Raw genomic sequence first — 57575 nt, 5'->3', positions numbered from 1 at the left:
TCAAAAAGACGTCCGGATAGGCCCCTACATACTACAAAAATCAAAACGCAAAAAGTGCTGGAAAATCCAATATTCATCGGAATTTCTAGCACTTTCATTACTTCAAACTGTCAAAGTTGGGATTATAGTATATTTCAGGTTACCATATGCAGGATTGCATGGCCAATTCGCCCCAATTCATCACGGGTTTGAAAACCCGTGTTTCCTTGTCTAATCTACAAAAAGCGGTCTATAATGAAAAATATCAGTGGGGAGACAGTGATGAGTGAAAATAAACTGATGGATGCACGCCGGCGTATTGATGCTATTGATGCACAGATGGCAGATCTGTTTACGCAGAGATTTGCGGCTGTGCGCGACGTGATTGACTATAAGATAGAAAACAGGCTTCCGATTTTTGATTCCAGCCGCGAGGAAGTGGTTCTTGATCAGAATGCAGGACGTATTGATGATGAAGATATCCGTCCGTATTTCAGAGCATGGTATCAGGAGCTTCTGAAGCTGTCGAAGGAATATCAGAAGCAGATTAAAGAAGAGAAATAACAGGAGGTATTATGGGAGAGCTGTTGAAGCAGATCCGGCATGACAACATGCAGGCTATGAAGGAAAAGGATGAAGTCAGAAAGGGTGTATGTTCTTTGCTGATTAGTGCGATTGCACTGGCTGAAAAGGAAAGTGGCAAAGTTCTGGAGAAGGATGAGGAGCTTGTCTTTGTGCAGAAGGAACTGAAGCAGACAAAGGAAGAACTGGAGAGCATTCCGGATTCCCGTCCTGAGCTGAAGGAAAAGGCACAGCAGAAGATTGCCATTATTGAAAGCTATCTGCCGAAGCAGATGAGTGATGATGAAATCAGAGAGGCTCTGGAAAAGATCATTGCTGAAAAGGGGCTGGATCATACAAAGAAGAGTCAGGGTCCGATCATGAAGACCATGATGGCAGAGTATAAAGGGAAAACAGACGGCAAGACCGTTTCCAAAATACTTGGCACATTGCTGCATTAATAAAAAAGGAGCGAAGTCTCCCAATGGCAAACCTATAGCCAGAAGGTTTACGCCATTGACAGAAGAATGCATGGCGATGCAGGCCGCATCTCCCTGAATGGAGCAGGATACCGGCGCTTTGCAGTCTTTGGCCGCAATAGTAACCGCCTGGAAAGTACCATAGTCCATGGTCAGAATACCAGAAGTGTCGATGCCTTTTTCAATGTTGGCATGATAAGAAACATTCTTTGGCTCACCAAACAGGCCACAGATAAAACTGATGTTGTAAACATTGAGGTCCATCAGGGCACCACCGGCTTTATGGGGATCAAAGACTGGCAGAGTTGTGCCGGCTTTGAAGGCATCATAGCGGTGTGAATACTGACTGTAGTTCAGGGAGACAATCTTGATGTTTCCAAGCTGAGAAAGCTTTTCTTTGATGGCAAGGTATGCTGGCATATGGACAACACTCATTGCCTCAAAGATCATCAGATGCCTGTCATGTGCAATTCTTTTGAGATCTTCCAGTTCCTCATAATTCGCTGTAACCGGCTTTTCGATAATGACATGTTTTCCTGCCTGCAGTGCCTTCTTAGCAAAGCTGTAATGCAGAAAATTCGGCAGAGCGACATAGACGGTATCCACATCAGATGTCAGAAGCTCATCGTAGTCATAGTAAGTTCTTGCAAAGCCAAACCTTCTGGCAATTTCCTCTGTTTCTTCACGAGTAGCTTCTGTCCCCAGAAGTACCTTCTTTTCAAATGGAATCTGATCAATGGTGCGCATCAGATCCTTAACAATCATTCCTGTTCCAAGAAATCCAACTTTCATCTTTTCCTCCTTATTGGCAAGGATGTCTGCGGCCGCATGGCATTTTTGCAATACTTGGATACAAGCTGTATACCATTGCAATGTAAACGGGTTCCATAGCCTGGATATCTTCAGAATCAGCACTTCAGTTCTTTTCAACAGAAAGTGTAAAAAAGCGGAAACGCTTTTCCGCTATTGAGAAAACAATTATCATTTTCACAAATTATTGATCCATGTGATGATACGAATACAGAAAGGAATACAGAAGATTGAGAACATATCCGATGGCTAATTGGGAATAGAAGGTGCCGATACGCTCTTCTCTTTGTCCTTCACGGTCGGGGAAAATCACAACTTCATTTGCATAGGGGACCAGCCAGTTGTCTGCCTTGGAAGTCAGTGCATAGATCGCAGTACCGTTTGCTTTGATCTGTTTAAGAATGTCATGAAAGCTGTCAAAGTAATCGCCGGAGTAGCTGGAAATGATGATCGTATCGTTTGCTTTTGTCTGTCTGAGAATGATGCTTTGATCACCGAACATGGTTGCCATCTGCACATGACAGCCAAGCTTGGCAATGCGGTTGGCAAACTGCAGACAGGTGATTTCGGTATCACCCGTGCCAAGCAGGATGATCTGGGAGCTGCGGTAAAGCCGCTGTGCCATTCTCTGTAACTGCATGGGATGAATGGCAGGCTGAATGATATCAATGGATTCTCTATACAAAGATGCCATGGAGGATACAATCTCCAGAGCTTTGGCTTTGCTGGCATCAAAGGGCTGCTTGAAGCTGATATCCTGGCTGACATACTTTTGTGCTTCACTTTGACGGATCAGATCATTCTGCAGATCCCGGTAGCCCTGATAGCCAAGCTTCTTTGCAAAGCGGACAATGGTGCCCTGACTGACAAAGCAGGCATCCGCAATCTGCCTGACACTCATGGCAGGCACTTTCTGATAGTTGGCAAGAAGAAAAGCAGAGATGGCCCGGAAGGTATCACTGGCAAAGGCTGTATTCTGCAGTTTCTCTGTCAGTGATATGCTGGGATCTTTCAGTTTTTTCTCTGCTTCTTCTTTCAGATTGATTTTCTCATTCATACCGCCATTGTAGCGGTTTTGTTCGTTGTTCTCAATTTCGATCGATATAGGTGCAGGCAGCGGTTGCGGCAATGGCGCCATCGGCCGCGGCAGTGGTCAGCTGACGCAGGGATGTTGTCCGGCAGTCTCCTGCGGCATAAATGCCTGGATGGCTTGTTTTACAGTCTGCTCCGGCTTTGATATAGCCTTTTTCATCCAGTTCAACAATATCAGAAAAGATCTGATTGTCCGGCTCCTGGCCAATGGCCACAAACAGGGCGCTGACGGGTACCTGCACTGTCTGTCCGGTTTTGACATTGGTAACGTCAATACTTTCCAGATGGTCTTTTCCGTGCAGTGAGGTGACATTGCTGTCAAGCATGAAGGTTACGTTGTCACATTTGTTCAGCTTGTCAAGGTCTGCCTTGTCGCCGCGGAAGGAATCACGCCGGTGAATCAGGGTGACATGACTGCAGATGCCTGCCAGATACAGGGCATCGGAAAGGGCGGTGTTGCCGCCGCCATTGACGGCAACATTCTTTCCCTTGAAGAACATGCCGTCGCAGGTTGCACAGAAGGATATGCCTCTTCCAGTCAGGCGCTCTTCATTCTCCAGGCCAAGATGTCTGTTCCTGGCACCGGTAGCGATGATCAGAGCTTTTGCTTCATAGTCATTGTGATCTGTTCTGATATGGAAAGGATGACCGTCAAGGATGCCTGTTACCTTTTCAAAAATCACTTTGACGCCCAGGCTGGTAGCCTGTGTATACAGATTTGTGGCAAATTCATATCCGGAGATATGGGCAAAGCCAGGATAGTTTTCGATATCGGGCGTATTGATGATCTGTCCGCCATAGGTGCTGCTTTCTGCGACAATGACGGATTTTCCTGCCCGGACCGCATAGATAGCGGCAGATAGGCCGGCTGTACCGGCACCGATAATAAATAGATCTGTCATATGAAGTTACCTCTCGATACCTGTATGATGCCTTGTCTCTGGAAAAAAGAAAAGAAAGATGCCCGTACAATCTTAAGATAATTTTAATGATGAAAATGTGTAAAAATCGTGAAAAAGGACTATCATAGTGGCCGGAATTCAAACAGGTGGAAATATGAAGCGTATGAAAGAGATATGGAGTAAAGTGTTTCACTTTCTGAAAGAGCTGCTGCGGGAGCGGGAAGCACCCCGGCAGATGAATAACTGGCAGGCACTGCTTGCCCAGTTTGGCTTATCAGTGCTGACCTGTCTGATCATCGAGGCGGTCTCCCGACACAGCCTGATGGCAGGACTGGCGTTTGTGCACAGCAGTACCAAGGCATTTCTGTATAACTGTGTGCTTGTCTTTGTGACTTCATTGCCGATTTTTCTGTTCCGGAAGCGGCGCTTTCTGCGGGTGCTTGTCTTTGGGCTCTGGATTGCCCTTGGTGTCGCCAATGGCATTATCCTTTCCAAGAGGGTAACGCCGTTCACCGGCCCGGATTTTAAGAACTTTACGGAAGGCAAGGCAGTCATGGGCAAGTATCTGTCCAGTTTCAGGATATTCCTGCTCTATGCTCTTGTCGTAACGGCAATTATCCTTGTGATGATCTATCTCTTCCGTTCTCCACGGTATCGTGGAAAGATGCACTATCCGGTTGTGATCGTTGGTCTTGTGGCCGCATTTGCCGGCTTCTTCGGCCTGACAAAACTCTGCGTCAATGCCCGCATTCTTTCCACATACTTCGGCAATATTGCCTTTGCCTATCAGGATTATGGCTTTCCTTACTGCTTTACGGTAACGGTACTGGATACCGGGATCAGGGAGCCTAACAACTATTCACCTGCTCTTGTACAAACGATTACAAGTGAGGATGAAAAGGCAGGTACGACAACGGCGGATACCGATGATCTTCCTAATATTATTGTCGTACAGCTGGAATCGTTCTTTGATCCTTCGCGCGTGAATTATCTGCAGTGCTCTCAGGATCCGATTCCCAACTGGCATGAGCTGGAGAGCAGCTGCACAAATGGCTACTATACGGTGCCGACCATCGGCGCCGGCACGGCCAATACGGAGTTTGAGACGCTGACCGGCATGTCGCTGCGCTTCTTTGGCGCCGGTGAATATCCGTTCAAGAGCATTCTGTCCCAGGAACCGTGCGAGAGTAGTGCTTATGATCTGAAGACGCTTGGCTATGCGGCCAGTGCCCTGCATGACAATGAGGCAAACTTCTATTCGCGCAAGAAAGTGTATAAGAATCTTGGCTTTGATACTTTTACGTCCAAGGAATATATGCAGAATCAGGATGATGTCAATCACAATGGGTGGATGCGTGACCGCAATCTGATCAGGCCGATCAATGATGCTCTGGATGCCACCCCGGGCAAGGATTACATCTTTACCGTTTCTGTGCAGCCTCATGGTGCCTATCCGACAGAAGAAGTGCTGGAGGATCCGGCAATTACGGTATCCGGCAATATGAGTGAGGCTCAGCGCTGTGCATGGGAATACTATGTGAACGAGATTCATGAAGAGGATCAGTTTATCAGGGATCTGATTGATTCTGTCAATCAGCGTGATGAAAAGAGTATTATTCTGTTCTATGGCGATCATCTGCCTACGATGAATCTGACCCAGCAGGATCTGTCTGGCGGCAATCTGTATCAGACCAATTATATGATCTGGAATAATTTCGGCCTTGATATGCCGGATCAGGATCTGACATCATACCGTGCGATTGCAACGATTATGAATGCGCTTGATATTCATACAGGGACAATGTTCCGCTTTCAGCAGGCACATACCGGGCAGGAGGAGAATTTCTTCAATGAAATGCAGACGCTGCAGTATGATCTGCTGTATGGAAAGCAGTATGTGTATGGCGGCGATGATCCGTATCAGCCGGATCCCAATTATCATCTTGGCATCAAACGTATTGTCATGACCGGGATTGTTCCTGTGGCGGATGGATATCTGATCAAGGGAAGGAACTTTACACAGGCATGCCGGGCTGTGGTGGATGGCGATGCTGTGGATACTGAGTTTGTGGATATCAATACATTGAAGGTGAAAGATGAGATGCCAAAGGCTGGCAGCAGTATTGAGGTGGGCGTGCTGAGTGCTTCCAAAACGCATAGGATGCTGTCATATGCTTTGAATTACTATGTTGTTCCGGAAAAGCCGAATGCTTCACCATCGCCTTCACCGGCATCCTGATGCATATCAGAATGGGTATCTGTCAGATGGCAGATGCCTTTTTTGCAGCAGGCAAAGAATAACTGATTATGCAGAATTTGCATAATGGTATGATGCATTTTGCTTGATGGTTATGGAAAGCATGTCTAAAATGCACAGACAGGAGAGAGAAGAGAGATGACAGATGGATTGTGGGGAATTCTATATGATTCCTTCTGGAAAATACTTGCAGCAGGGATCAGAGTGACGATTCCGCTGACCATAGTGGCTTTTCTGGCTGGTCTGCTGATTGCGCTGGTGACTGCTCTTGTGCAGTATGCAAAGGTGCCGGTTCTGAAGCAGATTGCCAGATTCTATATCTGGCTGATCCGGGGTACGCCGCTGCTTGTGCAGCTGGCGATTATCTTCTATGGACTGCCTGTCATCGGCATTCATGTGGATGCATTTGCGGCAGCTGCCGTCGGCCTTTCCTTCTGTGAAGGGGCATATATGGCGGAGACGCTGCGCGGAAGTCTGGAAGCTGTTGACAGGGGACAGAGTGAGGCAGGATACTGCATCGGCCTGAATTTCTTTCAGATCATGCATCATATTGTCCTGCCGCAGGCGTTCCGCACTGCTTTTCCGGCTTTATCCAACTCACTGATTTCACTTGTCAAGGACACATCGCTTGCCGCCAATATCACGGTTGTGGATATGTTTATGACAACCCAGCGGATTGCCGGCAGAACATATCAGTTCATGCCATTGTACATTGAAGTGGCGGTGGTTTATCTGCTATTTTGTTCCTTGATTACCCTTGTTCAAAGAGCCATTGAAAAAAGACTCAACCGCTATCAGAGTCAGGAGGCAAAGTGATGCAGCAGGTATTAAAAGCAGATCATATCCGCAAATCATTCGGTACGCTGGATGTTCTGCAGGATGTATCCCTGCAGGTAAACAAGGGTGATGTTGTAGCCATTCTTGGCCCATCTGGCTCTGGCAAGACGACGCTGCTGCGCTGCCTGAATTTTCTGGAAAAGGCAGATGGTGGTGTGATTACCTTTGATGGCAAAGAATACGACCTTGCCCACATGGAAAAGAAGGATATCGAAGCGGTCAGAAAACATACCGGCTTTGTGTTTCAGAATTACAACCTGTTTGCTAATCTGACCGTGCTGAAGAATGTGATGCTTGGGCTGACAGTGGCAAGAAAGATGCCGGAAAAGCAGGCGGAAGAGATTGCCATGGCAATGCTGAAAAAGGTTGGTATGGATGAAAGAGCAGGCTATTATCCTTCTCAGCTTTCCGGCGGTCAGCAGCAGCGTGCGGCCATTGCCAGAGCCCTTGCCATTGATCCTGAGATCCTCTATTTTGATGAGCCGACAAGTGCTCTGGATCCGGAATTGATCGGGGAAGTGCTGAAGGTAATGCGGGATCTGGCCAATGAGGGCAGAACGATGATTGTAGTGACGCATGAAATGTCATTTGCCAGGGATGTCAGCACGCATACGATTTTTATGGAACATGGGGTGATTGTGGAAGAAGGCAGTACGCAGGACTTCTTTGCGCATCCTCAGAAGGATAGAACAAGGGAATTCCTGCGTATGGAAGACAGGGAGGAAAGATGATGAAGAAACAAATCAGTGCTGTATTAGCCGGGGTGCTGGCTTTGACACTGGCAGGATGCGGAAAATCCGCAGGAGATGATTCACTGAAGAAGATTCAGGATGCCGGTGTCATCAATATTGGTCTGGAAGGAGACTGGCAGCCTTTTTCCTATCATGATGAAAATGATGATCTGGTTGGTTATGATGTGGAAGTGGCAAAGGGCGTTGCCGAAAAGCTTGGCGTAGAGGCGAAGATTACCGAAGCACCATGGGATGGCCTTCTGACAGGACTTTCGACTGGTGTCTATGACATTGTTGTCAATGGCGTTGATGTGACCGAAGAACGTGAGAAGACATTTGATTTCTCGGATCCGTATGCCTATGACCACATTGATCTTGTCACCTTGAAGGACAATACCGATATCACAAGCTTTGATGATCTCAAGGGCAAAAAGACAGCTAATTCCACGGGTTCCACCTATGCAGAGATGGGAGAGCAGTATGGGGCTGAGGTATCCAATGTTCCGACTCTGGCAGAGACGATGACCCTGGTGCTCAATGGTACGGTTGATGCCACGATCAATGCGGATACATCCGTGCAGGATTATCTGCATACAACTGGCGAGACCAATCTGAAGGTAGCAGTCCAGTCAGATGATGTGACAGAATATGCCATTCCGATGAAGAAAGGATCTGATTCCCTGAAGGAAGCTGTAAACAAGGCACTGCAGGAAATGAGAGATGATGGTACGCTCGCGCAGTTGTCAGAGAAGTATTTCGGGGCAGATCTGACCAATAAGTAAGAATAGATGGGGATTTACAAGGAACAACTGTGATTTGCATAAGACCGCAATGATCATTGTCCCTTTTTTTACTGGCTGGATGCAACTGGGTTTATACTGTGGTTAAGAACAGAATCAAACAAGGGTGAGAATATGATGCTGTACAATCAGGCCAGATATAACAACGGAGATTTCATTGATGCCATGTGAGCAGGGGGGTGAAGCTTATTTCCCCCGGAATCTTCCGGCGTCATAAAACACGAAGCGGCATGGATGGATATGAAGAAACTCATTGTAAGTGTGCTGCTGGCAGGAATGCTTGTCAGCTGTTCAGAAAATACAAATAGCCTGGATGTGCCGGATCAAAGTGATTTGCAGGAATTCCGGTATATCTATGGGACTGCTGATGGGACGCAGTCGGTGAAGGAAGCATCAAAGATTACGGAACTGGAATATCTTGAAAATGCAAAGTATGCAGGCAGGATGAAAGATAATACAGTCGATCAGTGAGAATGCCATCCGGGATATCCAGATGGTTTTCTTAAGGTTTCGTTAAGAATTTCTTTTTCTTTCTCTTTTATAATGTCTGTAAGAGGTGGGGGGTTATGGCGTCAATTCTTCTGGTGGATGATGAGGTGGATATTCTGCATGCTTTGCGGATTTATCTTTTACCGTATGGGTATGAAGTACTTCTGGCAGACAATGGCGGGAGGGCAATTGAGATTCTGAAGGAAAGGCCGATTGATCTGGTCCTGCTGGATATCATGATGCCGGAGATGGATGGCATTGAAACAATCCGCAGGATTCGTTCTTTTTCTAATGTACCGGTGATTTTTCTCAGTGCCAGAGGGGAAGAGGAAGATAAGATTGCCGGACTGGAAGAAGGGGCGGATGACTATATTTCCAAGCCGTTTTCTGCCAGTGAGGTGATTGCCAGGGTGCGCTCACAATTGCGGCGCTATCAGAATCTTGGTGGCAAAAAGGATGAACCGGGGATTCTGGTAAATGGCGGCATCAGACTCAATGAGAAAACAAAGGAAGTCAGTGTGGATGGGGAGCCTGTCCATCTGACCAGGACGGAGCTGCGGCTGCTGGAGTTCTTTATGACACACTGTGGCAAGACCTATTCCAGTTCAGTGTTGTATCAGGCATGCTGGGATGAGGAGCCCATCAATGGTGATAATGCCATGGCTGTGCATATCCGCCATTTGCGTGAAAAGATTGAGGCAGATCCTTCTCACCCGGAATATCTACAGGTGGAATGGGGCAGAGGATACAGAATGGAGGACCTCAGCCATGTCAAAAAATAAATGGATGCACAGAATTGCCTGGGTATTGATGATCCTGTTGTTTCTAACGACATCTGTTTTTGTTCTGGTAATGCATGACAGTATGTCTGCCTATGGTTCACAGGTATTGATCAATAAACAGATGAATCAGGATGCCTTGGACTACGTCAATGCCTGGCGCAATGATCCCGTATCTGTCAGAACATGGAATAATGAAGGCTCCAATCTGGAGATTTCACTGTATACCTATGAAAACAATGATCGGAATATGAGCTATGTTACCGGGGCATATCAGGGTGATCGCTCCACCGTCAATGTCAATATCATGTATGATGCCTTTACTGATACAACCTGGTATACAAACAAGACTGCACCCGGCGACAATCAGATCCTTTACCAGGTACGGATGTATCTGCCTTCCACATTATCAGTGCATGATATCTACTGGCGGCTGACAAACTTTTTCAGACTGGACAGCTGGCTTTCCCGTCATTCGATCATTGGCATCCTGAGCGGAATTGGTGCAATTGCCCTTGCTATCTGGCTGATTCTGGTATCCGATTACCACTGGACAAGAAACAGTCTGGATATCCTGGTGATCCTGGATATTCTGCTTGGCGGTCTGTTTGATCCATTTATCAAGGCATATCCCATGCATGCCTGGATTAACAATGGCAGAATTGTGAATCTGATCATGCCGGTCCTGTATGCTCTGGTCTTATATCTGGCGATTGTCTTTACCCTCATGAATCTTGTTTTCTTATTGCAAAGACACCGTTTTTCCAGTGACAGTGCAATTGGCTATGTGCTTTCCCATCTGAATACAAGAATCTTTGTCCATCCGGTCTTCCGCGGTATACTCTATGGCATTCTGATTGCCTTGTGGGTGTATTACCTGCTTTTGAGTGGATACGAAGAGGGAAAGATTCTGTTCTTGATTGCCACGCTGGTGCCATGCATGGACGCATTGTCACTGCGCCATGGCATGAAGGTATGTGAGAAAGCAGCGGAAAAGATGGCAGAGGGCAGGACAGACTGGCAGATTGATGAGGATACACTGCGCCATGTGCATGGGCTGTCCTATCAGCTTGCCGTGAAGATGAATCATCTTGGCTCTGCGCTGGATCAGGCAGTTGAGCAAAGGACGAAGTCTCAGCGGCTGCAGTCCCAGCTGATTGCCAATGTCTCGCATGATATCCGAACACCTTTGACAGTCATTACAAGCTATGTAGATCTTTTGCAGAAAGAACATACACCTGAAGAAGAAAAGGAATATCTGCAGATTCTGGATAAGCAGTGCCGAAGGCTGAAACGGATGAGTGAAGATGTGCTGGCTGCTTCAAAGGCAGAAAATGGCGCTGTGCCAGTCCATCTGGATAAGATTCAGGTCAATGAGCTTCTGTGTCAGGCAGCAGGAGAATATCAGGACCGCTTTGATAAAGCAGGACTGACGTTGTGTATGGATCTTCCCCAGGAAGAGATGGATGTCTATGCGGATGGCAGGCTGCTATGGCGGGTGATGGGGAATCTCTTGGATAATGCATGCAAGTATTCACTGACTTCTTCCAGGATTTATCTGCAGGCTGGAAAGAAAGATGACAATGTTTGGATCCGTGTTGTCAATGTGTCCAAGGTACCATTGAATATGAGTGCAGATGAATTGATGGAACGTTTTGCCAGAGGTGATGTCTCCCGCCACAGTGAGGGCAGCGGCCTTGGCTTATCGATTGTGAAGTCATTAGTGGCTTTGATGCATGGCAGCTTTGAAATCCATATTGATACAGATCTGTTTACCGCCGAGGCTGTACTGCCCGCGTATAAAGAACAGGAAGAACCACAGGAACAATCCCAACAGATATCATAAACAAAGGCCAGAATATCCACAGATGTGTATCCTGGCCGTTTTTGATGATTACTGCAAGAGTGAAGTGATATTCAGCGGCGCTGTGTTCTGAGGATCTTTCGTGGAATCTGCACCAGGACTGATCAATATGCAGCATTGATATTTCATGCTGTCTGCAGGAATGACAAATACGTATCTGCAATTAAGAAATTCTTAAGATTTCGTCATTGTCATATCTGCTGCATCATATTTGTCCTGAGTCATAGAGGTAAGTTACAGATGTACTGAAGTCTCTTTTCTAATTCTTTCATCCATGATATAACCGCTGTATTGTGAGGATGACGGATGAATGAGGGACAGAAGAAAAGATATCTGAGCGTTGGAATTGTGGCGCACGTGGATGCGGGCAAGACAACCTGTATTGAGGCGATGCTGTATGAAGCTGGCCGGATCAGAAAAGCCGGCCGGGTGGATCATCGTGATACAGTACTTGACTATGATGAACAGGAGCGTGCCCATGGCATTACGATCTATGCCAAGGATGCCTGGCTGGACTGGCAGAATGAGCGTGTGTTTGTCATTGATACACCAGGCCATGTCGACTTTTCTGCTGAAATGGAGCGGTCTTTGTCAGTGGTGGATCTGGCTGTCATCGTCATCAATGGTCAGGATGGTGTGCAGTCCCATACAAAAACCATCTGGAAATGCCTGGAATACTATGGTGTTCCGGCCATCATCTTTGTAAACAAGATGGACATTGCCCATCATACAAAAGAAGAATTATTAAAAGATCTGCAGAAAGAATGCAGTGATATGTGCATTGACTGGCAGGCAGAATCCCGTGATGAAAATGCGGCCATGGCATCAGAGGATCTCATGAATGCGTATCTTTCAGATGGTCACTTATCATCGTCCCTTTTGCAGGATGCCTTTACCCGCCGGCAGTTTTTCCCGGTTCTTTTTGGCAGTGCCCTGCATCAGGAAGGCATTCATGAACTGCTGGATACAATTGTATCCTTGCCTATGGAAAAGCAGTATCCCGACACTTTTGGCGCACGTGTGTATGCTGTTTCCACCGATCCCAAGGGTGAGCGCCTTTGTCATGTGCGGGTCACCGGCGGTGTATTGTCGGCCAAGATGAATGTGGCAGAGAATGAGAAGGTCGATCAGATCCGGTTATATACCGGTCAGAATTATGAAATGGTGCAGGATGCGTATCCGGGGATGATCTGTACATTGAAGGGCCTGAATGCGATCGAGGCAGGTGCCGGTCTTGGCTTTGAACAGGATCTTGCCCGTCCATTATTGAATGCCTTCATGGATTACAAGCTCATTCTGCCCCAGGGCGCGGATGTGCTTGCTCTTCGTGATGTCTGTTCACAGTTAGCGGCAGAGGATCCAACATTGCAGGTGGATCTGGATGCGGATCATCATTCCATCCATGTGCGCATCATGGGGGCAATGCAGATGGAAGTGCTTCAGAAGAAGATCTTTGAGCGCAGCGGTATCCAGGTTGGCTTTGGCCATGGCGGGATTGTCTATCATGAAACGATTGCAGACAAGGTGATTGGAGTTGGCCACTTTGAGCCATTGCGCCATTATGCAGAAGCGGTTGTACAACTGGAACCACTGCCATTGGGCAGCGGTGTCCAGGTAGAATCACGCATTCCTGCCGGGATGCTATCAGGGGTGTTTGAGCGCTCCCTTCTTTCTGCTTTGCGCCATGAGCACCGTGGCGTCCTGACGGGATCACCGCTGGATGATGTACGCATTGTTCTGATAGCAGGAAAAGGATCACTCAAGCACACCAGTGGTGGTGATATGCGCCAGGCTGCACGCAGGGCGGTACGCCAGGGACTGATGAAAGCAGAAAGCATCCTGCTGGAGCCATATGAAGACTTTCAGATCAGTGTGCCTTCTTCATCTCTTTCCCGGGTGCTCTTTGATCTGGAGAAGAGGGACTGCACCTTTTCCATTCAGGAGGATACTGGCGGTACAAGTGTTGTTGCCGGCAGTGGACCGGTACGTACGATGATGGATTATCAGAAGGATCTGACGGCAAATACGCATGGTCTTGGACGTCTGTATGCCAGTGTGTCGGGGTATGAGAAGGTGAAGAACCAGGATGCTGTCATCGCTGAAAAGAACTATGATCCTGACAGTGATCTGCGCAATCCGACGGGTTCTGTCTTCTGTGCCAATGGGGCAGGCTATTTTGTGCCATGGACGGATGTGGAAAAGCATATGCATATTGATCTGCATCAGGAAGGAAACAGTGCGGGATACCGGCATGAAACAATCAAGGTCGCTGAACAGGATCTTTCCCGGATTCTTGCCAATGCCGCGGGAAATAACCGCAATCTGAAGAAGAAAGAAGCCCCTGTAAAGAAGAAGGATGATGAACGCACGCATGTGGATATCAGGCCTGCTTCTTTGAAGGAGCGGCGGATGATTATTGACGGATACAACTGTCTGTACAGCTGGAAGAGCATGGAGCCATATCAGCATGGAGATCTTTCGGTTGCAAGAGAGAAGCTGATTGATATCATCTATGCATGGCAGGCGTATTACAAGGCACCGATTGTGCTCGTGTTTGATGGATATAAGCGGAAGGACAATGCCGGTTCTGTTGAGAATCGCAGGGGAATGACGATTGTATATACTCGTACAGACCAGACAGCAGATGCATGGATTGAAAAGACGATTGCAGGGCTGAAAGGAAAGTATGATATGACGGTGGTGACGAGCGACGGACTGATTCAGAATGCTGTGCTGGCAGCAGGAGCAAAGCGTATGTCATCGCGTGAGCTGGAGGAGATTGTAAGATGAAGATCAGAAGAGCAGAAGAAAAAGATATTCCGGCTGTTGAGAAATTGCTGAATGAAGTGCTGAAGATTCATGCAGGTATCCGTCCGGATATCTTTATTGCCGGAACGACGAAGTATACGCCGGAAGAATTGAAGAAGATGTTCGCGGATGAGAAGTATCTGATTTATGTGGCAGTGGATGATCGTGATGAAGTGCTTGGCTATGCTTTCTGCCGTAAGGAAAGCAGGCCGTTCAGCCATAACATGGTGCAGTTTACTTCTTTGTTCATTGATGATCTGTGCGTGGATGCACGGGCACGCGGCATGCATGTCGGTCAGAGGCTGTTTGAACATGTCAAGCAGGAGGCCAGAAAGCTTGGCTGCTATGAGGTGACGCTGAATGTATGGCAGGGCAATGACAGTGCCATTGCGTTCTATCAGAAGATGGGACTGAAAGTACAGGAAATGCGGATGGAATATATCCTGGATGATCAGAAGAAATGAGGAAACATCGTACCATTGAGATGGACATGGTTCACGGTCCTTTGTACCGGAATCTTGTCCTGTTTTCATTACCTTTAATGGCAGCCAACCTGCTGCAGATGGCATTTAATGCGGCGGATACGATCGTGGTTGGAAAGTTCTCCGGACAGAGGGCACTGGCAGCGGTCGGGGCCACAGCGCCGATCATCAATCTGATTGTGTCATTGTTTGCCGGTCTTGCCATAGGTGCCAACATCGTCATTGCCAGGGCCATCGGCAAAGGTGACCGGGGAGAAATCTCTATAGGTGTCAATACGGGATACTGGCTTTCGATTGTCAGTGGTATTCTGCTGACAGTCTTTGGCATGCTGCTGTCACCCATGCTGTTAAAAGCCATGGGAACACCGGATGACATCATTTCTCTCAGCGTGCTGTATCTGCGCATCTATTTCCTTGGTGCCATTCCTCTGTTGATATATGACTTTGGCTCGGCTGCACTCAGAGCCAGAGGAGACACTCTGCATCCAACCATCTATCTGTGCATCAGCGGTGTGCTGAATGTTGTGCTGAATCTCTTCTTTGTCATTGTTCTGCATCATTCTGTGGATGGCGTAGCAATGGCAACCGTGATTTCTGAGATCGTTTCAGCGGTACTTGTTTCCTGGTCATTGGCTCGTGAAGCGGATGAAACAAAGCTTGTGCCTGCTTTGATCCGCTTCCACCGGGAAGAAACGCTGCAGATTCTGAAGGTTGGCATTCCGGCCGGCCTGCAGTCCATGATGTGGGCAATTTCCAACATTGCCGTACAGTCATCTCTGAATACGTTTGGCTCGGTTGTTGTGGCCGGCAACAGCGCCGCCCAGTCAATTGAAAGCTTTGTGTATATTGGCATGGAAGCCTTCTCGCAGGCTGCCATTACCTTCACATCCCAGAATGCAGGTGCCGGTGAAAAAAAGCAGATCAGGCGTCTGCTGATCGTGCTGAGTGTCATGATGTTTGTAGTGTCTTTTGGCATTGGTGCTGTCCTGACCCTGACAGGCAGGTACTGCCTGCGTCTGTATACCAATGATGAAGCAGTGATCAGGGCTGGCATGGTCAGGATGCGGTTTGTGGTTTTCTGGCTGTTTCTCAATGGTTTGCTGGATGTGCCGGCCAGTTCACTGCGGGGGATGGGATATGGCACACTGCCAACAGTGATCATGCTTGCCGGCATTGTCGGCATCAGACTGCTGTACATCGCCACTATCTTCCAGGCGATGCCGACCCTGGACGTACTGTATTTCTGCTTCCCGCTGTCCTGGGCAATCACGCTTGTTCTGCAGTATGGCTTCTGGATCTATGCCTATCATCGCTTCTGATCATTCCAGACTCAGATACATGATGTGCATATCCTGATAGGAGCCGTCTTTGATCCGGAATCCCTTTGGAATCACGCCGACTTCCCTGAAGCCGCATCTCTGGTAGAGATGAAGGGCATGGATGTTTGTGTCCACAACCCCGTTAAACTGCATGTAGCGGAATCCCTGTGCTCTGGCCTGAAGGATGCTGTCGTTGACAAGCATTTCGCCAATGTGCCTGCCGCGCAGATCCCTGCGCACAAGATAGGTCGCATTGGCACCAGAGGAGCAGCGCCCTAAGATATTTTCATGAAGCAGATAAAAGCCGGCAACACTGTTATCTTCTCTCACGGCACAGCGTACCGTCCTGCCTGAAAGAAAAGAAGACAGCTGTGCCGGCGTCCATTTCTCTTCAAATGGGAAGGAGCCTCCTTCCTCAACAACTTCATTCCAGATCATTGTCATTTCGCTGAGATCCTCAGCCTGACAGCCACGCAGTTTGATCATCGTCAGCACCTCATTTTCTTTTGGCAATGATAGCACAAAAGCTGTAGTATCATGAAATAGACGCAGGAGAAGGAGATATGAAGATCTGGATTACACGACATGGTCAGACAGACTTTAATAAAAAACATCTGATGCAGGGCAGAACGGATGCGCCGCTGAATGAAAGAGGCATCCAGCAGGCCGAAGAGGCGAGGGCAAAGATTGGCGATATGCATTTTGATGCCGTTTATGCCAGTCCTTTGCAGAGAGCGAAAAAGACGGCCAGTATTATTGGCAATGTTCCGGAGGATGAAATCATTGTGGATGAACGCCTGATTGAGGTGGATTTTGGCAGATATGAACTGCACCGGTATGAGCTGCTTGGACCAAAGATGACATTCTACTGGCTTCTGCCGGAATTTCTGCCATCGCCTGCAACTGTAGAGCCGCTTTCCTCTATGATTGCCCGCAGTTCCTCCTTCCTGCAGGATTTGGAAAAGAAAGATTATGACAATGTGCTGGTTGTCTGCCATGGCGGCATTATGCGTACATTATGCGGCTATCTCAGGCACAGCCCCAAAGGCATCATGTGGCGGCCTAAGCCGCATAATTGCGAAATCCGTGTGTTTGACACCGGGAACAAAGATCATCCGATGATCAGGGATATCTGCTGAACCCGATCGTGATGATAGATTTTATGCTGAGGACATGAAAAAGCAGATCAGACAATCTGCCTGATCTGCGGATCGCATGCCTTTACAGAAATAAAATGGAAGTCGGAAAGTTATGAATAATAAGACGCAGCCAGCAGGATCAAAAGGAACATACTGCAGGAATATGCAATCTGTATGATGCGCTCCGCTTTCTCCTCTGCCAGCATGCTTTCTTTGTCAATGCGTGCATACCAGAGCATGAGAATGAGGGATGCCGGTCCCAGTGTATAAACCAGAATATCTTTGAATGTCTCATTGACGGCATGCATATTGACGATCAGAGCCAGTGTAAACAGGATGATCAGAATGATTACCCAGAGTAATTTTTTCTTTTTCATGGTATGTCAAATAAAATAATCGTGTTTGATAATCGTGTTTTATAAAAGCTGACTTTCTGAAACACTTAGTCTCCATTTTTATACCTGGCAGGATAATATAGAAGCATATTGGATCCTCCTTTTAATATGATTTCTATTAACAATATAGTGAAAAAAGCTATCAAAAAAAGCCTGTCATTATATTTGTACATATAACATAATTGTAATTTACCCAATTGGGCAGCTGTATAAGAACATGTATAGCAGCTTCAGTGATCGTGTTGATCAATATGAGACTGCGTGAAGTGCTAAAAGAATTTGCCAAAATGAACTGACAGCCAGAAAGAGACAATCCGTAAAACAGTCATGGACATGATCCAGATGAATGATAATCTGAACGCATGCGTGCCTGAGGTTTGCCCTGTGTGTGGTGCAGAACACGTCAGATTTTATCGCTGCGGCATTCATGACAAAAAGCGCAGATGGTGCTGCAGCAAATGCAAACATAAGCTTACTGATGATTCGCATACAATCACTTCCAATCTGAAAATGGAAAGAGATGTATTTGTGCAGATCTGCATGGAAACACTGGATATGGTACCCATCAGAAAGAATGCAGAACGGCTTGATGTCTCTGTTCAGTGCGTCTTCAACAATCGTTATACGTTTCTCAGCCTTCTGGAAGAGATTTTCGGGAAAGAAAAGGAACTGATGACAGGAACCATTGAAGGTGGCGAAACTTATGTTCTGGAATCTATGAAGGGAAGTATTCCCGAAAACAGAAAATCCCGCCACAGAGGCGGGCATTCTGGTACTTTTTCTGCTTGATATTGTTGCGCCTGTCAGTCGGCGAAGGCTACGGCTGTATCCAGGGCAATTTCCATCATGTCGGTGAAGCTGTTCTGTCTTTCTTCAGCGGTGAGGGCAACCGGCTTGAACAGATGGTCAGAGATCGACAGGATGGAAAGTGCTTTCTTGTGGTTGGCACATGCGGTCCAGTACAGGCCGGCTGTTTCCATTTCCACACACAGGTGGCCGAAGTCTCTGAGCTTTTCATTCAGGCCTTTCTGGGGGTAATAGAAGAAGTCGGATGTATAGACTTTGCCGACTCTGGCATTGACCTTCTTTTCTCTGGCGACATTGACGGCTTTTTCCAGCATGTCAAAGTCGGCGCAGGCGGCCAGCTGACCGGGAATGCCATAGGCGTTTCCGTAGTTGGAATTGGTGGAAGCAGCCTCAGCAATAACAACATCGCGGGCATTGACGGACATATCCAGACCGCCGGCAGAGCCGATGCGGATGATGGCTTCCACACCGAACTGGCTGTAGAGTTCCTGGGTATAGATGCCGATGGAAGGCACGCCCATGCCGTGTCCCATGACGGAAATGCGCTTTCCTTTGTAGGTGCCGGTGAAGCCCAGCATGTTCCGGGTGTCATTGAACAGAACGACATCGGACATGTACTTGTCGGCAACTGCCTTGGCGCGCAGCGGATCACCCGGCATCAACACAACTTTGGCAATTTCTGCCTTCTGAACAATACTTGCGGAAATCGATTCTTTGTTTTCCATTTTCTTCTCCTTTTATTTCTGGAACAGTTTCTTCAGATTCTCTTCAAACGGGGGATAGACAATGCCCCGCTCGGTAACAATGGCTGTTAATAAGCTGTGATCGGTCACATCAAAGGACGGGTTGTAGCAGTCAACTTCCCTGAGGATCATTGGCTCTTTGTACCACATGGAACGGATTTCATCCGGGTCTCTCTGCTCGATATGAATGTCACTGCCGGTCTTTGTGCTGAAGTCAATTGTGCTGGAAGGGCCGAGGGTATAGAACGGGATGTGGTAATACTTTGCCAGAATGGCAACACCGGATGTGCCGATCTTGTTGGCAAAGTCGCCGTTGGCAGCAATGCGGTCACAGCCGACCATGACGGCCTGAATCTTGCCTTCTTTCATGACCAGGGAAGCCATGTTGTCACAGATAGAGGTGACAGGCACACCACTCTTTGCCAGTTCGAAGGATGTCAGTCTGGCTCCCTGCAGCAGCGGTCTTGTTTCATCGGAATACACATGGATATGCATGCCTTTTTCCTGGGCCATGTACATTGGCGCGGTGGCGGTGCCATAGCCAAGGCAGGCCAGGTATCCGGCATTGCAGTGGGTCAGAATGCCATCACCATCCTTGATCAGAGTGACGCCGTATTCAGCAATCTTTCTGTTCATTTCAAGATTTTCTTCGTCGATCCGCTTAGCCTCTCTGATCAGGGTGCGGGCAATTTCATGACAGTCGTTCTCTTTGCATTTTTCTGCTTTTTCCATCTGTCTTTTCAGTGCCCAGGACAGGTTGACGGCAGTCGGCCGTGAAGAGTTGAGATAATCCGCCTGTTTCTGCAGCATTTCCAGAAACTCTTTACGGGGCAGATCGGCGATCTGTCCGGCCAGTACAGCAAGGGCATAGCCGGCAAATACGCCAATGGCGGGGGCACCTCTTACCTGCAGCAGTTTGATGGCATTCCACATGCTTTCCGCATCTTCCAGATTCAGATATTCCTCATGATTTGGCAGCTTCGTCTGGTCCAGAATGACAACACTCTTTTCATCTTCGGACAGACGGACGACATTCAGTCTTTCTTGCATATTATTCCTCTCTGTTCTGTTTTCCGTATTTGTTTACGGCAAAATCACGCATCCATTCCACTTTGTCTTTGGGAATGATGCATGGCTTGCCGATCGTCAGTGCTTTGTAATAGATTTCAGCGCTTGTTTCCAGTACCTCTGCTACTTTGAAGCATTCTTTCAGATCCTTTCCTACACAAACGGCGCCGTGATTGGCCAGCAGTACTGCCTGTCCATTGCCCAGGGCCTTTACGCAGTTGTCAGCCAGTTCTACAGAACCGGGCAGGGCGTAGTCTGCACATCTGACTTCCTGACCGACTGCCTGGGCAAGCTCATCGGTCACAACCGGGATGGACATGTGCAGGACGCCAAAGACGGTGGAACTGACCGGATGGGTATGCAGGATGGCATTGATATCTTTGCGTGCAGCATAGATCTTTGCATGCAGGCCGGCTTCGACAGACGGCACCCGGCGTCCTTTGTATACGGATCCGTCCGGGTTCAAGGCGACGATATCTTCCGGCACCAGTTTGTTGTAGGGCATGCCGGAGGGAGTGATGTACAGCAGACCTGTTTCCGGATCACGCATGGAAATGTTGCCCCATGTTTCAATGGTGAGGTGACGGCTTTCCATGGCAACCCCGGCTTCCAGGATCAGACTGATGATCTTTGTGTTCAGTGTGTTTGTACTCATAGCATTTATTGTAGAAGTGACAGGCGTAAAATTCAATCAATGCCGGGCAAAGGAAAAATAATGTAAATTGTTTCACAGAAATAAAAGTTTTACATTTTGTGTTGACAATGACTGGATCTGCAGTAAACTGAAATCACAAACCAGTGATTGGGAGATCAAACATACACAGCGGTCAAGAGAGAGCCGGGAGGATGGAAACCGGCGATGTCAGCGGTATGCAAATGGACCCATGAGGGACTGATGAAAGCTTGTGCGAGTACTCAGTACGCAGTGTCAGCGTTACAGGACAGGAAATGTGATTGCATTTTCGTAAAGAGTGGATTATTTCATCAGGAAATAGTCAGGTAAGGTGGTACCGCAGATGATAACGTCTGTCCTTCATTGGACGGACGTTTTTGTTTTTACAGGTATCCGGAAATGCAGAGAAGAAAGAGGAGGAAAAATCACATGAAAAAGTTTGGCTCAATGGTTCTCAGTGCCGTTCTGGCGGCTTCTCTGGCAGGATGCGGTGCATCCGGCACAGCATCTGCTTCAGCTTCTGCAGCGGGTACTTCTTCGGGTAAGGTTTATAAGGTTGCGGTTGTCAAGCAGCTGCAGCATGCGTCTCTGGATGAGATTGCCAATGCGATTACCGCAGAGCTGGATGCGATTGCGGAAAAGGAAGGCGTCACGATTGAATACGGGGATGTGTATGACGGTCAGAATGACCAGTCGCAGCTGACAACGATTGGCTCACAGGTTGTTAATGATCATGTTGACTGCATCATTCCGATTGCAACGCTGGCTGCCCAGACCATGGCGGCGGCTGCCCAGGATTCCGGCACTCCGGTTGTCTTTGCGGCAATCTCTGATCCGGAAAGTGCCGATCTGACCGGTTTTGACAATGTGACCGGAACGAGTGATGCACTGGATACGGAGCGTATTCTGGATATGATGCTTGCTCAGAATCCGGATGTCAAAACGGTAGGCCTGCTGTATTCGACTAGTGAGACAAACAGCCAGAAGCCGATTGCGGAAGCCAAGGCATATCTTGACAAGAAGGGCATCTCTTATGTTGAGGCAACCGGAAATACAACGGATGAGATCCAGACGGCAGTTTCCAATCTTGTTTCCCAGAAGGTGGATGCGGTATTTACACCAACCGATAATGTGGTCGCAAGTGCGGAACTCTCTATTGCGGATACGCTTGCAGAAGCGAAGATTCCTCACTATGCCGGTGCTGATTCCTTTGTCAGAAACGGTGCCTTCGCTACCTGTGGAGTCAACTATACAGAACTTGGCAAAAAGACTGCGGATCTTGCCTACCAGGTTATGAGCCAGGGCTTTGATTCTCTTGGCGATGATACGATTGATGGTGCGCAGAAGACTGACAACTACTATGTAATTAAGGGAACGGTAGTAACAGTGAACTCTGAGACGGCTGAAAAGGGCGGCTTTAATGACAGTTCCTTCAGTCAGTTCGGTGATGTGACGGAAGTAAGCACGACAGAGGAATAAATGTCTTTCGGAAAGTGCAGTACAATTGAATGATTGCATGCTCCTGCTGCGGCAGGAGCTTATGTGTGTAAAGAAGGTGGATGAATGGTATACATTGCACAGACGGCGCTGGAGCTGGGCACGATCTATGCGCTTGTTTCACTGGCACTGTTCTTAAGTTTCCGGATTTTGAACATTGCCGATCTGACCACCGATGGCTGCTTTGTCCTTGGCGCGGCGGTATCGGTATCGTTTGCTGCCAAGGGACATCCCTGCATCGGTGTTGTCATGGGCATGCTGGCCGGAGGATGTGCCGGCTTTGTGACGGCCTTTCTGCATACCCGCATGGGAGTGCCGGACATTCTGGCTGGCATTATTACCAACACTGGTCTGTATACCATCAATCTGATGGCAATGGGCTGGAGTTCCAATATCTCTCTTCTTAAGAAGGAGACGATCTTCTCCTTATTCAAGAAGACAGGCATCGGTGGTTCATGGTATCCGCTGGTGCTGTCTGCTGTCATTGTCGGCCTGTGCATGGTGCTGATGCGGCTGTTTCTTTCTACCCGGCTTGGTCTGTCCATCCGTGCCACCGGTGACAACAGGGATATGGTAGCTGCATCTTCCATTGACAGCCGCTATACCATTACGGTCGGCCTGGTGATATCCAACATGATGACCGGGCTTTCCGGAGCTCTGGCCGGGCAGTTTCAGCGGGCTGCGGATATCAATTCCGGCAACAGCATTGTTGTGATTGGCCTGGCGTGCCTGATCATTGGCGAAACGGTGATCCATGGTCAGAAGTCGCTGACCAGGAATATCATTGCCGTACTTGTCGGCAATATCATTTATCGCTTTATTTATGCGGTAATTCTGCGCACTGGTCTGATTCCGGTGGAATCGCTGAAACTGATGACAGCGATCATCGTAGCCATTGCGATCGGTGCTCCGGCAATGAAAGAAGCGCTTGCCTATCGCACCAGAGCGCACCGGGAGGGATGAGTGATGCTTGAGATTGAACATGTCAGTAAGACGTTTGCACCGGGAACGGTGAATGAGAAGAAGGCACTTGTGGATGTCAGCCTGAAGATCAATGACGGCGACTTTGTGACGGTGCTTGGATCCAATGGTGCCGGCAAATCGACTCTGTTTCAGGCTATTTCCGGAACGTACCGGATTGATTCGGGAAAGATTGTGCTGGATGGGAAGAATATTGCCTATGTGCCGGAGTACAAGCGGGCAAAATATATTGGCAGGCTGTTTCAGGATCCTTTGAAGGGAACAGCGCCGCATATGACCATTGAGGAGAATCTGGCGCTCGCCTATCTGCGGGCGGGCACGCATACCAATCCGTTATCCCGCATTTCCAGAGCGGACAGGGAGCGTTTTCGCGATGCTTTGAAAAAGCTGGATATGGGTCTGGAGGATCGGATGGATGTGCCGGTAGGCACATTGTCGGGCGGACAGAGGCAGGCGCTGACCCTGCTGATGGCGACAATTGTTCCGCCTAAGCTGCTGCTGCTGGATGAGCATACGGCTGCTCTGGATCCTGCTGCTGCCGAGAAAGTCATGGCACTGACGGAGGCAATTGTGAAGAAGAATGGGACGACGTGCCTGATGGTGACGCATAACATGCATCAGGCGCTGACGAGTGGCAATCGGATTCTGATGATGAAGGACGGACGTATTGTATCGGATATTCAGGATAAGACTGATCTGTCGGTAGAGGATCTGCTTGCCAAGTTTCATCAGGATGCCGGTGAAGATCTGGATAATGACCGGATTCTTTTGTCATAAGCGTGTACAATGTTGTACCGGGAGGCAGAAGGATGGCAAAGGAAGCGAAAACAAATGCAATGCGGATGCTGGACAGCGCCCATGTGAACTATGTTCTGCATACGTATGATACATCTGACGGTCAGATTGATGGTCTTGCTGTTGCCAGAAAGTGCGGCGAGGATCCTGAGCAGGTTTTCAAGACACTGGTGACCCAGGGCAATGATAAAAACTTTTATGTTTTTGTGGTGCCGGTGGAGAATGAGCTGGATCTGAAGTCGTGTGCGCGCAGTGTCGGCGTGAAAAGCGTAGAGATGATCCATGTCAGGGATCTGCTGAAGACAACGGGTTATATCCGTGGCGGCTGTTCGCCCATCGGCATGAAGAAAAAATACACAACCGTCTATGATGAGACGATTGTGCTGTTTGATACGGTGCTTGTATCAGGCGGCAGGATTGGTACACAGGTGGAGATTGCCCCGTCAGATCTGATCCGGATTACGGATGGCATTACGGCGGATATCAGCCGTTCTTAAGATCATTGATCATCAGTCGGACAAGATATGCAATGAAGATGCCGGTGATATAACCGGTCATATCGATGCACACATCCCGTATGGAGCCATAACGGCCCGGGACAAAGTGCTGGATGGATTCGTCTATGATGCTGGAAGCTGGCCAGAGTACCCACTTTGGCCAGCTTTTGTGATTGAACCTGCCGGCGGGATACACAAGCAGGGCAAGTACAAAGTATTCTGAGAAATGGGCGAGTTTGCGTACATAGAAATGCAGGGTGTCAAAGGGAACAGTGAAGCCTGTCTTTTCTACCCAGGGCAGGATGGCCAGGGTGATGGATCTGGACAAAGAGCCGGAAGCGGTACCGGTTTCCATGGAGTTGTGCCATATCAGAAACAGATAGATGGCAACGATGATCCACATCCATTTGTTGTTTTTAGTTTGTGTTTTCATCTCTGCCATGATATCAGAGTCCTTCCCATCATGCTATAATTGGATCCATGGCAAAAAAGATCAATGAAATTTTCAGAATTCTTCTGGGTACATTTCTGCTTGCTCTATCGGTGGAGGAGTTTATTCTTCCTTTCAGCATTCTTTCCGGCGGTGTGGCAGGCATTGCCGTTGCCCTGGAACCATTCTTCCATTTTAATGAAACATTGTTTGCCAATATCCTGACAGTAGCGTTTCTGGTATTGGGCCGCTTCACGCTGGGCAGAAAATTCATTCTGGATTCGGTGCTTTCATCGATCAGCTATCCGGTTTTTACAACGGTTCTGGCCCACTTTGCTGTGCCGCTGGATATCTCCCCGGCAGTTGCCTCATTGTATGCAGGTCTGTTAGGCGGGATTGGCGTCGGTATTGTCATGAGCACCGGTGCTTCCACCGGCGGTGTGGATATTCCAACCATGATCCTGGCCAAGGTGTTCCATCAGAAGATCGGTACGATGGCAATGATTCTGGATGGCTGTACGGTGCTGCTGGGCGTGATTGCCTATGATCTGTCAGCAGCTCTGATCGGACTGCTGTCCGTATTTGCATCCTCATTTGCCATTAACCGGGTTCTCTATGCCGGCCAGAATAGTTCCAAGAGCGTACAGATTATTTCGGATCAGTGGGAGACGGTCAATGAGCGCATCCGCAATGAGCTGGAACGCGGGGCGACAATTCTGCAGGCTCAGGGCGGTTATTCCGGCAGACAGAGGCCGGTGCTGCTGTGTGTTGTGTCGCAGCGGCAGTACAGCCGTCTGCTGCAGATTGTGCATGAGGTGGACAAGCGTGCCTTTATCATTACGACAGATGCGAGTGATATGCACGGAGAAGGCTTTACATTCCCATCTCCTTCCGCCAGAATGTAGCTGTTATGGTAGAATACCTTAGCATTACCGGAGGTTGCTATGATTGAGTGTTCACATGTATATAAAAGATATAAAACCGGGACCAATGCTCTGTATGATATCAATCTTTCCATTGCCCAGGGAGAGTTTATCTATGTTATTGGCCCGACCGGTTCAGGAAAATCTACATTGATCCGTATTCTGGATGGCGAGATTGTGCCTACCAAGGGTACAGTCAAGGTTGTCGGCATTGATGTCGGCCATCTGAAGAACCGTCAGGTGCCGATTTACCGCCGCAATATCGGTGTTGTTTTCCAGGACTATAAGCTTTTGCCGCAGAAAACAGTGGCAGAGAATGTGGCCTATGCCCTTGAGGTCATCAATCTGAAAAAGAAGATGATTAAAAAGAGAGTGGCAGAGGTGCTGGAAGTTGTTGGACTGAGTGAGAAGGCAAATGCTTTTCCGCGCGAGCTTTCCGGCGGTCAGCAGCAGCGTGTGGCCATTGCCCGTGCGATTGCCAACCGGCCGAAGGTGCTGATTGCGGATGAGCCGACCGGCAACCTGGATCCGGCCAAGAGTGAGGAGATCATGGAGCTGCTTGAGAAGATTCATGATGAATATGGCACGACAGTGATGATGGTGACGCATGATCTGACAATCGTCAACAAGTACAGAAGACGTACGGTTGTTCTGGAGCATGGCCATATTGTGGCCGATCTTGCGGAAGGAGGCTATGTCCAGCATGATCAGTAGACCGATTAAAGAAGGTGTCCGCGGTGTTGGCAGACACTGGGCAATGGCGCTGTCCAGCTCCATTGCTGTTACTATTACCCTGATTATTATTTCTTTGTTTATGCTGTTCATGGTCAATGTGCGTCAGTTTACGACCAATGTGGAACAGGGGATGGAAATCTCAGTCATGATTGACTGGGACCATGAATCCCAGGCAGATGAGGATGCTCTGAAGGCACAGATTCAGTCGCTGGATGGCATCAAGAGTGTGCGTTTTTCATCCAAGGATGAAGAGCTGCAGTACTATATTGATCAGTTTGATGATGAAGAGACAAAGAAGGCAGTGGAATCACTTGTACAGGACAATCCGATGCATGATGCCTTCTATGTGGAAGTGATGGATGGTGATGATATTGCTTCCATTGCTGACAGGATCAAAGCGATGGATGGGGTTGCCAGTGTCAACTATGGCGGCTCTTCTACCATGAATATGGTTGCGGCCATGAATACAGTCCGCAAGGGCGGTACAATTCTGGTTGTGGCTCTGACCGTGCTGGCGATCTTCCTGATTCAGAATACGATCAAGCTGACCATCTATGCCCGTCAGGATGAGATTACGATTGAGCGCAATGTTGGTGCGACCAACCGCTTCATCCGTTCTCCGTTTGTGGTTGAGGGTATCATTATTGGTGCTATTGGTGCTCTGATTCCGATTGCCCTGACAATTTGGGGATACCGCTATGCCTGGAAGCTGACCGGCGGCTATCTGATTTCGAATATGTTCCATCTGGTTCCGCCGATGCCATTTACACTGTATCTGTCTGTGGTACTGCTTGTCATTGGCATACTGGTTGGTCTGATCGGCTCCTATCTGTCCGTGACGCGCTATCTGAAATGGAAACGATAAGACCCGGTGCATCCGGGTTTTTTCGGATATTGAGGTAATTGCATGAGTGAAAATCAGGATAACAGGGATATACAGAAAAAGCAGGCGGAAAATACGCCGGCAGAAGGCGGCGGGGGTGACCAGGATGATCTGGTTGTGACAATCCCGCTGAAACGGCATCTGTGGCCGGATGAAGCTGCATTAAAGAAGGAAAAGAAGAAGACAAAGAAGCTGAAAAAGCTCTGTATTGTTCTGAGCGTGGCGTTTCTTGCGGGCGGCTGGTTTGGCGGTTCTTTGCTGCCGCTGCCAAAGACCGTGAGCCTGCGTTATATGATTCAGAGTGCTTTTGGTCTTTCTTCTGAGAACAAGGTGGATGAAGTGCGGGATATCATGGAGAATTCCTGGTATTTTAGCAGGGATATTTCAGATCTGGATGATCGCCTGACTGATCAGGCGATCAGGGGCATGACTGACAATGATGAGGATACCCATACGGAGTATATGTCGAAGGAAGAAGAGGCTGACTTTGTGCAGTCGATCAACCGCAATTATGTCGGCATTGGTGCCCAGTTCATCATGTATTCTTCCCGGGCTATGGTTACAAAGGTATTCAATGGCTCCCCGGCGGAGCAGGCTGGTTTACAGGCAGGGGATATCATCGCTGCGGTCGATGGCAAAAGCATGACTGGCGCTGACAGTTCCGCCATCAAGGAAGCAATTCAGGGAGAAGAAGGCACCCAGGTTGTGCTTGGCATTGTCCGGGATGGACAGAGTCAGGATATTACGATCACCCGCGGGGCTGTTTCGGCAACCGCCTATGCCAGAATGCTTGATGACCATATGCTGTACCTGCAGCTGTATCAGTTTGGGGATTCTACCGCCCAGGATGTTAAGAATGACCTGGATTCTTTAATTGGAGATCAAGACAGTGTCTCGATGATTCTGGATCTGCGCGGCAATGGCGGCGGCTATCTGAACTCTGTACAGGCACTGGCATCACTCTTCCTGAATGAAGGTGATGTCATCATGAAGCAGGAATTCACCGATGGCACTTCGACTTCCATTACGGCTGACAAAGGAAAGTATGAGCAGATTCATCATATTGTGATTCTGGTCGACAGCGGCACGGCATCCGCGGCGGAAGTATGCACGCTGGCCCTGAAGCAGAACCGGGATGATGTGACAGTTATCGGCAAGACAACCTATGGCAAGGGCACGGTGCAGACAACAACCGAATTCCAGGATGGTTCTGCCCTGAAGTATACCAACAGCCGGTGGCTGTCTCCCGATGGCACCTGGATCAACGGCATCGGCATTACACCGGATCAGGATGTGGATCTGGATGAGGCACTGACCATGACGTATCCATCCATGAACGATGGTGACAGCTATGGGGTGGATTCTGTTTCGGATGTTGTGAAGGCTGTCCAGACAGTGCTGAAGTACTTTGGCTATGATCCGGGCAGAACAGATGGCTATTTCTCGCAGGATACGCTGGATGCATGGCATGCCTTTGAAAATGATCATGGTATGCAGCAAAGTGATGTGATTGATTATACAGGCTATATGAATGCGCTGGCTGAGGTGACCTATGACTGGGCAACCAGTACTGCCCATGACAGTCAGCTGGCTGCCGCAAAGGAGGCGCTGCATGAATAATTCACATCATTTTGAACTTGTGTCGCCATTCAAGCCGACTGGTGATCAGCCCGAAGCCATTGATGCCCTTTGCAAAGGCCTGAAGGAAGGAAAACAGGAACAGGTGCTGGAAGGTGCCACCGGGACCGGCAAGACCTTTACGATGGCCAATATCATTGAACGGATGGACCGTCCTACTCTTGTGTTTTCCCATAACAAGACGCTGGCTGGTCAGCTGTATGGTGAGTTCAAGGAACTGTTTCCCCATAACCGGGTGGAATTCTTTGTCTCAAATTTTGATTATTATCAGCCTGAGGCGTACATGCCAAAGACGGATATGTATATTGAAAAGACGGCTTCGGTCAATGATGAGCTGGACATGTTCCGTGAATCAGCCCTGAATTCATTGCTGGAGAGGCATGACACGATTGTAGTTGCTTCGGTTGCCTGCATTTATGCTGCCTCTGATCCAAAGCAGTACAAGGATATGTTTATGACGATCCGGACAGGAGAATCCTGGCCGCGTGATGCTCTGCTCCGCAAACTTGTGGAGCTGCAGTATACCCGCAATGACGTGGAGCCCTCCCGCGGAACCATGCGGGTGCGCGGAGATACGATCGATCTGACCCCGTCATGGACGGATCAGTTCTGCATCCGTATTGAAATGTTCGGGGATGAGATTGACCGCATCACGGAGATTGATCCCCTGACCGGACATATTCAGAAAGCCTATTCTTTCTATAATATCTTCCCGGCAAGCGGCTATGCCCGCTCCAAGAGCCAGATGCTGCGGGCCTGTGATGAGATTGAGGCAGAGCTGGAAGACCGGCTGAAATATTTTGATGACAAGGGCAAGATGCTGGAGAAGGAGCGTCTGGAGCAGCGCACCCGGTTTGATCTGGAAGCGCTGCGGGAGAATGGCTACTGCTCGGGTATCGAGAACTATTCGATGCATATTGATGGCAGGAAGCCCGGCCAGCGGCCATGGAATCTGTTTGATTACTTCCCGGATGACTATATGATGTTTGTGGATGAAAGCCATGTGTCTCTGCCGCAGATCCGTGGTATGTACAATGGTGACCGTCAGCGCAAGGAAACGCTTGTGGAGTATGGATTCCGGCTGCCAAGTGCCCTGGAAAACAGGCCGATGCGCTTTGATGAGTTTGAAAAGATCCGCCCCCAGGTCATTTACTGCTCGGCAACACCGGGTGATTATGAGCTGGCGGAGACAGACAATCAGGTTGTTGAGCAGATTATCCGGCCGACTGGTCTGCTGGATCCTAAGATCAGTGTACGGCCGACCCATGGCCAGGTGGATGATATCTGCCTGGAGCTGGATAAGCGCATCCAGCGCAATGAGCGTGTATTGATTACAACGCTGACGGTGCGCATGGCGGAGGACCTGACGTCTTATCTCAAAGAGAGAAATTACAAGGTATCTTATCTGCATCATGAAACCAAGACTCTGGAGCGTACCGAGACGATCCGGCAATTGCGGCTTGGCAAGATTGATGTGATTGTCGGGATTAACCTTCTGCGTGAAGGTCTTGATATTCCGGAGGTTTCGCTGGTGTGCATTCTGGATGCGGACAAGGAAGGATTCCTGCGTTCCAAACGGTCGCTGATTCAGACGATTGGCCGGGCTGCCAGAAATGAGAATGGCGAAGTGATCATGTATGCTGATACGGTGACAGAGTCAATGTCAGAGGCAATCAGTGAGACAAACCGGCGCCGCTCGATTCAGGAAGCCTACAACCGGGAACATGGCATTGTGCCCCATACGGTCAGAAAGCCTGTCAGTGAGGCAATCCGCGGCGTGGAGACTAAGGAGATGGCAGCGAAGTATCTGTCACATCATGCCAAGGTGAACAAAAAGGACCGCAAGACGATGATTGCGGATCTGGAGAAAGAGATGAAGGAGGCTGCCAGATCGCTTGATTTTGAGCGGGCAGCAGAACTTCGTGATATGCTGTTTGAGATAAAAGCAGAGGAGTGATGAGTAAGGATGGATTACGATAAGATTATCTGCGACCGGGCAAAGAATATGCGGCCGAGTGGGATTCGCAGATTCTTTGATCTGGCTGCTGATATGCCGGACTGTATGTCGCTTGGCGTCGGTGAGCCTGATTTTCAGACGCCATGGAATATCCGGGCAGCTGCCATTGATTCTCTGGAGGCAGGTCATACCAAGTACACGTCCAATGCCGGTCTGAAGGAGCTGCGGGAGGGGCTGAGCAGCTGGCTTGCCCGGCATTATGATCTGCATTATCCCCCTGAGGATTTCCTGGTTACGGTAGGAGGATCAGAGGCCATCGATCTGGCAATCCGGGCCCTGGTGGCACCGGGGGATGAGGTGATCATTCCGGAACCGTGCTATGTTTCCTATGAGCCGATCACTACGCTGACTGGCGGGGTACCGGTGCATATTCAGACAACGGTAGAGAATTCTTTCCGGGTAAGTGCGCAGCAGATCAGGGATGCTCTGACCCCGCGTACAAGATTACTGGTGCTGTCCTATCCAAATAATCCAACCGGTGCAGTATTAAGGCATGAAGATCTGGTGGCGATTGCGGATGTGCTGAAGGATACCGATGTGATTGTGCTCGCCGATGAGATTTACTCAGAACTGACCTATGGGACAAAGCATGAATCGATTGCACATATTCCGGGAATGCAGGAAAGAACGATCTATGTCAACGGTTTTTCCAAGACATGGAGTATGACGGGCTGGCGGCTTGGTTATGCCTGTGGGCCGAAGCCTTTGATCAGTGTGATGACAAAGATTCATCAGTCATGCATTATGTGTGCGCCGACAACATCGCAGAATGCGGCTCTGACAGCCTTGTTTGACTGTGATGATGAAGTGCAGGCGATGCATAATGAATATGACCGGCGCCGTCAGTACTGTGTGCGCAAGCTGAATGAGATGGGTCTGAAGACGTTTGAGCCGGAAGGCGCATTCTATGTATTCCCGGATATTTCTTCTTCGGGCATGTGCTCAGAAGAATTCTGCGAAAAACTGCTGAAGGAGCAGAAGGTGGCCATTATTCCGGGCACTGCCTTTGGCTCATGCGGTGAGGGATATGCACGTATTTCGTATGCCTACAGTCTGCGCCACCTGCAGGAGGCAATGAAGCGTATTGCATGCTTTTTGGATGATCACAGGAAAGAGAGGACAAACTAATGGATACATTACAGCTGCTGCACTGCCTGGAGAATGATCCGGCTGCTTCCGTCACGGATCTGGCAGATATTCTCAATGAAAAGCCTGAGGATGTTGCCAATGAAAAGGCACGTCTTGAGAATGAAAAGGTGATCTGTGGCTATCATACGGTCATCAACTGGGATAAAACCGATGAGGAACATACGGAAGCGATCATTGAGGTTGCGGCAAAGCCGGAACGGGGACGCGGATATGACCGTATTGCTGAGAAGATTGCCCGGCTGCCGGAAGTAACAGATCTTTATCTTGTCTCGGGCAAGAGTGAATTTCTGGTCATGGTGACCAACCGTACAATGCGCCAGGTGGCAGAGTTTGTCGGTCAGAGACTGGCGCCGATTGATGGTGTACAGTCCACCGTGACATGTTTCCTTTTGAAGAAGTACAAGGTGGACGGCATTGCCATGGAGTTTGAAGAAGAGGGCGATGACCGCATTCAGATCTCCTGAAAAAACAGTGGACATGCCTGCCTGCAAATGGTAATATATTCCGGCGAGTGGGTTTTCCGCTCCTTGCCAGAAATGGCCGTTTAGTCCAGAAGGAGGTGTACACAATGAAAAAGTATGAAGTCATGTACATCATCAATGCATCTGTAGAGGAAGACAAGAGATCTGCACTGATCAGTGATCTGAATAAGATCATTACCAATCAGGGCGGCAAGGTCGTCAAGACAGATGAATGGGGCATGCGCGATTTCGCATACCGTATTGATGATATGACAAAGGGTTACTATGTCGTTTCCGCTTTTGAAGCTGACAATGCCTGCGTGAAAGAATTTGACCGTCTGATGCGCATTAACCCGAATGTCGTTCGTTACCTGATCACACGCGACATTGCCGCGGAGGCCAGATAATGATTAACAGAGTGGTTCTGGTTGGCAGGCTGACCAAGGATGTTGAGGTCCGCAAGACGAATTCCGGTCTTTCTGTTGCACAGTTTACGGTAGCGGTTGACCGTCGGATGTCGCGTGACAGCAATGGTCAGCAGAGCGCGGATTTTGTGCCATGTGTTGCCTGGCGTCAAAGTGCCGATTTCCTTGGTTCTTATGCCAGAAAGGGAAATCTGGTTGGCGTAGAAGGCCGCATTCAGACCAGAAACTATGATGACAAGGATGGCAAAAAGGTCTATGTGACCGAGGTTGTCTGTGACAATGTGCAGCTGCTGGAGAGCAGGAAGAGCCGTGAGGCTGCCGGTTCCTATCAGCAGAGCAGTACTCCGTCTTATGGAAGTTATAACAACAACGCACAGCCGTCCTTCAATGAGCCGGCAAAGCAGAATGATTCTGCTTCCGGTGACGATTTCAAGAACGGGGATTCACTGGTGATTTCCAGTGATGATCTGCCATTCTAAAGGAGAAAGCATAATGGCATTCAGAAAGCAGAGAATGGGCCGCAGAAAGGTATGTTATTTCACAAAGAATAACATCAAGTATATTGATTACAAGGATGTTGAGCTCCTGAAGAGATTCATCTCTTCCAACGGCAAGATTACACCGCGCCGTGTAACAGGAACCCGCGCCAAGTATCAGCGCCAGCTGGCTGTTGCAATCAAGCGTGCACGTCAGATGGCTCTGCTGCCTTACGTAGAGGACTAATGATTTGAAAAGCCTTGAGAAATCAAGGTTTTTTGTTTTCTGGCAGAAGGAGAGTGCATATGGCAGGACTTGGTATTTTGGTCAATGCTCTGGCGATCATTGCCGGCGGCATCATTGGCATGGTGTTTGGCAAAAAGATACCGGAGCGCATGCAGGAAACGCTGTTGAAAGTCAATGGGACAGCGGTGCTTTTTATCGGCATCGGCGGCGCTATGAGCAAGATGCTTACGATCAAGGATGGTGTTGTTAATACGCAGGGAAGCATGATGATGATCGGTTCTCTGGCCATAGGGACAGTTGTGGGAGAACTGCTGGATCTGGATGGCTGGATGCACCGGTTTGGCGTCTGTCTGCAGAAAAAGACGGGCAATGGCAGTGACAGTCATTTCATTGAGGGGTTTGTCAGTGCTTCTTTGACGGTGTGCATCGGTGCCATGGCCATTGTCGGTGCCATTGCGGATGGCATCGATGGCAATCATTCCATTCTGTTTGCCAAGGCCGTCCTGGATCTGATCATTGTCATGGTCATGTCTGCTTCTCTTGGCAAAGGGTGTCTGTTCTCGTTTGTTCCGGTTGTCATTCTGCAGGGCAGCGTTACTCTGCTGGCAAAGCTGATTGCGCCGCTGATCACCACCGCTGCTTTGGATCATATATCCTATGTTGGTTCAGTACTGATCTTCTGTGTGGGGGTGAACCTTGTCTTTGACAGCAAAATCCGGGTGGCAAACATTCTGCCGGCCATCCTTGTGGCGGCATTGTGGCCATAATGCGCATTGATATAAGGGCTGTGAGCAGCCGTGCTATAATAACTGACAGCCAGAGGGATGTGTTTCCTGGCTTCTGGATTTGAATTTATATGAATCATAACGTTAGAAAACTGACAGACGGCGCCATGATGGCAGCGATCCTTGGCGTACTTATTCTCATTGACCGCTGGACCGGCGGTTTCTTTGAAGGCACCGCCGTGTTTCTGCTGCCATTGCCGATGGTATTCTATGCCGCCCGCTATGGCATCAGAGACAGCTGGGCGGTATTGGCTGCGATCTGCATTCTGTGCATCGTGCTGGGCACACCGCAGGCATTGTTTTACATGGCTTCGGAGTCCTTCATCGGCATGGTCTATGGCGATGGAATTCACCGCGGAACGGGAGCCAGCCGTCTGCTGATCCGTACCATGGCCCTTGGTGCAATTGCAGATACGCTTTCAATGGTTGTGTTTGCCTCCTTCTTTGGCTATGATATGGCCGGTTCGCTTGCCCAGATCAAAGATGTATTCAATCAGGTTGGCACGCAGATGGGTGTTTCCTTCAATGACATCATGAATTTGGACAGCCTGGCTAGAGAACTCTTTATATTGGCGGCTGTGCTGTCAGGTATGCTGGAAGGATTTGTGACCCACATGCTTTCCCGGATCATGTTAAAGCGGCTGCATTATCCGCTGCCGCCTTCTACACCGCTGCGCGATTATTATCCGCCCAAATGGACCGGTTATGTGGCGCTTGTCGGTGTTCTTGCCTATTTCTATGCCATGCGCAGTACGGGCATAAGCGAAACTGTGCAGGCCGTGTGCATGGGCCTTGGCCTGGCGGGCTATTACTATCTGGATCTGTTTGCCGTGATTGGTCTGACAGTCTGGGCAAGAGCCCGCAATCCTCATATCTCTAAATGGATTGCGCTGCCGATTGTTATGCTGGTGATGATCATGAGTATGCTGGGAGCTATGTTTGGCTTTGTCTATATTTCAACGGATATGCATCAGAGCATGCTGGCGGGGAGGAATCAGTCATGAGAGAGAAACTGGTACGGCTGAAACGGCTGATGGCCATCGTAGTGGCTGTGCAGCTGGGCATCTTACTGCTGCTTGCCTTTGTGTTAGAGCAGAATATTGTAGGGGCTCTGATCATTCTGATCACAGAGGGCGCCTTTGTCTATTATCTGTTTGACAGCTTTGAAGACATCTATGAAGAGCAGTCATCCGGGGTGCGCTCAATCCTGGGCTCCAGTTCCCAGGAAGCGTTCCTGACCGGTGGGATTGGTCTTGTCATTTATGATGATCAGTATCGCATCACCTGGATGAGCGATCTGTTTCAGCAGCGCGGCATTGACCGCGTTGGTGACAGACTTACTGCCTGGGTGCCGGAAGTTGGCAATCTGCTGTCCGGCGATCAGGATACATGTATGGTTGTTCTGGATCAAAGAGTCTATGAGATCAGGCGCAAAGAGGATGCGCCGATCATGCTTTTCCGTGATATCACTGAGATTACAGCGTACAAGACGCGCTGTGAGCAGGAACAGGTTGTCATTGGCATGGCATCGTTTGACAACTATGATGAAAGTATTCAGTTTGCGGATGAAGCGGAGGCAGCCAACATCAATGTAGCGGTACGAACACCACTGATGGAATACTGCCAGGCACATGGCATTCTGATGAAGCGGGTGACCAACAGCCGCTATCTGCTTGTTCTGAATGAGAAGATCTTTCAGGAAGTGGCGGGTGATCATTTCAGCGTCCTTGCAAAAGTGCGCAAGGCTGCCCAGAAGCAGGAAGTATCCATTACGCTGTCGATGGCTTTTGCCCGTGGCACGGGTGATTTTGAGGAGCTGGACAATATGACTTCCACTTTGATGGATCTGGCGCAGACAAGAGGCGGTGATCAGGTGGCAGTGCAGTCCAGCGGCGGTGAAGTGCATTATTTCGGCGGCTCCAGTGAGGCAGCCGAAAAGCGCAGCCGTGTGCGGGTGCGCGTTATGAGCAATACCCTGCGCGGTTTGATTATGAATTCTTCCAATGTCATCATTGCCTGCCACAAGAATGCGGACTTTGACTGCATGGGCAGTGCGCTTGCCTTAAGCCGGATGGTGCAGGCACTGCGCAAACCGGTATGCATCATTGCCAAAACCGGCGGGATTGAGGAAAAACTTGGGGCAGCCATGCTTGCCCATAAGCAGGAATTGCAGGATGAAGTCAGCTTTGTGACTGAATCAGAGGCACTGAATCAATTGCGCAATGACACTCTGGTCATCATGACGGATCATCATAACGTTTCTCAGTCCAATGGTGCCAGGGTAGAGGAAGCAGCAAAAAAGGTTGTGGTCATTGATCATCACCGGCGTTCTACGGACATGGGTGTCAAACCGGTGCTTGTGTATATTGAGGCTGGTGCTTCCAGTGCCAGTGAGCTGGTGACAGAGATGATTCCGTATGTATCTACCAAGACGGATCTGTCTGAACTGGATGCAACGTTTATGTTAACGGGTATGACGATTGATACGGATCACTGGCATGTGCGCACCGGGGCGAGAACGTTTGATGCAGCCAGTGCTTTGCGCAAATATGGGGCTGATCCGCAGATGTCCAATGAATGGCTGAAGGACACATACAGTGAGTTTGCTCTGAAGAGCAGTGTGATTGCCTGTGCAAAGCAGTATGAACCGGGGATTCTGATTGCCGCATATGACAGCCAGAAAATGACGCGTTCTCTGATGAGCCAGGCAGCAGATTCTCTGCTGGAGATTCAGGGTGTACAGGCTGCCTTTGTGGTGGCGGATGATGACCATGGCCAGACATGCATTTCGGCCCGCAGTGCAGGTAAGATCAATGTACAGCTGATCATGGAGAAGATGAATGGCGGCGGCCATATGACCGCGGCTGCTGTCCAGCGCAGGAATACTTCAGTTGCAGCACTTGAAAAAGAGCTGGAAATGGCGCTGGGCGAATATCAGAAAGAGGAGGAAAGTGACGATGAAGGTAATTCTTAAGCAGGATGTTAAAAAAGTCGGAAAAAGAGGCGAGATTGTGGATGTCGCCGATGGATATGCCAGAAACTTTCTGATGGCAAGAGGTCTTGCAGTGCCGCAGACGGCCCACAGCATGGAAGTGCTGCATGAACAGAAGGAAAAGGAAGCTGAGCTGGAGGCAGCAAAGAAGGCTGAGGCTGAAGAGACGGCCAAGAAGCTGGAAAAGATGGAGCTGCGCTTTCAGGTAAAGGCCGGCACGGAAGGCAGAGTGTTCGGCTCTGTTTCTACCAAGCAGATTGTGGAGCAGCTGCGCCGTCAGGGCATTAGTATCGATAAGCACAAGATCCTGGATACATATCCGATTTCTTCGCTTGGCGTAACCAAGGTCAGAGTGGAGCTTTACAGGGGTGTGATCGGTACGATCAATGTCCATCTGTTCGGGAGTGAGCAATAATGGCAAAAGTGCTGCCATCGGCGCCGGAAGCAGAAGCGAGTCTGCTTGGCACCATGATGGTCTATCCCAATGCGGCCAGACTGGCAATGGAAGAGGGACTGTCGGGGGATGATTTTTTCCTGGAAGCCAATCGGAATATTTTTATTGCGGCCAGTCAGCTGTATCAGGAAGGCAGTCCGATTGATCTGGCAACGGTATCAACACGTCTTTCAGATCAGAATGTGCTGGAGAAAAGCGGCGGCATTGCGTATCTGACCCAGCTGGTAGATGCCTCTGTTACCAGCTATAACACGAAGAACTACATCAATCTGATCAAAGACAAGGCTCTGATGCGCCGCATGATTGAAACGGCGGCCAGGATTGCCGAAGATGGCATGGAAGGTCAGACCAGTGTGGATGATTATCTGGATGCAGCAGAAAAGCAGATTCTGGAAGTATCGCACAACCGCCGGGCAGGTGAGTTCAAGTCTTCCCAGGTGGTTATGAACGATGTTCTGGCCAATATTCACAAGATGGCAGAGGCTCACAGTAATGTGACTGGCATGAAGACTGGGTTTGAAGCATTGGATAATACATTGCATGGCTTTCAGCGCGGTGATCTGATCATCATTGCGGCGCGTCCTTCCATGGGAAAAACAGCGGTGGCGCTGAATGTGGCGATGAATGTGGCAATGTACCAGCCGGATGCGGCAGTGGCGCTGTTTTCGCTGGAAATGGGGGCTGAGTCCCTTGGCATGCGTATGCTCAGTGCCAAAAGCGGCATCAAGGCTGATAATCTCAAGACCGGCCAGCTGAGTGATGATGACTGGAACCGGGTCAATGAGGCAGCAGGTGAGTTGCGCAGCGCACATATTTACATTGATGACAATCCGATGACCAAGGTGGCGGACATTGCATCTAAGGCAAGACGTCTGCAGGCAGAGCACAAGGGTGGTCTTTCCCTGATTATGATTGACTATATTCAGCTGATTACCGGGGACAGGCGCAATGCGGGTGAAAACAGGCAGCAGGAAGTTTCTGATATTTCGCGCGGTCTGAAGAATGTTGCCCGTGAACTGCAGGTGCCTGTGATTGCTTTGTCACAGTTGAGCCGTACGGTTGAACAGCGTGAGAACAAGCGCCCGATGCTTTCTGACCTGCGTGAATCCGGTGCAATTGAGCAGGATGCCGATGTGGTCATGATGCTGTACCGTGATTCTTATTACAATGAGGCAGCCAAGGAAGAGGCGGAAAAGAATAACAGTGAGCAGCTGGAGATTAATATTGCCAAGCACAGAAATGGTGCTACCAGGAAGATCATGCTTGCCTTCCAGGCGAATACCAATGCCCTGTTCAATATCAGCGGGCAGACGGAGCCGGAAGAATAATGAAGCACTTCTGGTCTGTGACAGCCTGCCTGCTGGCAGCAATTGGCATTGTGATGGTCTCTTCTTTGCTGTCTCCATCCATTGGTGCAAATGTGAATCTGGCTTCCACCGGTCTTTTTTCGCAGTCTGTCACAGCCATTCATCTGCATCCATCCACACAGTATGTTCTCTATGACGGTGCCACCCGGATCGGTGTTCTTTCTTCCCGGGAAAAGCTCGATCATTTTCTGCAAAAGGAATATGAGCATGGTTATGCAGAATCTTTTCCGGATACGTCTTTGTCTCTGGGAAAGGATCTCTATCTCACGCGGGAGCAGTCTTACTTTTCCTACCGCAATGCGGATGAGGATATCTTTTCCTATCTGAAGGAGAATCATCTTTTTTCAATCGGTGCCGTGAAGGTTACCATGAGCGGTGATGATAGCATCAGTGGCCAGATCTATGTCACTGACAGAGAGCTGTTCCTTCAGGCACTGCATTCTTTTCTGGAATTGTTTGTCAGCAGTGATGATCTGGACCGCTTGGAAAGGGGGCAGACTCTGCCCGCGCTCAGTGAGCCAGGCGAACAGACAACGGGTATTGCCATTGGTCAGAAGATCACCTATGCCAAGGCTGCTGCACCGGTGGATGAAGTCATGACCAGCACGGATGAGGTATTGAACTGGCTGGAATATGGACCGGACCTGGAAAAAGCGTATTATACGGTAGAAGATGGAGACAGTCTTGCCGGCGTTGGGGCAAAGAATGGAGGGCTTTCTGCCCGTCAGGTCATGATGCTCAATGCCGATACGATTTCCAGTGTGCATCAGTTTCTGCTGGCTGGTCAGCAGTTGAATATAACCTATTTTACTTCGGCCCTGACTGTGAATGTGACAAAGGCGCGGCTGGTGAAGGAAGAGATTCCTTTTGCGACGCATTATATAGAGGATGAAACCGTAGCACCCGGAAGCCGGAAAGTGCTGCAGGAAGGAGTCAGCGGTGAGCGCAGCGTTCTCTATCAGGAGACGTGGACCAACGGTGTTCTGATCAAGGGCAGCTATGTTTCAGAACGTGATGACAGGCAGGCTGTGGATGAGGTCGTAGCTGTGGCGCCGGGAGAGGCAGGAAAACTTGGCACAGGCAATTTCATCTGGCCGGTGGATAATGCGGCAATTGCCTGCGGCTGGGATGACTACAGCGGCCATGAAGCATTGGATATCATCAATGTGTACAACCGCTATGGCGATGTCAGGGCTGCTGATGCCGGCATTGTCGAAGCCAATGGCTATGACCAGAATCATGGCCATTATCTCATGATTGACCATGGCAATGGTCTGTATTCCTGCTATGGCCATCTCAACGAGGCATCTTCTCTTCCTACGGGCAGCACCGTACAGCGCGGCGAAGTGATCGGTCAGATCGGTACCAGCGGCAATGCCACTGCACCAGCATTAAGCTTTTATATCAGTGTCCAGCAGCCGGACAATGCGCAGAATCCATGCGACGGCTATCTGGACTGTACGGGGTATGCATATGAGAATTGATTTACTGGCAAGTGGTTCAAAAGGCAATGCCTGTCTGGTGCGGGATGGCACAACCTGTATCTTGATTGACTGTGGCTCCACAAAGAAATATTTGTTTTCTGCCCTGGCAAAGGTTGGTGCACATCCAGATGAGATTGATGCGGTATTGATTACACATGATCATGCGGATCATGTATCACAGATCCGCCATTTTGCGGATCATACGATCTATTCACCTGTGGAGATTCCGGACATTGAGACGCTGCATGTGCAGGCAATGAAGCCTTTCGTGATTGAAACGCTGAAGATTACACCGATTGCTCTGAGCCATGATGCCCCACATACAACTGGCTATATCTTTGAAAACGGCACTGAAAAGCTCGTGTATGTGACCGATACCGGATACGTTTCAGAGCGGTATTTCGCCTTGATGAAGGGGGCGGATACTGTCATAATGGAAAGCAATCATGATGTGGGCATGCTGATGAGGACAAGAAGGCCGCAGTATGTCAAAGCCCGCATCTATTCTGATGAAGGACATCTGTGCAATGAGGACTGTGCGGCTGTACTGGATGCGGTCACTACTGAAAATACAAAAACGATTTTTCTCGCTCATCTGTCACAGGAGGGCAATACAAGAGAGAAGGCACTTGCTGTCAGCAGTGATTTACTGCTGGCGCATCATCATGACCTGAACCGCCGTCTGGTGGTAGCAGCTGCCGGTCAGTTCGAAATACTGACCAGGGGGGATACGGATGAAGAAATGGATTACGGGACTGTTTATCGTGCTGTTGGCATGGAATGCGGGACTGACCTATGTCCTGACCAGAAAAACAACATCTGAAAAGAAAGATACAGCCCAGGAACAAAGTGAATATACACTGACTGACTACACATCTGATCTGTCCGCAATGGTTGCCAATGTGCGTGCTTCGGTTGTACAGGTTATCTCCTCAACAAGAGGGTCTGGCGTGATCTTTGGCTCAGATGAGGGCAATGCGTACATCGTAACATGCAAGAGCATTGTCAATGACAATGATGCTGCATCCGTTTATTTTGATTCGGGAACGGAAATTGATGGTACGGTCATCGGCAGAGATGATGGCACGGGTATTGCCGTGATCAAAGTGCCGGTTTCTTTCGCGGTAACTGTCTTTACCAAAGGTGATTCCGACAGTGTGTCCGCTGGTGAGTATGTCAGTTCTCTTTCCGGACGCAATCCGGATACCGGCAGGATGGGAGTTGCCTTTGGCACCGCTTCTGATGCCGGCATGGGCAGAGTCACATCCTCCACCTTGTGGCATGCGCAGCTGATTGAAACGGATATCCGTCTGGCCAATTCTGCCATTGGCGGACCGCTGTGTGATGGCGGCGGCGCACTGCTTGGCATGATGCTGGACAGTGTGGAAAACGGTGAAACAAGCCGCAGCTATGCGATCGGTGTTTCAGATGTACAGAAAGCTTATGATGAAATCTTAAAGGACGGCAGTGTGAGCAGAGGATGCCTGCCGATAACAGGCATCAACCTTTCGGATCTGCGCCAGTATCAGAAGAATGAACGTGGACTGAATCTGGACTCTTCCAAGGGAATTCTCGTGAATAGTGCTGGCGGCAGTGCACAGGATATTCTGCAGACCAATGATGTGATTACTGCGGTGAATGGAACACGTACAGACAATCTCAAGGAACTGCGATCTGTGCTGTACGATTGTGCAAGCGGCCAGGAGCTTTCTCTGACCATCATCCGGGATGGCAGTCAGATGGATGTGAGTGTGATTGCCGAATGATCCGCATCATTGCCTGTGGAAAGATGAAAGAAGCCTGGATGCGGGACGGCATACAGGAATATGTCAAACGCATCCGTCCGTATGAAAAGATTGAGCTTGTGGAAGTGGCTGATGAAAGAGCACCGGAAACAAACAGCGATGCGGAAAATGAACTTGTGAAGCAGAAAGAAGGGGAACGCCTGCTCAAACAGATTCATCCGGATGAGTATGTGATTCTGCTGGATCTTGCCGGCAAAGAGTGGACCTCACCCCAGATGGCAGACTATCTGGATAAGCTGTATACTTCCGGACACAGTAAAATTGATTTTGTGATTGGGGGATCGCTGGGACTGTCCAAGGATGTCATTGCCCGCAGTGATTACCGCTGGAAGCTTTCAGCCAATACCTTTCCCCATCAGATCTGCCGGATTCTCACTCTGGAACAGATCTATCGGTGTTTTCGGATTCTGCATCATGAACCGTATCATAAATAATGGAAAAGAAATGAGGAGATTATCATGCAGCGAAGCAGCGGCATTCTGATGCCGGTACCATCCTTGCCCGGCAGCTATGGCATCGGCTCTATCGGCAAAAGTGCAAAGCAGTTCATTGACTTTCTGGCAGCGTCCAGTATCCGTTACTGGCAGATATTGCCACTTGGCCCTACGGGCTATGGCAATTCACCCTATCAGCCCCTGTCATCTTTTGCCGGCAATCCTTATCTGATTGATCTGGACTGGCTTGCGGAGCACCACTATCTGAAAAAAGAGGAACTGCCTGCTGTGGAAGAAGAGGACTGGATTGACTATGGAAGGCTGTATAAACAGCGCATTGCCCTGCTGAAAAAGGCATGTGCAAGAATGCCGGAAGTAAATCCGGCTGACTACCTGTCCTTTGTAAAGGAAGAGCAGTCATGGCTGAAGGACTATGCGGAATTCATGGCTGTCAAAGACAGCCAGCAGGGCAGATCATGGCAGCAGTGGCCGCAGGATCTGCGCACCCGGCAGAGTGAAGCTGTAGGGGAAGTGATTGCAAAGCATCATGACAGTGCTGTTTTTTATCAGCGTGTGCAGTATCTCTTTTTCAGGCAGTATGAAGAACTGCTGGAATATGCAAAACAAAAGGATGTGCAGATCATTGGCGATCTGCCATTCTATATGGCACCAGATTCCATTGATGTCTGGGCGCATCCAGAACAGTTTTCTCTGAATCCTGACGGCAGTCTTTCTGCCTGTGCCGGCATGCCGGGTCAGGTATGGGGAAATCCGCTGTTCAACTGGGAAAGAATGCAGCAGGATGGCTATGCCTGGTGGATCCGGCGTGCCATGTTTCAATACCGCTTCTGCGACATGTTGCGGATTGATCACTTTCAGGGATTTTTCCGCTACTATGCCATTGATCCCAATACCAGAGAAGGCCAGTGGCGTCAGGGACCGGGTCAGGATCTGTTTGACAGACTGGAACAGGCCAATGGTAAAAAGGAAATGCTGGTGGAGGATCTTGGTGAGCTGGATGATGCATTCAAAGCCCAGGTCAAAGCATCCGGCTTCATGGGCATGCGCATCCTTGAGTATGCCTTTGATGAAAAGGATCCTGGTTCCTGGTATATGCCATTTCAGTATGCACTGCGCAATGCCTGTGTCTATACGGGCACCCATGATAACAATACGCTGATGGGGTGGATCAAAGATGAGCCGGAAAGGGCGCAGCGGGCATGCGCATACTTTGGCTGTACAAAGAAGGAACTCTGGCAGGTCATGCTGAAATGTGTCTGGGGATCTCCCTGTGATCTTGCCATTGTCCAGGCGCAGGACATTCTTCGTCTGGCCGGCACGGAACGCACTAACAACCCGTATGGCGGCACTCACAACTGGTGCTGGCGTGCCAAAACGGGTGCCTTTGATGCCGCACTTGCTGCATGGCTGAAAGAAAACATGAAGCTGTACTGCCGCACTGCCAGCTAGATCGAAGATCAAGCCTTGTATATTTCTTTTTGTTAGACATCGTGAAAGTTCCTCATGATTCTTTCGTGCTATATCCGACCATAAATCATCATCCTGATTCCAATCAATTCAGCGCAATGGATCTGTTGCAGTGAGTTGTGCAATTTAGACAATCTTTTTCACAGTATTTGTAACCGCTTGTAAACTGGCACATGGTGGGTTAAAATAATACCAGTCAATGAAATTCAGGAGGAATGATAGAAATGAAACAGATTTCAGTTACAGTCGTTGACCCGGTAGGACTGCATGCACGTCCTGCTACGGTTGCCGTAAATGCTGCCAGCAAGTTCAAGAGTGAGGTAAAGGTATCCTACAAGGGACGTACCGTGAATATGAAGTCCATCATGGGTGTGATGTCTCTTGGTATTCCGACACAGTCTGAAATCACTGTCACATGCGATGGTGAGGATGAGGATGTTGCCGTCAAGACAATCGAAGACGTGCTGCGCGCGCAGAAAGTCATTGCCTGAAGTGAGGAATAAAGAAGGGATCTGGCCATATGCGCCAATCCCTTTTTTTCAGGGAAAAGGAGTAATAGATAATGGATTACAGGGAAGAGTATAATCGTTGGCTGCAGGCGGATCTGGTGGATTTTGATCTGAAACATGAGCTGCATCAGATTGCGGATGATGATGAGGCGATCAAGGATCGTTTTGCCGTTGCTTTGAAGTTTGGTACAGCAGGTTTAAGAGGGGTGCTTGGTGCTGGTACCAACAGGATGAATATCTGGGTGGTGCGTCAGGCTACCCAGGGTGTTGCGGACTGGGTGAAGACGCAGGGCGGTACGCAGACCGTTGCCATTTCCTATGATTCCCGTCTGAAGGGATGGAACTTTGCCCGTGATGCGGCTGGTGTACTGGCTGCCAATGGCATTCATGTTGTGATCTATGATGAGCTGATGCCGGTACCGGCACTGAGCTTTGCAACCCGCTATTATCATTGCAATGCAGGCATTATGATCACGGCTTCGCACAATCCGGCAAAATATAATGGGTATAAGGCGTATGGACCGGATGGCTGCCAGATGACAGATGATGCGGCTGCGGTTGTTTATGCGTCGATTCAGAAGACGGATGTTCTGACTGGCGCGGCGTATATGAGCTTTGCACAGGGTGTACAGAAGGGACTGATTCAGTTTGTCTCTGATGAGTGCAAGAATGCACTGTATGCAGCTATTGAGGCATGTCAGGTAAGGCCTGGCCTTTGTGCAAAGGCTGGCCTGAAGCTTGTGTATTCACCGCTGAATGGCACGGGTCTTGTGCCGGTGACGCATGTTCTGCAGGATATGGGCATTACGGATATCACGATTGTGCCGGAGCAGGAATATCCAAACGGCTATTTCACAACATGTTCCTATCCGAATCCGGAGATCTTTGATGCCCTGAAGCTTGGCCTGGAACTGGCAAAGAAAGAGGGCGCTGATCTGATGCTGGCAACGGATCCGGATGCGGACCGTGTCGGTATTGCCATGAAGTGTCCGGATGGATCCTATGAGCTTGTCAGCGGCAATGAGATGGGTGTTCTGCTGCTGGATTACATTTGTGCCGGCCGTATTGAAAAGGGCACGATGCCTGAACATCCGGTGGCAGTGGAATCCATTGTTTCCACACCGCTTGCTGAAGCAGTAGCGAAGCACTATGGCGTTGAACTGCGGCATACGCTGACCGGCTTCAAATGGATTGGTGATCAGATTGCCCAGCTTGAGGCAAAAGGGGAAGAGAAGAGATTCATCTTTGGTTTTGAGGAATCTTATGGCTATCTGGCTGGCTCCTATGTCCGTGACAAGGATGCCATTGTAGGTTCCATGCTGATCTGTGAGATGGCTGCCTACTATCGTTCCAGGGGTTCTTCCATCAAGCAGCGTCTGGAAGAGATCTACGCTCAGTATGGCCGCTATCTGAACAAGGTGGATGCCTTTGAGTTTGACGGTCTTTCCGGCATGGAGAAGATGGCTGGCATCATGTCCGGTCTGCGCACGAATGCGCCGGTTTCCTTTGCCGGACATAAAGTTGTCAAAGTTACGGACTATGAAGACAGTGAAGAAACAGGTCTGCCGAAGGCCAATGTCCTGCGCTATGATCTGGATGATGGTGCGGTTGTAATCGTGAGACCTTCAGGCACAGAGCCAAAGATCAAGACTTACTTTACAACCAGGGGGACAACCCTGGCAGAGGCGCAGAAAGAGAAGGACGATCTTGCTGCGGCTGTCAAACCGTTATTATCCTGAGTCATTGGGACACAGATGGGTTTCCATCTGTGTCTTTTTTTCTGCTATCACTTCACACCGGGCTTATAATCCATTAAAATTGAGCAGTCAGAGAGCTGTATTAGAAAGTGGGGAACACATCATGGATGATGAGATGCGGATGGCGCAGTACCATGCCGGCCAGTGCATTGATGCCTGGAAGCTTTTTGGTGCGCACCGCTGCCGCATGAACAACTGTGAAGGCGTCGGCTTTGCCGTCTATGCCCCGCATGCCCGCAATGTCTTTGTCATCGGCTCTTTCACCAACTGGGAGGATCATCCTATCCGTATGATCCGCACCGGCTTTACCGGTGTCTGGCAGGTGTTTGTACCCAATGTGTATGAATGGGACAGTTATAAATACCGGATTGAAACAAACCGTGGCGACTGGATTGACAAGGCGGATCCGTTTGCCTTTTATGCGGAAACAAGGCCGGAAACAGCTTCCAAAGTTGTGGATTTACGCCGTCTGACATGGTCGGATGAGATCTGGCAGAGCCGTCCTTCTTCCTTTGATAACCGTCCTGTCAGTATCTATGAAGTTTATGCCGGAGGCTGGAAGAAGAACGGCAACAATCCATATACGTATGCCATGTTGGAAAAAAACCTGATTCCGTATGTCCGGAAGATGGGCTTCACGCATATTGAACTGATGCCTCTGCAGGAACATCCGTTTGATGGTTCCTGGGGCTATCAGGTTTCCGGCTGCTATGCACTGACATCACGGTATGGAAATCCGTATGAGTTTGCCTCTTTTGTCAATGCCTGCCACCGGCAGGGCATCGGTGTCATTCTGGACATGGTGCCGGTGCACTTCTGTGCAGATGCCTTTGGCCTTGCCCGCTTTGACGGGGAAGCACTGTATGAGTATTCACGTCCTGAGGATGCATGGAGCGAGTGGGGTACTTTGAATTTTGATCTTGGCAGGGAAGAAGTGCGCTCTTTTCTGATGAGTGCCTGTGCCTTCTGGTGTGAAACTTATCATATTGATGGACTGCGCCTGGATGCCATCAGCAACATCATCTATTGGGGCGGCAATAAGGACAGGGGCATCAACCAGGGGGGCATTGACTTTATCAAGCGTCTGAACTATTACATGCATCAGTACTATCCCAAAGTATGGATGTGCGCGGAGGACAGCACGGCTTACCCGGGAGTGACCACATCCGTACAGAATGGCGGCCTTGGCTTTGATGGCAAATGGGATCTTGGCTGGATGCATGATACTCTGGATTACTTTAGTACATCCCCTGAAGTGCGGATCACGCATCCGCAGTCTTTGCTGTTTTCCATGCAGTATTTTTATCGTGAACACTTTGTGCTGCCTCTGTCTCATGATGAAAATGTGCATGGCAAGCATACGGTGATGGGAAAGATGTATGGCCGCTATGATGACAGGTTCGCGCAGCTGCGTGCCCTGTATGGCTATATGTTTGCCCATCCTGGCAAAAAGCTGAACTTCATGGGTAATGAGATTGCCATGTTCCGGGAGTTTGATGAAAGCCGGGCGCTGGACTGGAATCTGCTGGACTATCCCTCTCATGCCAGCTTTCAGAAATACTTTGCCAGGCTGAATGAGCTGTACCAGCAGGAAAGTGCCCTGTTTGTGCATGAGGATGACCCTGTGCTTTTCCACTGGTTCTTAAAGGGCAAGCATGGTGTCTTTGGTTTTGTGCGTGGAAATCTTGTCTGCCTGCTGAATACCAGTGATCAAAAGCAGGAAACAGAGATTCCCGATACAGGTGCTGAAGTGCTGCTTGATTCTGAGGCGAAGGAATACGGGGGCCGGAATAACTGCCAGGTATATATAAAGGATAAGGTTACAAATATTGTTCTGATGCCGTATGCATGTTTGTGGCTGCGGCAGAAATAGATTAGAAAGAAGGATTGCATGTTCAGGAATAAGAGAGAGTTCAAGGCGGAGTTTCATCGCAGACTGGTGGAGGCGTATGGCTGTGAGATGGAGCAGACCAGTCCGGCTGAGAAATACCTGACCCTGGGTACAATGGTGCGCGATTATGCGTCAAATTACTGGAAGGATACCAAAAATGAAACAGCTTCTCAGGATCTCAAGCAGGTGTATTACTTTTCGATGGAGTTTCTGCTGGGCAGGATGCTGACAAGCAATCTGAAGAATCTTGGCATTTATGACATAGTGACAGAGGGACTGCAGGAGCTTGGTATTTCCTATCAGGAAATTGCAGATCAGGAGAATGATCCGGGTCTTGGCAATGGCGGTCTTGGCCGTCTGGCGGCATGCTTTATGGACTCTGCTGCCAGTGAGAACTATGTGGTAAATGGCAACTGCATCCGCTACCGGGCAGGGTTGTTCCGTCAGTTTATCAATAAATATGGTGAGCAGGTAGAAATGCCGGATATGTGGATGCGGATTGGCAATCCGTGGGAGATTCGCAAACTCAAGCATGCCGTGGATGTGAAGTTCTATGGCCAGATTGAGGTCAGTTATGATGAAAATGGTGATATGCATTTCAGGCATCGCCACGCCAGTCATGTACTTGCTGTGCCATATGACATGCCGATGATCGGTGCTCATACAAAGACGGTGAATACACTGCGTCTGTGGAGTGCAGAACCGGCGGATGTTGCGCCGCGTGACAGGGATTACCGCCAGTATCTTTCTGATGTGGAAGCGATCTGTCTGAATGTTTATCCGGATGATTCCACCGAGGAAGGAAAGTATCTGCGCCTGAAACAGGAATATTTCTTTGTCTGTGCCGGTGTGCATTCCATTGTGGAAACCCATCTGAAGAACCATCCTTCTCTGGACAATCTTGGCGAGAAGGTTGCCATCCAGCTCAACGATACACACCCGGTGCTGGTAATCCCGGAGCTGATGCGGGTATTGATGGATGAATACGGTTACGCCTGGGACAAGGCATGGCAAATTGTGAAGGAAACGGTTTCCTATACCAATCATACGGTTATGGCCGAAGCTTTGGAAAAATGGCCGATGCAGTATATTGAGAATCTGCTGCCGCGCATTGCCATGATTATTTCTGAAATAGACCGGCGCTATTGTGCCTGGGCCTGGCAGCAGTGCCCTGATGATCCGGATCTTGTCAGCCGCACCCGTCCTCTGCGTGACGGCACGCTGCATATGGCGGCACTGGCACTGATTGGCTCTCATGCGGTCAATGGTGTGGCTGGCATCCATACGGAAATTCTGAAGAATGATCTCTTCCGCGATCAGGTGCGTCTGTATCCCCATCTGATCCAGAACAAGACCAATGGCGTTACCCCGCGCCGATGGCTGATGTACTGCAACCCAGAGCTGAGGAAATTGCTGGATGATACGATCGGTACAGCATGGGAGAAGGACTATCATCATTTTGAAGATCTTTTGAAACATGTGGATGATCCTTCTGTGCAGGAAGCTTTCCTGGATGTCAAGCAGGTGCGCAAGGAAAAGCTTGCGGCATATGTCAGAGATCTGACCGGAGAGATTATTGATCCTTCTTCGATGATTGATACCCAGGCCAAGCGCCTTCATGCCTATAAGCGGCAGCTGCTGAATATCATGCAGGTGATCTATCTGTATCAGCGCATGAAGCGTGATCCTTCATTCCGGATTGCGCCGCATACATATCTCTTTGCAGCCAAGGCAGCTTCCAGCTATACATTTGCCAAGAGTGTGATCAAGCTGATCAACTGCGTTGCCGCTAAAATAAACAATGATCCAGACACCAGGGATGTGCTCAAGGTTGTCTTTCTGCCAAACTATTGTGTGACGATGGCTGAGACACTTGTGCCGGGTTCTGATGTGTCTGAGCAGATCAGTACGGCTGGCAAGGAAGCTTCCGGCACAGGCAATATGAAGTTCATGATGAACGGTGCAATTACATTGGGAACACTGGATGGTGCCAATGTGGAGATTGACAGTCTGGTCGGCCGTGACAATGATGTGATCTTCGGCCATACAGTGGAGGAACTCAATACGCTGCAATACCATTACAATGCCTATGACTATTATCAGCAGGACGGCCGTATTCATGATGTGCTGGATACGCTGATCAATGGATTCTGGAATGGCAGTGCGGATGAGTTCAGAATGATTTATGATGAGCTGATTACCCGCAATGATACCTACTTTGTCCTGGCCGATTTTGATGCATATGTCAAAGCCCAGGAAGAGATTGCCAGACGATATGCCAGCCGTAATACCTGGGCCCGCAGCTGCCTTGTCAATATTGCCAGAAGTGGCTACTTCTCTTCCGACCGTACGATTGAAGAGTATGCCCACGATATCTGGGATCTGCAAAAACTTCACTTCTAACAGGAAAGAGAGGAAACAGTTATGCCGGCTATGCATGCATATGCGGATGATTTTGGGGTGATTACCATCTGGATGAAGAGCAGCTTTTATGGAGGCCGTTCGGATTATTTCTATCTGACATCCCAGCAGGGTCTGTACATGGATCTGATTATCAAAAGTGTGGAGGATCATCCCGATGCTGTGAAATATCTGCTGACAACGCCGGCGGATCTGCCGTTTGGCATTGATTACCGCCTGCATGAATCTCATGGTCTGTCGGTGCCGGTGGAAATGCGGCTGATCTGCCAGAAGCCGTTCTTTACCAAAGAATTCATGTATGATGGCGATGATCTGGGACCAATATACCATCCGCTGTATACACTGTTTTCCGTATGGGCACCAACCGCTGTCAGCGTGATTCTGAAACTGGATAACCGCGGCTCGCGCACTGCTCATCCGATGACCAGAACAGATCATGGGGTGTGGCGGGCAAGAGTGAATGGTGATCTGCGCCATGCGACCTATACGTATCTTGTCAACCGCAATGGACAGGTCAGGGAAACGCTTGACCCGTATGCTTTGTCCTCAACGGCCAATGGACATGCCTCAGCTGTCATTGATCCAAATCTGGTGCCGCATACCCATATTCCCTGCAGTACCAAGATCAATTCTGCTGTGGATGCCATCATCTATGAGTGCTCGGTGCGGGATATGACAAGTTCGGCTCACAGCGGTACAAGCACGCATGGCACTTTTGATGCCTTGCGGGAAGAAAATACATCCTGGAAGGGGCATCCGACCGGGATGAGCTATCTGGCCTCTCTTGGCGTAACGCATGTACAGTTGATGCCGGTGCTGGATTTTGTGACTGTGGATGAGGAACATCCTTCCCGCAACTATAACTGGGGTTATGATCCGGCCCAGTATCTGACGGTTGAAGGCAGCTATTCTTCGGATCCGGATGATCCGTATGCACGCATGAAGGAACTGCGCATGCTGGTGGATACCTTCCACAGGCATGATATGCGGGTAACGCTGGATGTGGTGTTCAATCATATGTACGATGTGGATTCCAGTCCGTTCCAGTGTCTGACCCCGTATTACTGGTTCCGCTACAATGATTCCGGCTACCTGTCAAACGGTTCCTATTGCGGAAATGACCTGTCTTCCACCCAGCCGATGGTGCGGAAGTACTTTGTGGATGTCTGCACGAAGCTGATGGATCTGTATGATGTGGACGGCTTCCGTTTTGATCTGATGGGTGTCCTGGATGTGGATACGATGAATGCGATTCATGATGCGGTTAAAGCCAGAAAGCCGGATGCCTTATTATATGGAGAAGGCTGGGATATGCCGACCATGCTGGCACCGGAGGACAAAGCATGTATTGTCAATCAGAACCGGATGCCGGATATCGGCCATTTCAACGATTATTTCCGTGATACGGTAAAGGGCAGGACTTCAGATGATCAGAAGTATGCCCAAGGATATATTACTGGCGATCTGGGCATGGCATTTGGCATGTGTTCGGCAGTGACTGGCAATGTGATCGGTGATCCGTATTTCTATCGCTTTGATTCACCATGCAAGACCATCAATGGCACCGAGACCCATGACAATGCGACCAGTTGGGACAAGATGCGTGCCTGCTGCTCGAGTGAGAATCATGACACCCGTCTGCTGCGCCAGAAGATGCTGCTGGCAGCGACACTTTTCTCGATTGGTGTTCCATTCCTGCATGCAGGTCAGGAATTCTGCGGTACCAAGAACAATGTATCGAATTCCTACAATGCGGGTGATGGCATCAATCAGATGGACTGGGACAGAGCAATTCAGAATCAGGAGATCGTCGCATATACACGCCGGGCAATTGCCCTGCGCAGGGAATACAAAGCGTTTCATTATGCTACCCAGAAGGAAGTCTGCGACAATGTGCATGTATCCGTGATGGATGGCAATGTGGTTGTCTGCGATATTCACTGTCCTGATCCTGAGCATGCATGTACAGATGTGAGGATCCTTTACAATCCATCCTATGACAATCGGGAATATGGCAGTGCGGATGAGTGGCAGGTGATCTTTGACCACGATGGCAATCCGCAGGCGCAGAAGAGCTCCGTGATTTACGTACCTGGCTTATCTGTGATTGTGGCGGTAAAGAATAATCCGGATCAGTAAGGTCACAACAGAAAATGAGGAAGTCATATCTACACCAGATATGATTTTCTTTTGGAACAGTATCAGAGATTGCATGTGAAAGCCTTTCGTCACTTCCTGATCTGGCGCATGGAAAATCGTATGGAGGCCATTGCGGCCGGAAAGAACAAGTTGTGAAAACAGGGCATGTGATATGGAAAAAAGACAGTCAGAGGTTTGAACAGCCATTTGAAAGCCAGTGCGTATTTGACAAAAGCTGGCAGATACACACAATGCTGATCTGAACATCTAAAGCATATATGCGGTGTGTAAAAATGTACTTGTGAGTGCTGCGAATATGGGATTCCAGAAGTACAAAATCAACATCTGACCTGTGTCTGCGGGGGCAGTCGGGGCAATTTATAGTATAATGAGCAAAAGTAAAAGGAGTATCTATGACAGACCGTTTGAAGAAAGCCATTTGCATCATGTGTGCAGCCCTGCTGTGTGTACCGGCAGCAGTTGTTTCTGTACATGCCGATGACAGCGAAGAGCGCAATGCTGATTTTGATGCCCTGCTGCAGCAGGATTTTATCAATACGATGGAACAGGATTATCTCACTATGCATTTTACTGTGAAAGATCCTGACAGCCTTGGCATTGTCAAACCTGCTGTGCAGGTTGGCAGGGATCCTCGCACAGAGCTCAGTGAAGCCAGAAGCGAAGCCGAAGATATGCTTGCCAAACTCAGGGCCTTTGATTATGACAGTCTGAGCACGACTCAGCAGCATGACTATGATGCCCTTGTATATGCTTATGAAGATCAGCTGAACCGTTCAGATGAGAATTATAGCTGGCTGTTTACACCGGGCAATAATTTGGTGACCAATCTGTCTACCAACCTGACCGAGTTTATCTTCTATACAAAAAGTGACTTTGACGATTACATCACGCTGCTGCAGTCGGTGCCGTCTTATTTGCAGGCATGTCTCAGCTTTACGGAAGAACAGGCTGAAGCTGGCTATTTTATGTCAGATAAAGCGCTGGAAGAAACAGAATCACAGATTTCTTCTTTTGTTGCAAAGACGCAGGACAATCCGATCATTGCCGACTTCAATGATGATGCGGATGCCTCACAGCTTCTGACAGATGGAGAAAGGGTGGATCTGAAGACACAGGTCAGTGATATTGTCATCAATCAGATCATTCCTTCCTGCCAGACGATTGCCGATACGCTGAACAGCTACAAGGGAAAGGGCGGTCAGACCGGCTATTATGATATGGATGGCGGCCTGGATTACTACACGCTGGATGAACAGAATACAGCCAGTACGTCCAGGTCTCTGGATGATCAGTTTGATGAGCTGGACAGCTTTATTCAGGATGCGGTGAGTCAGCTGGCATCGCTTGGTGCCAATGCCGGCAGCGGCACCGTGAATTTCACGGATGCCGACAGGATTCTCAGCTATCTTTCCTCCGAAGAAACAAACTACGGTTTCCCGGCAATTCCGGATGTGACATATACTGCTACAAGCCTTGATCCAAGTGTTGTGTCTGGCAATGTGCTTGCCTATTATGTTTCTTCACCAGTCGATGATTACACCAGCAATATCATCAAGATCAATGATGCCAATATTTCCGATCTGAATGAACTGTATGGCACCCTTGCCCATGAGGGGTATCCGGGCCATCTTTACCAGCATGTGTATTACCTTGCGACAAAGCCAAATCTGATCCGGGAAGCCTGCAGCTTCCTTGGCTATACGGAAGGATGGGCAATGTATGCAGAGGTGCATGCTTACAGCTGGAATGTGCTCAGTGATTCTGATGCTGCTTACCAGCAGGTGATGGCCGAATTGAACTATGCACTGTGTGCACTGGCTGATATCGGTGTCAATGGCATGGGCTGGGACGAGGATGACCTGTCTGATTACCTGCGCAGTGTAGGTCTCAACACACAGGCGGCATCCAGCCTTTATGAGCAGTGCCTGATTTATCCGGCGGACTATAACAGCTATGGCTATGGCCTGGCAAGATTGATGACGCTGGAGAAGGAAGCACGGGAAGCACTTGGCGATGATTTCAAGCTGGAAGACTTTAACAGGGTGATTCTCGACAATGGACCCAGAACGCTGGATTCTGTTGAGGATGATGTGTCTGCCTGGGTAGAAGCCAATGGCGGCACGATGAGGTCTGAAAATAAGACAAAGAAATCTGCATCTTCATCATTTGCCCCGGTCTATGGTGTAGCAATTGCGGCTGGCGCAGTGGTAATCATTGTCTTTGCTGTACTGAAGAAAAAGCATAACAGGAAGGGACTGGCAGAGTAAGTATGGTGCATAATACCTGGTGGCCATGGCTGCAGGAAGAATGGCAGCAGCCGTATTTCAGGCAATTATCTGCCTTTCTGCATGAAGCATATTCCCATGGAAACATTTATCCGCCCCGTCAGCAGGTATTTGCTGCCTTTGAAAACTGCGATTATCCGGATATCAAAGTTGTGATATTGGGCCAGGATCCCTATCATCAGAAAGGACAGGCGCATGGCATGTGCTTTTCGGTTAATCCTGGCGTTCCCATTCCGCCGTCTCTGCAGAATATCTTCAAGGAACTTCAGGATGATCTGGGCTGCTACATCCCTAACAATGGCTATCTGATGCCATGGGCAAAGCAGGGTGTGTTTCTGCTCAACACGATCATGACAGTCGAGGATTCCCATCCGCTTTCCCATAAAGGAAAAGGGTGGGAAACCTTCACGGATCATGCCATTGCCAGAATCAATGAGAAACAGGAACCGGTTGTGTTTCTGCTGTGGGGCCGCAATGCCCGCAGTAAGGCATCCATGATTGACCGCAGCCGCCATCTTGTTCTGGAAGCACCGCATCCTTCGCCGCTCAGTGCGCACTATGGCTTTTTTGGCTGCCGCCATTTCAGCAGGGCAAATGCGTTTTTGAAAGAACATGGCCGTGAACCAATCAACTGGCAGATTCCGGATCTGTGAACTACTCGGCTACAAGTAACCGAGCTTCAAAGTGGCACAGGCCACTTTTCTTTTTTCCTGTGTTTCCAGACTGTCAGGAATGTGTACGTATCTCACAGTTGCCCATGAGGCGCGATGCATTCTGCTGTAGGTATTCTGCATGGTCTTGCATTCTCCATACAGTGGTTTCAGGCTATCCCCGCCGTCCCAGCGGTTGTTGTTGCTTTATTTCAGCATGTGCAGTAGATCCGCACTGCCTCATCTCTGATATTCAGCGCTGCGTTTTCATCACGATCATGATGATGTCCGCAGTCAGGGCATGTCCACTCACGCACAGCCAAATCTTTGGTGAGCTTGTGCAATGTCCCGCATGCATGGCACATCTGGCTGCTGGGAAAGAACTTCCCAACTTTGATGACGCGCTTTCCAGCCCTCTGTGCTTTATAAGCAAGCATGCTGGTAAACATACCCCATCCCTTGTCACCGACAGACTTGCCGAAGTGCAAGAACTGTGACATTGCCCTCATATTCAGATCCTCTATTCCGATCATGTCGTAGGTATCCACTAACTGTCGTGACAGCTTGTGTAAGGCATCGCTGCGCTGATGCTTGGCTTTCGCACTCAACTTTGCAATTTTTACCCGCTGCTTATGATAGTTGGAAGATCCTTTCTCCATATGAGACAGTTTTCTCTGCTCTCTGGCAATTCTGTTCTGCATAGCATGATATGGTTTGCCATAATCGATATGCTTACCGTTGGAATCGACACAAAAGTTATGCATAGACATATCCAGCCCGATTGCATTGTCCGGATCGATGTCATGGCATATCTCTTCATGCGGCACTTCGTACAGGAGTGAAAAATAGTATTTGCCATCAGGCTCATGGGTGACAGTAACAGACTTCAGTACGCCGTGTGCTGGCACCGTACGATGTGCTCTGA

At 49.2% G+C, this 57575-nt stretch carries 54 protein-coding genes and 1 pseudogene; 45 read left to right on the top strand and 10 right to left on the bottom strand.

All coding sequences use genetic code 11. The annotated features are described in order from the left end of the window. The first annotated feature begins 261 nt into the window (after window positions 1–261). Both MOZ60_RS06890 and MOZ60_RS06885 read left to right on the top strand, forming a co-directional pair. Window positions 262–543: a chorismate mutase gene (locus tag MOZ60_RS06890; protein ID WP_167836229.1), complete on the top strand. Its 282-nt coding sequence runs from the start codon at window positions 262–264 to the stop codon at window positions 541–543. Window positions 544–554: 11 nt separating this feature from the next. Further along, a complete protein-coding gene (locus MOZ60_RS06885; protein ID WP_370596115.1) occupies window positions 555–1001 on the top strand; it encodes a GatB/YqeY domain-containing protein in 447 nt (148 codons plus the stop codon). Between the two features lie 147 nt (window positions 1002–1148). Here the strand turns inward: MOZ60_RS06885 and MOZ60_RS11580 are convergent. From MOZ60_RS11580 to trxB, 3 genes and pseudogenes are all read right to left on the bottom strand, one after another. After that, window positions 1149–1811, bottom strand: a pseudogene (locus tag MOZ60_RS11580) (Gfo/Idh/MocA family protein); the annotation flags it as partial. A gap of 202 nt (window positions 1812–2013) precedes the next feature. Further along, window positions 2014–2886 carry a MurR/RpiR family transcriptional regulator gene (locus tag MOZ60_RS06875; RefSeq protein WP_370596113.1) on the bottom strand — a complete coding sequence of 291 codons (873 nt, stop codon included), beginning with the start codon at window positions 2884–2886 and terminating at the stop codon, window positions 2014–2016. A gap of 31 nt (window positions 2887–2917) precedes the next feature. Further along, entirely contained in the window at window positions 2918–3823 is a 906-nt protein-coding gene (trxB, locus tag MOZ60_RS06870) for a thioredoxin-disulfide reductase (RefSeq protein ID WP_370596112.1), read from the bottom strand. Between the two features lie 154 nt (window positions 3824–3977). Between trxB and MOZ60_RS06865 the strand changes: the two genes are divergently transcribed. From MOZ60_RS06865 to MOZ60_RS06820, 10 genes are all read left to right on the top strand, one after another. After that, window positions 3978–6062 carry an LTA synthase family protein gene (locus tag MOZ60_RS06865; RefSeq protein ID WP_370596111.1) on the top strand — a complete coding sequence of 695 codons (2085 nt, stop codon included), beginning with the start codon at window positions 3978–3980 and terminating at the stop codon, window positions 6060–6062. 156 nt (window positions 6063–6218) lie between these two features. Then, window positions 6219–6896, top strand: a complete 678-nt coding sequence (locus tag MOZ60_RS06860; protein ID WP_370596110.1) for an amino acid ABC transporter permease — start codon at window positions 6219–6221, stop codon at window positions 6894–6896. Further along, complete coding sequence (locus MOZ60_RS06855) at window positions 6896–7648, top strand: amino acid ABC transporter ATP-binding protein (RefSeq protein ID WP_370596109.1); 753 nt, start codon at window positions 6896–6898, stop codon at window positions 7646–7648. The genes MOZ60_RS06860 and MOZ60_RS06855 overlap by 1 nt, the downstream gene beginning before the upstream one ends. Further along, window positions 7645–8430 carry a transporter substrate-binding domain-containing protein gene (locus tag MOZ60_RS06850; protein ID WP_370596108.1) on the top strand — a complete coding sequence of 262 codons (786 nt, stop codon included), beginning with the start codon at window positions 7645–7647 and terminating at the stop codon, window positions 8428–8430. The genes MOZ60_RS06855 and MOZ60_RS06850 overlap by 4 nt, the downstream gene beginning before the upstream one ends. 258 nt (window positions 8431–8688) lie before the next feature. Beyond that, complete coding sequence (locus tag MOZ60_RS06845) at window positions 8689–8919, top strand: hypothetical protein (protein WP_370596107.1); 231 nt, start codon at window positions 8689–8691, stop codon at window positions 8917–8919. Between the two features lie 95 nt (window positions 8920–9014). Continuing rightward, window positions 9015–9719, top strand: coding sequence for a response regulator transcription factor (locus tag MOZ60_RS06840; protein WP_370596106.1), 705 nt, complete (start codon window positions 9015–9017; stop codon window positions 9717–9719). Continuing rightward, entirely contained in the window at window positions 9706–11562 is a 1857-nt protein-coding gene (locus MOZ60_RS06835) for a sensor histidine kinase (RefSeq protein WP_370596105.1), read from the top strand. Before MOZ60_RS06840 ends, MOZ60_RS06835 begins: the two co-directional genes overlap by 14 nt. Before the next feature lie 324 nt (window positions 11563–11886). After that, window positions 11887–14370, top strand: a complete 2484-nt coding sequence (locus MOZ60_RS06830; RefSeq protein WP_370596104.1) for an NYN domain-containing protein — start codon at window positions 11887–11889, stop codon at window positions 14368–14370. Next, on the top strand, window positions 14367–14852 hold the full coding sequence (locus tag MOZ60_RS06825) for a GNAT family N-acetyltransferase (protein WP_370596103.1): 486 nt from the start codon (window positions 14367–14369) through the stop codon (window positions 14850–14852). Before MOZ60_RS06830 ends, MOZ60_RS06825 begins: the two co-directional genes overlap by 4 nt. Next, window positions 14849–16189: an MATE family efflux transporter gene (locus MOZ60_RS06820; RefSeq protein ID WP_370596102.1), complete on the top strand. Its 1341-nt coding sequence runs from the start codon at window positions 14849–14851 to the stop codon at window positions 16187–16189. Before MOZ60_RS06825 ends, MOZ60_RS06820 begins: the two co-directional genes overlap by 4 nt. Here the strand turns inward: MOZ60_RS06820 and MOZ60_RS06815 are convergent, their stop codons facing one another. Continuing rightward, on the bottom strand, window positions 16190–16675 hold the full coding sequence (locus tag MOZ60_RS06815) for a GNAT family N-acetyltransferase (protein WP_277009021.1): 486 nt from the start codon (window positions 16673–16675) through the stop codon (window positions 16190–16192). Between the two features lie 77 nt (window positions 16676–16752). Here MOZ60_RS06815 and MOZ60_RS06810 point away from each other — a divergent pair, with 77 nt between their 5' ends. Beyond that, complete coding sequence (locus MOZ60_RS06810; protein ID WP_370596101.1) at window positions 16753–17328, top strand: histidine phosphatase family protein; 576 nt, start codon at window positions 16753–16755, stop codon at window positions 17326–17328. 110 nt (window positions 17329–17438) lie between these two features. Here the strand turns inward: MOZ60_RS06810 and MOZ60_RS06805 are convergent, their stop codons facing one another. Beyond that, window positions 17439–17705, bottom strand: coding sequence for a hypothetical protein (locus MOZ60_RS06805; protein ID WP_370596100.1), 267 nt, complete (start codon window positions 17703–17705; stop codon window positions 17439–17441). 558 nt (window positions 17706–18263) lie between these two features. On the opposite strand from MOZ60_RS06805, the gene MOZ60_RS06800 reads away from it, so the two are divergent. Next, window positions 18264–18512: a hypothetical protein gene (locus MOZ60_RS06800; RefSeq protein ID WP_370596099.1), complete on the top strand. Its 249-nt coding sequence runs from the start codon at window positions 18264–18266 to the stop codon at window positions 18510–18512. 14 nt (window positions 18513–18526) lie between these two features. On the opposite strand, the gene deoD is transcribed toward MOZ60_RS06800, so the two are convergent. The 3 genes from deoD to MOZ60_RS06785 are packed head-to-tail and all read right to left on the bottom strand — an operon-like array spanning window position 18527 to window position 20996. Then, complete coding sequence (gene deoD, locus MOZ60_RS06795) at window positions 18527–19255, bottom strand: purine-nucleoside phosphorylase (protein ID WP_277007624.1); 729 nt, start codon at window positions 19253–19255, stop codon at window positions 18527–18529. Between the two features lie 12 nt (window positions 19256–19267). Then, on the bottom strand, window positions 19268–20323 hold the full coding sequence (gene mtnA / locus MOZ60_RS06790) for an S-methyl-5-thioribose-1-phosphate isomerase (protein ID WP_370596098.1): 1056 nt from the start codon (window positions 20321–20323) through the stop codon (window positions 19268–19270). 1 nt (window position 20324) lies between these two features. Beyond that, on the bottom strand, window positions 20325–20996 hold the full coding sequence (locus MOZ60_RS06785; RefSeq protein WP_370596097.1) for a class II aldolase/adducin family protein: 672 nt from the start codon (window positions 20994–20996) through the stop codon (window positions 20325–20327). A gap of 447 nt (window positions 20997–21443) precedes the next feature. On the opposite strand from MOZ60_RS06785, the gene MOZ60_RS06780 reads away from it, so the two are divergent. From MOZ60_RS06780 to ybaK, 4 genes are all read left to right on the top strand, one after another. Then, complete coding sequence (locus MOZ60_RS06780) at window positions 21444–22493, top strand: ABC transporter substrate-binding protein (RefSeq protein ID WP_370596096.1); 1050 nt, start codon at window positions 21444–21446, stop codon at window positions 22491–22493. Window positions 22494–22577: 84 nt separating this feature from the next. Continuing rightward, window positions 22578–23474, top strand: a complete 897-nt coding sequence (locus MOZ60_RS06775; protein ID WP_370596095.1) for an ABC transporter permease — start codon at window positions 22578–22580, stop codon at window positions 23472–23474. Between the two features lie 3 nt (window positions 23475–23477). Then, window positions 23478–24269, top strand: a complete 792-nt coding sequence (locus MOZ60_RS06770; protein WP_370596094.1) for an ABC transporter ATP-binding protein — start codon at window positions 23478–23480, stop codon at window positions 24267–24269. 32 nt (window positions 24270–24301) lie between these two features. Further along, a complete protein-coding gene (ybaK, locus tag MOZ60_RS06765; RefSeq protein WP_370596093.1) occupies window positions 24302–24784 on the top strand; it encodes a Cys-tRNA(Pro) deacylase in 483 nt (160 codons plus the stop codon). Here the strand turns inward: ybaK and MOZ60_RS06760 are convergent. Further along, window positions 24771–25226, bottom strand: coding sequence for a VanZ family protein (locus MOZ60_RS06760; protein WP_277635042.1), 456 nt, complete (start codon window positions 25224–25226; stop codon window positions 24771–24773). The two genes, ybaK and MOZ60_RS06760, sit on opposite strands and share 14 nt — an antisense overlap. A 38-nt stretch (window positions 25227–25264) precedes the next feature. Here MOZ60_RS06760 and MOZ60_RS06755 point away from each other — a divergent pair, with 38 nt between their 5' ends. The 27 genes from MOZ60_RS06755 to ung all read left to right on the top strand — a co-directional run bounded on the left by MOZ60_RS06755 (window position 25265) and on the right by ung (window position 56653). Continuing rightward, window positions 25265–26119, top strand: a complete 855-nt coding sequence (locus MOZ60_RS06755; RefSeq protein ID WP_108774386.1) for a YitT family protein — start codon at window positions 25265–25267, stop codon at window positions 26117–26119. Between the two features lie 39 nt (window positions 26120–26158). Further along, the gene (gene ftsE, locus MOZ60_RS06750) at window positions 26159–26851 is read left to right on the top strand and encodes a cell division ATP-binding protein FtsE (protein WP_108774385.1); all 693 of its coding nucleotides are present in this window, start codon (window positions 26159–26161) and stop codon (window positions 26849–26851) included. Further along, window positions 26841–27737: a permease-like cell division protein FtsX gene (ftsX, locus tag MOZ60_RS06745; protein ID WP_370596092.1), complete on the top strand. Its 897-nt coding sequence runs from the start codon at window positions 26841–26843 to the stop codon at window positions 27735–27737. The genes ftsE and ftsX overlap by 11 nt, the downstream gene beginning before the upstream one ends. Window positions 27738–27779: 42 nt before the next feature. Then, a complete protein-coding gene (locus MOZ60_RS06740; RefSeq protein ID WP_370596091.1) occupies window positions 27780–29375 on the top strand; it encodes a S41 family peptidase in 1596 nt (531 codons plus the stop codon). After that, entirely contained in the window at window positions 29368–31350 is a 1983-nt protein-coding gene (uvrB, locus tag MOZ60_RS06735) for an excinuclease ABC subunit UvrB (protein WP_370596090.1), read from the top strand. The genes MOZ60_RS06740 and uvrB overlap by 8 nt, the downstream gene beginning before the upstream one ends. 9 nt (window positions 31351–31359) lie before the next feature. Beyond that, window positions 31360–32538, top strand: a complete 1179-nt coding sequence (locus MOZ60_RS06730) for a pyridoxal phosphate-dependent aminotransferase (RefSeq protein WP_370596089.1) — start codon at window positions 31360–31362, stop codon at window positions 32536–32538. Beyond that, window positions 32538–33023: an Lrp/AsnC family transcriptional regulator gene (locus tag MOZ60_RS06725; RefSeq protein WP_370596088.1), complete on the top strand. Its 486-nt coding sequence runs from the start codon at window positions 32538–32540 to the stop codon at window positions 33021–33023. The genes MOZ60_RS06730 and MOZ60_RS06725 overlap by 1 nt, the downstream gene beginning before the upstream one ends. 104 nt (window positions 33024–33127) lie before the next feature. Further along, window positions 33128–33427: a 30S ribosomal protein S6 gene (gene rpsF / locus MOZ60_RS06720; RefSeq protein WP_108774380.1), complete on the top strand. Its 300-nt coding sequence runs from the start codon at window positions 33128–33130 to the stop codon at window positions 33425–33427. Then, entirely contained in the window at window positions 33427–33924 is a 498-nt protein-coding gene (ssb, locus tag MOZ60_RS06715) for a single-stranded DNA-binding protein (protein WP_108774379.1), read from the top strand. The genes rpsF and ssb overlap by 1 nt, the downstream gene beginning before the upstream one ends. 13 nt (window positions 33925–33937) lie before the next feature. Next, entirely contained in the window at window positions 33938–34168 is a 231-nt protein-coding gene (gene rpsR / locus MOZ60_RS06710; protein WP_108774378.1) for a 30S ribosomal protein S18, read from the top strand. Window positions 34169–34227: 59 nt separating this feature from the next. Then, window positions 34228–34935 (top strand): DUF554 domain-containing protein, encoded by a 708-nt coding sequence (locus tag MOZ60_RS06705; protein ID WP_370596087.1) that lies wholly within the window; start codon window positions 34228–34230, stop codon window positions 34933–34935. An 89-nt stretch (window positions 34936–35024) separates the two neighbouring features. Beyond that, window positions 35025–35957 carry a DUF2232 domain-containing protein gene (locus MOZ60_RS06700; protein ID WP_370596086.1) on the top strand — a complete coding sequence of 311 codons (933 nt, stop codon included), beginning with the start codon at window positions 35025–35027 and terminating at the stop codon, window positions 35955–35957. Next, complete coding sequence (locus tag MOZ60_RS06695) at window positions 35954–37927, top strand: GGDEF domain-containing protein (protein ID WP_370596085.1); 1974 nt, start codon at window positions 35954–35956, stop codon at window positions 37925–37927. Before MOZ60_RS06700 ends, MOZ60_RS06695 begins: the two co-directional genes overlap by 4 nt. Continuing rightward, window positions 37911–38360, top strand: coding sequence for a 50S ribosomal protein L9 (gene rplI, locus MOZ60_RS06690; protein WP_108774374.1), 450 nt, complete (start codon window positions 37911–37913; stop codon window positions 38358–38360). The genes MOZ60_RS06695 and rplI overlap by 17 nt, the downstream gene beginning before the upstream one ends. Beyond that, the gene (gene dnaB / locus MOZ60_RS06685; protein WP_370596084.1) at window positions 38360–39727 is read left to right on the top strand and encodes a replicative DNA helicase; all 1368 of its coding nucleotides are present in this window, start codon (window positions 38360–38362) and stop codon (window positions 39725–39727) included. Before rplI ends, dnaB begins: the two co-directional genes overlap by 1 nt. Beyond that, window positions 39727–41250, top strand: coding sequence for a M23 family metallopeptidase (locus MOZ60_RS06680; protein WP_370596083.1), 1524 nt, complete (start codon window positions 39727–39729; stop codon window positions 41248–41250). The genes dnaB and MOZ60_RS06680 overlap by 1 nt, the downstream gene beginning before the upstream one ends. Beyond that, window positions 41240–42073: an MBL fold metallo-hydrolase gene (locus MOZ60_RS06675; protein WP_370596082.1), complete on the top strand. Its 834-nt coding sequence runs from the start codon at window positions 41240–41242 to the stop codon at window positions 42071–42073. The genes MOZ60_RS06680 and MOZ60_RS06675 overlap by 11 nt, the downstream gene beginning before the upstream one ends. Then, on the top strand, window positions 41985–43016 hold the full coding sequence (locus MOZ60_RS06670) for a S1C family serine protease (RefSeq protein WP_370596081.1): 1032 nt from the start codon (window positions 41985–41987) through the stop codon (window positions 43014–43016). The genes MOZ60_RS06675 and MOZ60_RS06670 overlap by 89 nt, the downstream gene beginning before the upstream one ends. Further along, complete coding sequence (gene rlmH / locus MOZ60_RS06665) at window positions 43013–43489, top strand: 23S rRNA (pseudouridine(1915)-N(3))-methyltransferase RlmH (RefSeq protein ID WP_277009269.1); 477 nt, start codon at window positions 43013–43015, stop codon at window positions 43487–43489. The genes MOZ60_RS06670 and rlmH overlap by 4 nt, the downstream gene beginning before the upstream one ends. 24 nt (window positions 43490–43513) lie before the next feature. Beyond that, window positions 43514–44959, top strand: a complete 1446-nt coding sequence (gene malQ / locus MOZ60_RS06660; protein WP_370596080.1) for a 4-alpha-glucanotransferase — start codon at window positions 43514–43516, stop codon at window positions 44957–44959. Window positions 44960–45201: 242 nt separating this feature from the next. After that, window positions 45202–45468, top strand: coding sequence for a phosphocarrier protein HPr (locus MOZ60_RS06655; RefSeq protein WP_108774368.1), 267 nt, complete (start codon window positions 45202–45204; stop codon window positions 45466–45468). A 71-nt stretch (window positions 45469–45539) separates the two neighbouring features. Beyond that, window positions 45540–47225, top strand: a complete 1686-nt coding sequence (locus MOZ60_RS06650; protein ID WP_370596079.1) for a phospho-sugar mutase — start codon at window positions 45540–45542, stop codon at window positions 47223–47225. A 121-nt stretch (window positions 47226–47346) separates the two neighbouring features. Continuing rightward, window positions 47347–49116, top strand: coding sequence for a 1,4-alpha-glucan branching protein GlgB (gene glgB / locus MOZ60_RS06645; RefSeq protein ID WP_370596078.1), 1770 nt, complete (start codon window positions 47347–47349; stop codon window positions 49114–49116). A gap of 18 nt (window positions 49117–49134) precedes the next feature. Beyond that, window positions 49135–51537: a glycogen/starch/alpha-glucan phosphorylase gene (locus MOZ60_RS06640; protein ID WP_370596077.1), complete on the top strand. Its 2403-nt coding sequence runs from the start codon at window positions 49135–49137 to the stop codon at window positions 51535–51537. 21 nt (window positions 51538–51558) lie between these two features. After that, the gene (gene pulA, locus MOZ60_RS06635) at window positions 51559–53694 is read left to right on the top strand and encodes a type I pullulanase (RefSeq protein ID WP_370596076.1); all 2136 of its coding nucleotides are present in this window, start codon (window positions 51559–51561) and stop codon (window positions 53692–53694) included. Between the two features lie 413 nt (window positions 53695–54107). Continuing rightward, window positions 54108–55982, top strand: a complete 1875-nt coding sequence (locus MOZ60_RS06630; RefSeq protein ID WP_370596075.1) for a DUF885 family protein — start codon at window positions 54108–54110, stop codon at window positions 55980–55982. 2 nt (window positions 55983–55984) lie between these two features. Then, on the top strand, window positions 55985–56653 hold the full coding sequence (ung, locus tag MOZ60_RS06625) for a uracil-DNA glycosylase (protein ID WP_108774362.1): 669 nt from the start codon (window positions 55985–55987) through the stop codon (window positions 56651–56653). A gap of 209 nt (window positions 56654–56862) precedes the next feature. Here ung and MOZ60_RS06620 read toward each other — a convergent pair. Next, on the bottom strand, window positions 56863–57575 hold a 713-nt coding region (locus MOZ60_RS06620), incomplete at its 5' end, for an RNA-guided endonuclease TnpB family protein (protein ID WP_370596074.1).

The organism is Grylomicrobium aquisgranense, assembly GCF_033971865.1.
GTDB classification, from domain to species: domain Bacteria; phylum Bacillota_I; class Bacilli_A; order Erysipelotrichales; family Erysipelotrichaceae; genus Bulleidia; species Bulleidia massiliensis.
Note: the sequence above shows the minus strand (reverse complement) of the source record. Positions and strands in the feature narration are given on the sequence as shown.

Coding starts and splice junctions, on each gene's coding strand:
- MOZ60_RS06800 (WP_370596099.1), top strand. CDS start 18,264: ATGGAAACACTGGATATGGTACCCATCAGAAAGAATGCAGAACGGCTT.
- MOZ60_RS06730 (WP_370596089.1), top strand. CDS start 31,360: ATGGATTACGATAAGATTATCTGCGACCGGGCAAAGAATATGCGGCCG.
- ftsE (WP_108774385.1), top strand. CDS start 26,159: ATGATTGAGTGTTCACATGTATATAAAAGATATAAAACCGGGACCAAT.
- MOZ60_RS06865 (WP_370596111.1), top strand. CDS start 3,978: ATGAAGCGTATGAAAGAGATATGGAGTAAAGTGTTTCACTTTCTGAAA.
- rplI (WP_108774374.1), top strand. CDS start 37,911: ATGAAGGTAATTCTTAAGCAGGATGTTAAAAAAGTCGGAAAAAGAGGC.
- rpsR (WP_108774378.1), top strand. CDS start 33,938: ATGGCATTCAGAAAGCAGAGAATGGGCCGCAGAAAGGTATGTTATTTC.
- MOZ60_RS06825 (WP_370596103.1), top strand. CDS start 14,367: ATGAAGATCAGAAGAGCAGAAGAAAAAGATATTCCGGCTGTTGAGAAA.
- MOZ60_RS06705 (WP_370596087.1), top strand. CDS start 34,228: ATGGCAGGACTTGGTATTTTGGTCAATGCTCTGGCGATCATTGCCGGC.
- MOZ60_RS06680 (WP_370596083.1), top strand. CDS start 39,727: ATGAAGCACTTCTGGTCTGTGACAGCCTGCCTGCTGGCAGCAATTGGC.
- MOZ60_RS06755 (WP_108774386.1), top strand. CDS start 25,265: ATGGCAAAAAAGATCAATGAAATTTTCAGAATTCTTCTGGGTACATTT.
- MOZ60_RS06725 (WP_370596088.1), top strand. CDS start 32,538: ATGGATACATTACAGCTGCTGCACTGCCTGGAGAATGATCCGGCTGCT.
- rlmH (WP_277009269.1), top strand. CDS start 43,013: ATGATCCGCATCATTGCCTGTGGAAAGATGAAAGAAGCCTGGATGCGG.
- deoD (WP_277007624.1), bottom strand. CDS start 19,255: ATGGAAAACAAAGAATCGATTTCCGCAAGTATTGTTCAGAAGGCAGAA.
- MOZ60_RS06655 (WP_108774368.1), top strand. CDS start 45,202: ATGAAACAGATTTCAGTTACAGTCGTTGACCCGGTAGGACTGCATGCA.
- MOZ60_RS06775 (WP_370596095.1), top strand. CDS start 22,578: ATGGTATACATTGCACAGACGGCGCTGGAGCTGGGCACGATCTATGCG.
- ung (WP_108774362.1), top strand. CDS start 55,985: ATGGTGCATAATACCTGGTGGCCATGGCTGCAGGAAGAATGGCAGCAG.
- MOZ60_RS06770 (WP_370596094.1), top strand. CDS start 23,478: ATGCTTGAGATTGAACATGTCAGTAAGACGTTTGCACCGGGAACGGTG.
- uvrB (WP_370596090.1), top strand. CDS start 29,368: ATGAATAATTCACATCATTTTGAACTTGTGTCGCCATTCAAGCCGACT.
- rpsF (WP_108774380.1), top strand. CDS start 33,128: ATGAAAAAGTATGAAGTCATGTACATCATCAATGCATCTGTAGAGGAA.
- MOZ60_RS06835 (WP_370596105.1), top strand. CDS start 9,706: ATGTCAAAAAATAAATGGATGCACAGAATTGCCTGGGTATTGATGATC.
- MOZ60_RS06810 (WP_370596101.1), top strand. CDS start 16,753: ATGAAGATCTGGATTACACGACATGGTCAGACAGACTTTAATAAAAAA.
- MOZ60_RS06780 (WP_370596096.1), top strand. CDS start 21,444: ATGAAAAAGTTTGGCTCAATGGTTCTCAGTGCCGTTCTGGCGGCTTCT.
- MOZ60_RS06815 (WP_277009021.1), bottom strand. CDS start 16,675: ATGATCAAACTGCGTGGCTGTCAGGCTGAGGATCTCAGCGAAATGACA.
- MOZ60_RS06840 (WP_370596106.1), top strand. CDS start 9,015: ATGGCGTCAATTCTTCTGGTGGATGATGAGGTGGATATTCTGCATGCT.
- MOZ60_RS06785 (WP_370596097.1), bottom strand. CDS start 20,996: ATGAGTACAAACACACTGAACACAAAGATCATCAGTCTGATCCTGGAA.
- MOZ60_RS06640 (WP_370596077.1), top strand. CDS start 49,135: ATGTTCAGGAATAAGAGAGAGTTCAAGGCGGAGTTTCATCGCAGACTG.
- malQ (WP_370596080.1), top strand. CDS start 43,514: ATGCAGCGAAGCAGCGGCATTCTGATGCCGGTACCATCCTTGCCCGGC.
- MOZ60_RS06860 (WP_370596110.1), top strand. CDS start 6,219: ATGACAGATGGATTGTGGGGAATTCTATATGATTCCTTCTGGAAAATA.
- dnaB (WP_370596084.1), top strand. CDS start 38,360: ATGGCAAAAGTGCTGCCATCGGCGCCGGAAGCAGAAGCGAGTCTGCTT.
- glgB (WP_370596078.1), top strand. CDS start 47,347: ATGGATGATGAGATGCGGATGGCGCAGTACCATGCCGGCCAGTGCATT.
- MOZ60_RS06855 (WP_370596109.1), top strand. CDS start 6,896: ATGCAGCAGGTATTAAAAGCAGATCATATCCGCAAATCATTCGGTACG.
- trxB (WP_370596112.1), bottom strand. CDS start 3,823: ATGACAGATCTATTTATTATCGGTGCCGGTACAGCCGGCCTATCTGCC.
- MOZ60_RS06830 (WP_370596104.1), top strand. CDS start 11,887: ATGAATGAGGGACAGAAGAAAAGATATCTGAGCGTTGGAATTGTGGCG.
- MOZ60_RS06890 (WP_167836229.1), top strand. CDS start 262: ATGAGTGAAAATAAACTGATGGATGCACGCCGGCGTATTGATGCTATT.
- MOZ60_RS06850 (WP_370596108.1), top strand. CDS start 7,645: ATGATGAAGAAACAAATCAGTGCTGTATTAGCCGGGGTGCTGGCTTTG.
- MOZ60_RS06700 (WP_370596086.1), top strand. CDS start 35,025: ATGAATCATAACGTTAGAAAACTGACAGACGGCGCCATGATGGCAGCG.
- MOZ60_RS06820 (WP_370596102.1), top strand. CDS start 14,849: ATGAGGAAACATCGTACCATTGAGATGGACATGGTTCACGGTCCTTTG.
- ybaK (WP_370596093.1), top strand. CDS start 24,302: ATGGCAAAGGAAGCGAAAACAAATGCAATGCGGATGCTGGACAGCGCC.
- MOZ60_RS06695 (WP_370596085.1), top strand. CDS start 35,954: ATGAGAGAGAAACTGGTACGGCTGAAACGGCTGATGGCCATCGTAGTG.
- pulA (WP_370596076.1), top strand. CDS start 51,559: ATGCCGGCTATGCATGCATATGCGGATGATTTTGGGGTGATTACCATC.
- MOZ60_RS06885 (WP_370596115.1), top strand. CDS start 555: ATGGGAGAGCTGTTGAAGCAGATCCGGCATGACAACATGCAGGCTATG.
- MOZ60_RS06875 (WP_370596113.1), bottom strand. CDS start 2,886: ATGAATGAGAAAATCAATCTGAAAGAAGAAGCAGAGAAAAAACTGAAA.
- MOZ60_RS06675 (WP_370596082.1), top strand. CDS start 41,240: ATGAGAATTGATTTACTGGCAAGTGGTTCAAAAGGCAATGCCTGTCTG.
- MOZ60_RS06670 (WP_370596081.1), top strand. CDS start 41,985: ATGAAGAAATGGATTACGGGACTGTTTATCGTGCTGTTGGCATGGAAT.
- MOZ60_RS06805 (WP_370596100.1), bottom strand. CDS start 17,705: ATGAAAAAGAAAAAATTACTCTGGGTAATCATTCTGATCATCCTGTTT.
- MOZ60_RS06650 (WP_370596079.1), top strand. CDS start 45,540: ATGGATTACAGGGAAGAGTATAATCGTTGGCTGCAGGCGGATCTGGTG.
- MOZ60_RS06760 (WP_277635042.1), bottom strand. CDS start 25,226: ATGGCAGAGATGAAAACACAAACTAAAAACAACAAATGGATGTGGATC.
- MOZ60_RS06845 (WP_370596107.1), top strand. CDS start 8,689: ATGAAGAAACTCATTGTAAGTGTGCTGCTGGCAGGAATGCTTGTCAGC.
- ftsX (WP_370596092.1), top strand. CDS start 26,841: ATGATCAGTAGACCGATTAAAGAAGGTGTCCGCGGTGTTGGCAGACAC.
- mtnA (WP_370596098.1), bottom strand. CDS start 20,323: ATGCAAGAAAGACTGAATGTCGTCCGTCTGTCCGAAGATGAAAAGAGT.
- ssb (WP_108774379.1), top strand. CDS start 33,427: ATGATTAACAGAGTGGTTCTGGTTGGCAGGCTGACCAAGGATGTTGAG.
- MOZ60_RS06740 (WP_370596091.1), top strand. CDS start 27,780: ATGAGTGAAAATCAGGATAACAGGGATATACAGAAAAAGCAGGCGGAA.
- MOZ60_RS06630 (WP_370596075.1), top strand. CDS start 54,108: ATGACAGACCGTTTGAAGAAAGCCATTTGCATCATGTGTGCAGCCCTG.